Below are 55,749 nucleotides of genomic sequence, written 5' to 3'. Positions count from 1 at the left end.
CAACTTGTTGCCGGTCGCCTGCTCCCACTTCGGCGACAATCGCTGCATGATGATCATGTCGGCATTGTTGACGGTAGCAATCGTCAAGGTTTGACCTTGAGCAAAGGCATAACTTGTGCCAGCAACCAAGCAGGCTGCCGACAATAGGGCGATATTCCTGAACTGCATTGCTTCCTCCAAGATTGTGCTTTTTTATTTTATTAATGCTCTCATGACCGATTTTCAGCGTCAATTGCAGCATCTTTCATGCCGAAGCTTGTTTTTATGGGACGATCTCTTGAAGAGTACCTTATTCTTTATAGCCGTTACTTCTGCACACGAGAGGTATTGCTGCCCTTCCCCCATGCCCTAGATAACGGCGCTTTCCATATTTCGAATTTCGGCCCACTCGTCCCCCAGATCGCCTCCGCCAGATCGGCACCCGCAGAACCCGCGCCCGCCTGCGCGGCACGGCATTGAGGACGGGAGACGGTTCGCAACAGAACGGACCGTCCTGCGCAACAGCGTAGAACATCCGACGATCGCGAGAACGCCGCGCGGGTCCGGCTGCCCCGAACGCTCGGATGACCGGACCGGGCTGCAGGTGTCCGCACTTGGTTACCGTGGCGGCTCCGATATCCGACCGGGCTCCTCCCCCGCCACCCGGGATGGATCGAGCGTGAACAGTTCCTGCGGCCGGTTGACCCCTCTCAGGGCATAGCGGCCGACCGAAACGAGGCATTCCTGCTCGGCCGTCGAAGCCGCCGCGAAGAATGTCGAGGAGACGAGAACATCCCTCTCGACGGAGCGACAGAGGGCGGCGATCCGACTCACCTCGTTCACGGCCGGGCCGACCACCGTGAAGTCGAGGCGGTCCTGACTGCCGATATTGCCGTAAAAGACCTCGCCGATGTGAAGGGCCAGATAGGCATCGGCGACCGGCACGTTCGAGATTGCGCGGTCCCGGTTGAGGGCGTGGATTCGGGACCGCATCAATTGCTCGGCGCGAAGAGCGGACCGGCAGGCCAGGATCGGATCCTCTTCCTTGAAGATCGCCAGGGTACCGTCCCCGATCAGCTTCAGCACATCGCCGCCGGCGTCACAGATCGACGAGATGATGGCCTCGGAATAATCGTTCAGGAACGGAATGATCTGCTCCGGATCCGCAGCCTCGGTGATGTGGGTGAAGCTGCGCAGGTCGCTGTACCAGAGAACCGCCTGGATCCGGTCCGTGACGCCGCGGGCAATCCGCCCTTTCAAGACGAGGCGGCCCGCATCACGGCCAAGATAGGTCTCGACGAGCGTCTTGGCGATGCACGCGAGCGAGGCGCATTTCAAGGCCAGCATCAGGGAGGATGCCAATTCGCGGACAAGGAAGATCTGCTCGTCCGTAAAGCCGGAATCGACGTCCGTCGTCCAGGATGAATAGAAGGAATCCATCTCTCCGATGATGCCTTCGGCCTCGAAGCGATGGATCAGGACGAGATAATCCGTCTGCCCCTCTCGCCGCAGATCCGCAAGAACGGAAAAATCCTCCACATGCCCTGGGCCGATCCGCCGCCGCAGAAAATCCTGTCCGCTCGTCAGAAGATGATAATAGGTGCTCCGCCGCCAATTGGTGGCGGCCTCGCCCTCGACGTTGGTGCGACCATACTCGACCACATGATCGAGATCGCCCTGGTCGTCGCGGCGCCAGCGGAAGACGCGCCCTTCGTGGATCGGGTGCAGCGTATCGATGACGATGTTCACCCGCGCGACCGGAAACCCCTCGGCCACAAGGCGATTGCAGAAGCCGTGGAGAAGCTCCAGCTCCGTCATGCCCGTCAGCCCGGCCTCCGTCACCCATCTGGCGGTACCAGAGGCCTGCCTTCTATCCATGGTATCCCTCACGATCACACGAGTTCGCCGCCGGTTGTGGGCCGTCGGCGGAGCAGTCCATCATATCGGCTTCCGATCGATGGGCCACACGCCCTTCCCTCAAGGCGGCGGAAGAAGAACGAGTTCCCCAGTCGCCGAAGCCCGGCGTTTAGCCGGGAACCTAAGCAATCCGTCCGCAAGCCGTGAGGACAATCACATTCCGTTGAGGCGTTTTTGGGATCGCACCGCGACGTCCGGGCAGCCCCGGAAAGTCGGCTCCGGCTGCCCTCTCCGCGTTGGAACATCGTCCCAGGGACTGCGTTCTCCGTCCGATAGCCAGACGCCCCCAAGCGGTTCAGAGAACCTCCGGCCCCAAGGAGGAGACCATGACGAATATTCTGAAATCCCTTGACGAACAGTTCTCGGACAATCTGGAACAGCATGGTCATTACCTGACGGATCCAGAGGCCCGCGACGAGGAGCAATTGGACGTGGCGATCAGCCAACTCGCTCCCTTCGTTCCCGAGGATCGCTGGCCCCAGACCCGGGAAGAACTATTGCGCGTCATCCGCGCCAGCCGGCAACCCCGCTGATCGGACATCGGGCAAGATAGGGTCCGGCGCCCCTGAGCGCCTCGGCATCTCACGGCGATGCGCCAGTTTCGCTCGAACCCGGTGATAGCCGCCGGGTGCTCGACGCCATGGCGGGTTTCTGGTGCGTCACCGCGGGCCATGCACAGCTCCGGATCGTCGAAGTCGAGCAGATCGAACAGGTGGTCAACCGCATTCGCCGTGCTATCAAGCAGACGAACTGACGTTTGCAGACGGCGAATCCGGAGAACGAGACGTGCCACATCACCATGAATTCTACATCGACGGCCAGTGGGTCGTCCCGGCAGGGCAAAATGTCATCGACGTGATCAATCCTGCCACGGAAGAGACGGCCGCAACCATTGCGGCCGGCGGAGCGGTCGACGTGGAACGGGCCGTCGCTGCCGCACGGCGGGCATTCTCGAGCTATGGCCAGACGCGCCGTGGGGAGCGCCTGGACCTGCTTACGACGATCATCGCCGCCTACCGTCGGCGCAGCGATGATCTGGCCGAGGCGATTTCCACCGAGATGGGTGCGCCCCTCGCCTTCGCGCGCGAGCGCCATGTGCCGGCCGGCCTGGGTCATCTTCAGCGCACCGTCGAAGTTCTGAACACCTACGAGTTCGACGAGGCGATCAATGAAACATTGATCACCCGCGAGCCGATCGGCGTCTGCGGGCTGATCACGCCCTGGAACTGGCCCCTGAACCAGATCGCCTGCAAGGTCGGCCCGGCTCTCGCGGCCGGATGCACCATGGTCCTGAAGCCCAGCGAGGTCGCGCCACTCTCGGCATTGATCTTCACTGAGATCCTGCACGAGGCGGGCGTTCCGGCAGGAGTGTTCAATCTCATCAACGGCGACGGGCCTCATGTCGGACAGGCTCTCGCAAGCCATCCGGACGTTGACATGATCTCGTTCACAGGCTCGACCCGGGCCGGAACTCTCGTCGCGAAAGCGGCCGCCGATACGGTCAAGCGCGTTCATCAGGAGCTCGGCGGCAAGTCCCCGAACATCCTGCTCGACGACGCGGATGTGGAAGCCGCCGTCACGCACGCTGTCCGGACCTGCTTTGGCAATAGCGGACAATCATGTAACGCGCCGACCCGGCTTCTCGTACCGCTCGATCGCCAGGACGACGTCGTGGCGATCGCCAGGCGCATCGCCGAGGAGACCGTCGTCGGTAATCCCCGCTCTGCCTCCACTACCATCGGCCCCGTGGTCAGCGAACTCCAGTTCACCCGGATCCAGAGCCTGATCGAGGCTGGAATCGCGGAAGGCGCAACCCTCGTCACGGGAGGGTTGGGACGCCCGGCCGGTTTCGATCGCGGCTATTACGTGCGGCCGACCGTGTTCGCGAACGTGCGTAACGACATGAGCATCGCACGGGAGGAGATCTTCGGTCCGGTGCTGTCGATCCTGCCCTACAAGGACGAGGAGGACGCGATCCGGATCGCCAATGACACCGTCTACGGGCTGTCGAGCTATGTGACCTCGAGCGATCCCGAACGTGCCCGCCGGGTGGCGCGCCGCATTCGGGCCGGCATGGTTCACCTGAACGGCGCGCGCGGCGATAACGCGGCCGCTTTCGGCGGATACAAGCGGTCCGGCAACGGACGTGAATGGGGGCGTTTCGGGTTCGAGGAGTTTCTCGAAACCAAGTCGATGTTCGGATACCTGGCGCAATCGCACTAAGGAATGCACCCGGAGAGCATCGTGCGCAAAAGTGGGAACCGATTTTGCGTGAAAAGATGCTCAGATCAAAATGTCAAAGCGTCGGACGCAAATTCGATGTCACGTCCGACGCCGCAGAGCTGCTTCCACGCAAGAGAAAGCAGCTCATTTTCTATGACGCCCGCGATTTTCGGCGAACCTGATCCGCTTCGCCGAAGAACGATCTCGATGAACGACCTCGATGAACGACCTCATGGGGCACCGGCCGATTTCGGGATCCGGTGCCCCATCATGAAGGTCAAGCGACGAGGAAGCCTGCGCCCACCGGGTCGTTGCGATCGATCACCCAGCGAGCCGTACCAAGGATGCTTGCCGTACCCTTGACGGTAGGGCGGACGGCGCGCGTGCCATTGAGGGTCGTCTCGCCGATCAGGCATCCCTCGAACGTCCCGCTGCCGAGGAGGCCTTCCGACTTGATCGGCTGATCGAGCTTCAGCTGGCCCCTCGCCTCGAACATCGCCATCATGGCGCTGGTTCCCGTGCCGCCCGGCGACCGGTCGAGCTGCCCGGCGGAGAATACGTGCACGTTCTTGTAGAATGCGCCCTCGATCGTGGGCTCGTGCCAGAAGGTCACGAAGTTGAAGTTGTTGATATGCTTCTCGGCGGGATGCTGGATCGCGACCTTCTCGCGCAGCCGCTCGCGGGCGATGATGCCGAGGCGCGAGAGTTCGGATCCGTTGTCCGGAGAGATGCGAAGCGACGTGCCCCGAAGGTCGATGATGCCGAAATAGTTTCCACCCCAGACGATGTCGGCCTTGAGCGGACCGACGCCAGGCAGCTCGAAGGGAACGTCCTGAGCGGCAACATAGGCCGGAACGTTCTCAAACCGCGTCCATTGCACGTCCGGCCCGTCATTGGCGACTTCGGCCACCACGAGGCCGGCCGTCGTCTCAAAGCGGATTGTCGTGCGGCCGTTCTCTCCGCGCCGGACGAGCCCAAGGGAGACCATCGCCATCGCGACCGCAATGGTCCCGTGTCCGCACATGTGCGAATATTGCGTGCCGTCGATATAGATGAGGCCAGCGTCGTAGTCTGGGCTCGAGGGAGGTGTCAGGAAGACGCCGAACATGTCCTTGTGACCACGGGGCTCCCGCATGAGAGCGCAGCGCAGCCAATCATAGTTCTGCTCGAGGAAACGGCGCTTCTCCAGAATATCGGATCCGGCGGGATACGGTATCCCGCTATGGATGATGCACAGAGGTTCCCCTTCCGTGTGGGTGTAGATCACGTCAAAAACGTCTTGCTGGCGCATGATAAGGCTCCTTGTCGCTGCAGCTTCCCTCAGCGGCGCTCCGACAGGACGTCGAGACCGAGAGTGAGATCGAGAATGATGATGACGAGCGCCGCCACCAGGATCGTGATCGCCGATACCGCGGCGATGGTGGGGTCGATCGTGTATTGGACGTAGTTGAACAGCTTGACGGGAATCGTCGTCAGTTCGGCCGTCGTGTTGAAGATGCTCAGCTCCACGTTGATCCACGACGAGATGAAGGCAAAGATCGCCCCGCTGAGAACGCCGCTCCGGATCTGCGGGAACGTGACCAGGAAGAATGTGACGAGGGGCCCGCCTCCAAGATCCGCGGATGCCTCTTCGAGGCTCTGCTGTTCATCGGTGAGCTGAGGCAGCACCGCCCTCAGAACGAACGGCGTGATGATCACGATATGGCCGACCAGCAGTGCCGGGAAATTCCGGGTGAGACCGATTGCGGCTCCATATTGGAGGAGAGCAGCCCCCAGCACGACATGCGGAAGAATGAGGGGCGACATCAGAACGGCGGAAAGAAGCCGCTTGCCCGGAAAGGTGTAACGCGCGATCGCAAGGGCAGACGGCACGGCCAAGAGAACCGCCGCCGCCGTGGCGCAAGCGGCAAGCACGGTGCTCATCGCGAAGGCGGACAAGTAAGACGGATCCGCAATGACCTTGCCGAACCAGGACAGGGTGAGCCCCTGCGGCGGGAACGCAAGGAAACTCGTGGTCGTCAGCGATGATCCGATGATCACCATCAGTGGGAGAACAAGATAGGCCAAGGCCATGAGGGACACGATGCGGACCAGGAGCCTGATGACCATCTCATGCTCCTCTGGTCGTACCGATGCGCCCAGCAACGGCCACGAGAGCAAGGGTGAGAACGAGCATCGTGATGCTCAGCGCTCCGCCATAATTGAAATCGAAGACGGAGCTGTATTGCTGGAATATCAGCATCGAGAAGACCGTGATGCGTCCGCCGCTGAGCAGGGCCGGCGTCACATAGGCGCTGACCGCGAGCATGAAGACCATCACGGCGCCCGCCATCAGACCGGGAAGGCACAACGGGAACGTCACCGTCCAGAATGTCGTCGCCGGCCGAGCTCCCAGATCGGCCGAAGCCTGTTCCAACGAGGGATCCACATCCGCCACGGCATTGCCGACGGCCAGCACGATGAAGGGCAGCAGGATGTAGACCAAGCCGATCACGATTCCGAGCTCGCTTCCGAGGAACCGGACGGGGCGCTCGATGAGGCCCATGGCCTGAAAGCTGTCGTTGACGAGGCCGTTGCGCCCGAGCAGCACCATCCAGCCGAAGGATCTGACGATATTGCTGGTGAACAGAGGAACGATCAGCAAGATGACGCAGACCCGCCGCCAGGGCGCCCAATTGACGATGCGCACCAGATACCAGGCGAGCGGGTAGCCGATCAGGACGCATGCGACGGTCGTCAGCACCCCGATCCGGAAGGTCACCCACAGCACGTCCCAGTGGTACTGATCGAGCAAGATGCGCGTGTAGTTGGCGAGCGTCAGGCTTCCCCTCGAATCCGTGAGGCTGGCGATCGCCACGACGAACATCGGAAAGAGAAAGAACGCCAGGAAAAACAGGGCCGGAATGCCGACAAGCAGGCCGATCGTGCGAGCGGAAGCGGTCATGGCACTATTCCGCGATCAGATGGATGTCGTCGGGTCGGAAGCCCACATGGAGACGGGCTCCTTCCACGACCTCGGCAGGCAATCGGCCGCTGATGCGGCTTGTGATCACCGTGTCGCCAACGCGGGCATTGACGATCAGGTGGCTTCCGACATGAATGACATCCTCGACCACGGCCGTAGCGGTCGAGAGGCCTTCCGCCGGACCATTCGGTACGATGATGACATGCTCGGGACGAAGAACGGCAATGAGACGATCGCCTTTGGGCCGCATCTTCGGCCTGATCGGAAGGGAGCCGACACTCGTCATCAGGCTTCCATCCGGAAGGGTCGAGCAGGGGAGAAGATTGGCCTCTCCAATAAAGTCCGCCACGAAGCGGGTCGCCGGAGCACGATAGATGTCCTCACCGCGTCCCACCTGCTCTATGCGGCCGTTGCTCATGACGACCACCCGGTCCGCCATGGTCAGCGCCTCCTCCTGATCGTGAGTGACGAACACGAAGGTGATGCCGAGCTTTTCCTGGAGGTGCTTAAGCTCGATCTGGACGCGTTTGCGCAACTTGAGATCGAGCGCGCTCAGGGGCTCATCCAGCAAGAGGAGTTTGGGCCGATTGACGATCGCGCGGGCGAGGGCGACACGCTGCTGCTGTCCGCCAGAGAGCTGGCGTGGAAAACGATCCCCGAAGCCGGACAATCCAACCAGATCGAGGGCTTCGCCGGCTTGCGAGAGCGCATCCTTCTTATCGATCCCCTTCCGGCGAGGCCCGTACGCCACATTGTCGGCAACGGACATATGGGGGAACAGCGCGTAATTCTGAAAGACCGTGTTCAACGGCCGCCGGTAAGGAGGAAGCCGCGTGACGTCCTCTCCCGCAATCCGAATGGATCCATCGTCCGGCGTCAGAAAACCTGCGATGCACCGCAGGAGAGTCGTCTTGCCGCATCCCGACGGGCCGAGCAAGGCAATGAACTCGCCTAGCCCGATCTCAAGATTGATGTCCGACAGGGCCGCATGCCCCCCAAAGCGCTTCGAAAGCATCGCGATGTTCAACAATGGAGCGGTCATGACGAACTCTGTACCCTGACTCTAGGAGCGGCCGTTACTTGCGCGCGATCTCGCGGTTCCAAGTGTCGACGATCTTGCTCCGCTGTTCGTTGATCTGCATCCAGTCGAAGAGCTTCAGGTTCTCGACCGAGCCCTTCTCGCCCCACGGCAGTTTTCGCGCCACATCGGCCTTGACTTCGACGCCTTTCACCGACGGGCCGAGATAGAGCTTCTCGGCGAGGCATACCGAAGCCTCTCGGGCCAGAGCCTGGTTGATGAACTTTTGGGCTGCTTCCTTCTTGGTCGTGCCCTTCACCAGGTGAAGCCTGGCGTCGGTCGCCCAGACACCCTCCTTCGGCACGACGAAGCCGATCGGCAGCCCCTTGTCGGCCATATCCCAGGCGCCGACGCTGAAGTGTGCGCCGATGACCGCCTCACCGCTCTGGAAGGCGTTGGTGGCGGCCCCGGAAGAGTCGAAGAACAGGGCGGCCTTAAGGTCCTTGATCTTCTTGAACGTGTCAGAGAGATCGCCGGCCGGTCCATTCCACATCTGCGAGAGGAACATCACGAAGGGCACGCCCGCGGAGTTCGACGGAGACGGAATCGTCACCGTGTCCTCGAACTCCTTCTTCCAAAGGTCATTCCAGGAGGTGGGCGCCTCCTTCACCTCCTTCGTGTTGTAAGTGAGGCCGAGGGAGTAATAGCCGGTGCCGACCGCATAGGTCGTCGAGCCCGACTTGTAGACGGCTTGAGGAAGAGCATTCGAGAGATTGCCGATCGCGCCGGCATCGAGGTTATCGACCACGTCGGCGGCAAGAGCGAGTTCGCTGATGCCTCCATCCATCCACGCGACATCGATGGTGGGAGCCCCCTTCTGCTGCTGAAGCTTGGACAGGGTCACCGTCGAGGTTCCGATCTCCGCATTGACGCCGATCCCGGTCGCCTTGGTGAAGGGCTCGGCGACACAGGCACGGAAGGCGTCGCCCCAGTTGCCTCCGTACCAAGCCACCGTGATGGATTGGGATTGCGCGAAGGCAGGCTGGCCCAATGCGGTGGAGCAAAGAGCGACTGTTGCAAGATATCGACTGAGTTTCATGATCAACTCCTCTGGGAATGCCTTTTGCAGCTTTTCTGGTTGCGCCGAGATTGACCCAGGATGCCGTCGTTCACTAGAAAGATCCGGTCCAGCAATTGAATATTTCCGACATGGCCGATGATGCATACGAGATAACGTGTCGATCGCCATCCAAGGCGAATCCGGGTGGCTCGAGCGAGCCGCGGTTACGCGTCGGGTTCATATTGCTTCACCAATTCACGCTCGCTGCATTCTCAGGTTTCATCGATGCGCTGCGCTTGGCGGCGGATCACGGAGGCCGCAGTCGCCAGGTTCATGCGGCCTGGAAGGTCATGAGTCTCGGCGGACTGCCCCGCCGGTCAAGCTGCGGTGTGGAGGTTCATCCCAGCAGCGATCTCGTCGACCCGGCATCGTTCGATTACATCGCCGTATGCGGCGGAAACGACTATCTCAACGTGAAGATTCCGGAGACTTTGCTGGACTATCTCCGAGAGGCGGCGGCAAACGGTGTCCGCCTCGTCGGGATCTGCACGGGAACTTTCCTCATTGCCCAGGCCAGGCTCGTCGGCGATCGCAAAGTATGCGTGCACTGGAACGTCCTTGATGCCTTTCGAGAGCGCTTTCCACGAATCAAGGCGGTCGTGGATCGCTTGTTTATCGACGAGGGCGATCTGATCACCTGTGCTGGATCGACGGCAGCGATTGATCTCGGTCTCTACCTCATTACGCGGCATTGCGGGCGCGACAAGGCTCAACAGGCAGTGCGCCACATGATGTTGCAGGACATCAGGCCCGCCGCGATGCCGCAGGCACACTTCTATGCCAATCTCGACGGGATCCATGACGTTCGTGTGCGACAGGCGGCCCAGTTCATCGAGCAACGCCTCGATACGCCGCCTTCCATCGATGCCATTGCCCGCTACGTGGGCATCGGCAGCCGTCAGCTGGAAAGGATTTTTCATTCCGCACTGGGAGTTGGCCCCGCGGCCTTCCAGCGAAGCCTCAGGCTGGAATATGGACGCTGGCTTCTCAGAAACAGCTCCCGCACGATCACGGAAGTCGCCATCGATACCGGCTTTGCCGATGGCGCGCATTTTTCCAGAGATTTCAAGTCTGCCTTCGGCTGCTCGCCACGGGAGTTCAGGCAAAACGGCACGATCTGAGAAGCTGCACGCAGTCCCCCGATGGCCATTGAGCTGATTCCCCTCAAGGGAAATCGGCTATTTCCTTTAGCGTATCGTGCGAAAAGGTGGACCTGGTCGTTCGAAGCAAGCGATACACTGTTCTCTAGGAAGAGCATCGGACATGAGAGCATTCGGGCTTCAGGCGATCGCTCGTGCCGGGAGATTTCTGTCCTGCCCGTTGGACGGAACTCTTTCATGATCCGCAATGAATGCCGCTATGGCATCGCGGGACATCGGCTTGGCGATAAAATAGCCTTGGGCTTGTGAGGCGCCGGCGAGGCGCAAGGCATTGAGTTGCTCTTCCGTTTCGACACCTTCGGCCGTCGTGCTCATCTTGAGATCGTTCGCAAGGCCGATCGTCGCTTTGATGATCGCGCGGCTATCCGGCGAGCCCGTCATACCACGCACGAACGACTGATCGATCTTGATTTTATCGAAGGGAAAGCTTCTCAGATAGCTCATGGATGCATAGCCGGTGCCGAAGTCATCGAGCGCGATCGAAACCCCAAGGGCCTTAAGTCGCTTGAGTGTCGCGGTTGCCTCCTCGGTGAGTTTAACCGATTCCGTAATCTCCAGAACCAAGCGGCGCGCCGGCATGCCGGACGCTGCCAAGGCCTTCTTGACGCTGGCGAAAACGTCTCGACGCTTGAACTGCACCGGGGAGAGATTGATCGCGACCTTCAGGGGAAGATCCCAGGTCATGGCCGCCGAGCAGGCCTCATCGAGGATCCAGTCACCGATCGAGCCGATGAGTCCCGATTCTTCAGCTGTCGGGATGAACTCGAGAGGCGTGACCATTCCTTTCACCGGGTGGTTCCAGCGCACCAGGGCTTCACAGCCCCAAATCCGATTTGTCGCCAGATCAAGGATCGGTTGATAGAACAACACGAATTCCTTGTTTTCATGAGCGCTCCTCAGCGCTCCCTCAAGGGCGCGACGCTCTGCCCGAGAATCTTTTATGCCCGGGTCGTAGAACCGATAATTGCTGTCGGTATCGGACTTCGCCGCATAGAGGGCGATATCGGCGGACCTCATGAGCTCGGTCGAGGTCTTGCCGTCGGAGGGCGCCACCGCAACACCAATGGCAAGTGCTGCCTCGACCTCCGTGTTGCCGGCTGTGCACGGAACCCTCATGGCAGCCTGGATGGCCGTGATGAGATCCACGACCTGCTGCCGGCCCACCAATGGCCTTTGAATGACGGCGAACTCATCGCCGCCGATACGAGCGACGAAATCACTCTTTCTGAGACGCCCCCGCAGGCGCCGCGCCACGGTTTGGATGACCTCGTCCCCCACCGCATGGCCATGATTGTCATTGATGTCCTTGAACCGCTCGAGATCGAGAAAGTGCAACGCGAAACCCGTGCCGGATCTGTGGGAGGTCAGGAACATCCGCTTCAGTTCCTCGGCGAAGAGAAGCCTGTTGGGAAGCCGCGTCAGGACATCATGGCGCGAGAGGTAGCTCTCGCTCGCGGCCCTGAGGATACCGGTCTTGACATGCCTCAAGCCCAACAGGCTCGTCGTGTCGATGGCGATGTCCATGAGATAGGCGATGAACCTGATCAAGCGAGCTTCAAGGCGCCGTCCGGCCATGATCTCCGACACGGCTCGGCTGACGGCTATGCCCCCCGAATAATGGGCAAGGGGATGAAGAGCGATCAATTGCTCCTTCCCGTCAATCCAGCTGGAATCGCGGATGAGCGTCGGGCTGTTCTTCGCAATCATTCGGTGCAGAGGGGTGTCGGGCCTCCAAATCCTGCGCCCGAGCGCTCTCTCGGGCTTTGGACTATGAAGCAGTATGATACCGTCGCGCCTGTAGAAGGTCGCGGCCAATGAGCGCGTCTTGAGACGCTTCTCGTAAATTCCCTCGAGATGGTCGAGGTCGATCATGGATACGATGATGCCGAGGAAATTTCCTTCAGCGTCTTTGATCTTCAGGGCAAGGGAAAAGATCTTTCTGCCGGTCGCCGGGATCCTTCTGGGCTCGCTGAGATACGATATCAGTGACGGATCCGTCGAGAGATCCTGGTAGTAGGACGTATCGGTCAGATAAATCGGATCCGACATCGGGTGTGGGTTCGATGTCCCGACGATACGACCCCGGGCATTGACGAGATCGATGCGGATGATCTGGGAAAGGGAGTGGGCCGCCCCTACCAGGACGGCCTTCGTCGCTTGCGACGCGGCGAACCCATCGAACTCGTTTGCGGTGAGGCAGGTTTGCGGAATTCGGCCGGCGACGTCGCGCAGAACGCTCTCGATGGATTGGAGAAAGCCATCCGTCTGCTCCTGAAGGGCGAGCGCGAGGCTGGACAGATCCCCCTCGGCTCTTGCCAGATCGTCACCGTACCCACGCACGAAAAGGACGGCCGCGCCGAGGACTGCAGCAGCTGCGGCGAAGAGGCTAAGCGAAAGGATCAAATACGCTGACACAGTGAAGTACCGGCTCGGCTCTTCAGGACGATCTTCTCCAGCATGCACGCAGAGTTGTCGTTATTTCGTTAATCCAGCCGTTGAAACCGCAGATCGGGTCCCGGGCACAAATGTCTCGGGTTCTGAACAGGGCTGTGCGACCCTCACCAGAGACCTGCCGCGGCTCACGCGTGGACGAGGAGCGAAACGACATCGTCTGGAAGGGGAGGCAAGGTCAAGGAGGAGCCGGGGCTGAGGCTGTGCCATTGGCCCGCCGCGCGACTTCCGACCAAGCTATACAAATCCTGCCGAATGCTTCATCTCTTAACTATATCCCGTTTCACAAGCATCTTCCCGGAAGTCGCGACTTGATCCCAATGGCTGGACTTAATGCGCAAAAAGCAGCACACGTCCTGAGGACCAATCAATCGGACGAGCCTTGCTCCTACCGGACTATCACCTGCGTCAGAGGAAGGCCCATGGTGGTCGCTTACGTTATTGTGGGGCTCATCGGTGCGTTGATCACGGCCCCGATCCTCTGGCAGCTTTACGGCCCTCTCGCGGCACTCCTTGGAGCACCGTTGGGAGCGAGCCTGCTGGTCCTGGTCGTGGCCTTTCTGGTGGCCTTGCGATCCGACCGCCGCAGCCATGACGGGAGCGGCGATGAATCATAGGCCCGGTTCGGGGCCTCGGGCCATCGATCCGGTCACGCACAATTCGCAGGGGCAACATCATCCTGAAGTTCGGCAGCCTGCCATCCCTTGGCAGAGGCGGAGCAGCGCGCACGAGATCATCACGGAGAGTTGAGCGTGACGCCTCACAGAACTTCTGGTTTATCTCCCTGAATGCAGAAATTCGTTTTCCTGGCCGCCGCCATCGTCGCCGAGGTCATCGCCACCACGGCCTTGCGAGCCTCTCAAGGATTCACTCGGTTTGTCCCGTCGGCGATTGTGGTGGTTGGCTATGGAGTGGCCTTCTATTTCCTCTCGCTCACATTGAAGGTGATGCCGATCGGCATTGCGTATGCGATCTGGTCGGGATTGGGGATCGTGCTGATTTCGGCGATGGCCTGGGCGCTGTATGGACAGAAGCTCGACCTGCCTGCCGTCATTGGCATGGCCCTGATTGTGGCCGGGGTAGTGGTCATCAATCTTCTGTCGAAATCTGCGGCCCAATGAAGGCTGCCCGATCGGCATTCCTCTTCGCTGTGAGCGGCCCTCGCGTCCATCCTCAAGCGCCATCGACGGGAACCAAGGCGCGGACGACAGAATTTCAGGACCAGCAGGGAATCCTGGTTCAGGATCGTGCACGAGCGTCCGGCGCAATGGTGGAACGAGAGTGAGGAGCGCCTTCGAGCCTTCATCGAGCATGCTCCCCGGAAAATGTGGATCAGCCGGACAGATGGTACGGTCGAGCTCTTCAACCGCAAATGGCGCAGCCATACCGGGCAAACGGTCGAGAGCAGCGCACGGATCTGGCGCGAACGACGTCCAAGTCCGGTAGTGTCGTCCACTCTGGCCGTTCAGGGACGAACCGCAGGAGTCTCGACGAGCATGCCCTTGGCACCGGTCATGAGAAAGAGTTCAAGATTGATGTATTCGGGCGCCCCGTAGGGATAAGGCTCCGCGCGAACGCCCACCATGCAGTTCCGGAACCGCCGCTGGAGAGAGCCCATGTCCTGCCATTCCAGGCGATAGAGAGGATAGCCGGTCGGATGCGCCTGCGGGATCACGCTGCTCCCGAGCCTGCGCCCCCAATTGTCGTCGTGGCAATTGGCGCAGGAGAAGTTCAGTTGTCCCTGCCGCTGCTCGTAGAGAGCCTGCCCCTGCGCGCGAAACGGCTCGAGGCGCGCATCGGTGGCGGGAGTGATCGGCATGCCGCGCGACTGCTTCCCGATGAAGGCCGCCAGCGCCAGAAGCTCGCGACTCTCATAAGGCAGTGCCGCGGTCTTCTGGCGGGCCTGCCGGCAGAGATTGATGCGGCCCTGAAGATCCACCGGGCGGTGCTCCTCCTCGAAATAGGCCGGGTAGCGCGCGGCGACGCCCTTCATGCTCACGGCGGCGTCTCCATGGCAATCTGCGCAGGAACGGTTGTCCGGCCCGACTTTCGTGGTCCAGAGCGTCTCGCCCTCGGCAACCCACAGCATGCCCGGATTGGCCGCATCGTCCATCTGCATGGCCTGGGATTCCGGGCTCATGAACGCGAAACCGGACTTGCGCTCCGATGCGGGAGGAGCCGTCTGAGCGATCGCGAGGGAGACGCCAAGGCCGAGCGCAAGGACCGCTGCGGCTCCCCAACGGGCCCTTGGCGGCGATCTGATCATTCGACGGTGATCTTTGCGGTTTCCAGCTGCGCCGTCCCGTGGTCGTCGATCCACCGGAACGCGATGGTCCCGCTCTCCGTCGCGATGGTCGTGAATGAAAAGAACGGGTTGGCCGCAATGGCCGGAAAGAGGTCGGCGCTGAAGATCTCCTCGCCGTTATAGGTGCACAGGAAGCGATTGATGATGTCGCGTGGTACCAGCGCCCCGTCGGGCCCTGTCCTGTAGCCGGTCTCCATCGGATGCGCGATGAGAGCCTTGATCTCGATGATCTCCCCGCGTTTGGCGGTGGCCGGAACATTGATGAGCGCGCGTCCCATGGTCAGCTCTCCACGCAGGCAGGCAGGGTCACGACGAGTTCGGCGGACCCGGACCAGAAGGTGCCGTCGCTCATTTCGGCTATGGCCACGATGGTTTGGGAATCGCCCAGACGGATGCGGGTCGACACCACGGCCCGTCCGGCGCGAGGGCTGAGATGGAAATGTGCGATATTGGGCTGCGGGTTGCGTTCGTTGAAGATCGCGATCGTCTTCACGAAGTCCTGCGCCGTCATCGGGCTCTCGACGGTGATCTTGAGCGGGACGGAATTGCCGTTCTCCACCAGCGGAGGAATATCGAGCGCAACCCTGCCCTTCTGCGCCTGCGCCTCGCCGACGAAAGCCTTGATCGCCGCCGCCATGGTCTCGGACGTCGCCCTGACCGGACGGGCGACGATGAGCGACAGAGCGCCTGCTCCGGCGGCAAGCACATCGCGCCGCGTGGCGCCGACAGGTCCCGATCTCATGCTCATGGAGCCTCCGTCAACGTCGTGAGGAACGCCACCACATCCTCGATCTGCTCTGCGCTCAACACGGGTTTACCTTGCCAGTTCCGTCCGACCCGGACGAGATCGTCGATAGCATAATAGGGCGGCATGATCGTGGCGGGGTCGAGCTGTCTGCTGTCGACGAGTCGGAGCCGCAGCTCGCCCTCGGAGAGGCGGCTGCCGACGCCCCTCAGATCCGGTGCGAGGTTCCCCTGGAAGCGCTGCTCCGGAAAGGGGCCCGTATGGCAGAGCAGGCAAAGGCCCTTCTGGCGGTCCACGACGATCGCACGGCCCTGCCCGGGGTCTCCTCTGACGCCCGTCAGCGGCACCGGAATGGCATTCCCGATGACTCTGTAGGAGCGCAGCTCCTGTGCCCGGACCTGCCCCGGCAGGACCATCGCCAGCGCAAGGGCCGCCGCCATGGCCGGGCGACCATCACCCGAAGACTTCGCCCGTGATGGTCCGGAACCATGCTTCGGCATAGACTGCTTCCTGCTCTCGGAAAGAAGGTGGCGCTTTTGCCGGGCTTACTCCGCCGGCGCTCTCCACGTCGGCCAGAACCCCATTCACCGGATGATACACCCCGGCGACCGAGATCCCGTATTCGGGCGCAACCAGGCTGTAGCAGGTGTTGATGAGCTTCGGTGCCGCCGGCGCCTGCCCTCTCAGAAGGCTTGCAACCGCGGCGGCGCAGACCTTGCCCTGAGCGTTTGCGGAAAACGCCGACTTCGGCATGCCGCCGGCGATCGTGGCATCGCCGATCACATGAATGTTCGGCTGCAGGCGCGACTCAAAGGTCACCGGATCGATGGGGCACCACCCGCTCCGGTCGGCCACCCCTGCAGCTTGGGCGATCGCGCCGGCCCGCTGTGGTGGGATGACATTGACGACATCACCGGTGTGACGGTCGAAATCCGTTATCAGCGTCCTGCTCTTCGCATCGACCTCGATCACTTTGCCGCCGAGCGACAGCGACACCCATTCGATCATCCCCGGATAGAGCTCCTGCCACGCACCCTGGAACAGGCTCTGCTTGGAGAACGTGTCCTTCGCGTCCAGGATCAGGATCTTGGAGCGGGGTTTGCGTGTCTTGAGGTAGTACGCGATCAGGCTGGCGCGCTCGTACGGCCCCGGCGGGCACCGGAACGGGTTCGCGGGCGCCGCGATGATGACCGTTCCGCCATCGTCCATCGCCTCGATCTGGCGACGCAGCAGAGTCGTCTGCTCCCCTGCCTTCCAGGCATGGGGCAGCGTTGCGGATGCGGCCTCGTCGTATCCGGGCAATCCGTCGAACCGGATGTCGATGCCGGGCGAGAGCACGAGCCGGTCGTAAGCCAGGGTCGAGCCGTCCGCGAGGACCACATGACGGGCTTGGGAATCCACGCGGGTCGCCCGTTGGCCGACGATGTCGACCCCCGCCCGCCCGACCGTATCCAGCTTGAACTGCTGGTCTTCGATCGGGCGCAGGCCGGCGATCACGGCATTGCTGAAGGGGCATGCCGTATAGACCGGGCTCGCCTCGACGAGGGTCACGTCGAAGCCGCTGCGCCTCAGCTCGCGGGCGCAGGTCGCGCCTCCGAAACCGCCGCCGACGACGACCACCCGGGGCGTCGCCTGCGCCACGACGCGACGGGAGACGGCGGCAGCGGTCGCTCCGAGCACCGCCGATCCCAAGAACGTCCTGCGGTTCAGCACTCCAGCCATGCCGTCACCTCAGTGCTGCCGACTGACCCAGGCCGCGATGGCGCGGGTCTCGTCGTCGGTGAACCCCTTGGCGATGCGATCCATCACCGTCGCCGGGCGCTGCCCCGTGCGGAAAGCCCGCATCGCCGTCACGATCTCCTCCGCCGACTGTCCCTGCAGCGGGGGAACGACGGCGCCGGACACGGTCGGCGGCGGATGACATCCGGAACAGGCGGCGGCGCCCGGAGGCGCGACGGATTGCGCCGTCGCCGGGAGGACCGCGAGCAGAGCACCGGCTGCGACGATGGACGCGATGCCGCCCCGGCGCATGGCCCAGGCCCTATGGGCGCTCTCCACGGCCTTACGCCTTGCTGAGATCCGCGTTCGTCAGCGGGCCCGAGCGGATACGTTTCCCGGTCGCTGCGAAAATGGCGTTGAGCACTGCGGGTGCCGCCACGAAGATCGTCGGCTCGCCGACGCCGCCCCAGAAGTCTCCGGACGGCATCACGATGGACTCGACCGCTGGCATCTCGTTCATGCGCATCATGGGATAGGTGTCGAAGTTTTCCTGCTCCACGCGGCCGTTCTTCAGCGTGATCTCGCCGTAAAGCAGAGCCGTGAGGCCGAAGACGAAAGAGCCTTCGATCTGCGCGGCGATCTGCTGGGGGTTGACAGCGTGGCCGCAATCCGTCGCCGCCACGATGCGGTGGATCTTCAGCGCTCCGTCATCGGATACCGAGACCTCCGCGCAGGCCGCGACGTAGCTGCCATAGCCCATGTGCTGGGCCAGGCCACGGTAGACCCCTTGCGGCGCTGGGGTGCCCCAGCCCGCCTTCTCGGCGACCGCGTCGAGCACGGCGCGATGCTTGGGATGGTTCACGAGCAGCTTGCGCCGGAACTCGAGCGGATCCTGGCCCGCCGCATGGGCGAGTTCGTCCATGAAGCACTCGAGATAAAGGGCGTTCTGGTTGTTGTTCACGCCGCGCCAGAAGCCCGGCGGGACCGGCGGGTTGCGCATGGCGTGATCGATGAGCAGGTTCGGGACGGTGTAGCCGAAAACACCCTCCGTCCCGCTCGCGTTCAGGCCCTGAAAGGTCGCGGGATCGCGTCCGTTCTGAAGGCCCTGGGGATTCAGGCCTGCCAGGATCGACTGGCCGGAGATGCGCATGTGCAGTCCGGTCAGATTGCCTTGATCGTCGAGTGCGCCGACCATCCTGGCCTGGGTGATCGGGTGGTAGCGGCCGTGAAGCATGTCCTCCTCACGGGACCAGATCAGCTTCACCGGCGTGCCGGGCATCTGTTTGGCGATGAGCACCGCCTGGCGCACGAAATCGTGGCTCGTGGCGCGCCGGCCGAACCCGCCGCCGAGATTGAGGCGATACACGTCGCATTTCTCGATGGGCAGACCTGCCGCATCGACGGCGGTCGCAAGGGCGGCCTCCGCATTCTGCGTCGCCGTCCAGACCTCGCATCGGTCGTTGGTCCAGAGAGCGGTAGCGTTCATCGGCTCCATGGTCGCATGGTGCTGATAGGGGAAGCCGTAGACCGCCTCGACCGTCTTGGCGCCATTCGCGATGGCGGCTTTGACGTCACCGGCCTGGTTGCCGACGAAGGCCTGTTCCGCCGTCAGCCCCTCCGTCAGCATCTGGGCGATGACCTCGCTGGAGAGTTCCGCGTTCGGCCCCTCGTCCCACTCGATCGGGAGGGCGTCGAGGGCCGATTTCGCGCGCCACCAGGTATCGGCCACGACCGCAACCGCATCGTCGCCGACCCGGACGATCTTCTTGACGCCCGGCATGCTCTCGACCGTGGCGGCATCGAAGCCCTTGAGCTTCCCGCCGAAGACCGGACAGGCCTTGATCGCCGCGTTGAGCATGCCCGGCCGTTTGACATCCATGCTGTAGATCTGCGAGCCATTGAGCTTGGCGGCCGTATCGAGCCGCTTCACAGGCTTGCCGGCGATCGTCCAATCCTTCGGGTCCTTGAGCGATACATCCTTCGGAGGCTCGAGCTTCGATGCTGCGTCGGCGACCTTGCCGTAGGTCGTCGTGCGGCCGGACGCGCCGTGGGTGATCACGCCCTTGGCGACCGTGCACTCGCCGGCCGGCACACCCCATTGATTGGCGGCGGCCTGGATCAGCATCTGCCGGGCGGCGGCTCCGCCCCTGCGCATGTAGTCGTGGGAGTCACGAACGCCCCGGCTGCCCGCGGTCTGGAAATTGCCCCACACGCGGCTGCGGGCGACGTTCTGGCCCGGCGTCGGGTATTCGGTCGTCACCTTGCCCCAATCGCATTCCAGTTCCTCGGCGACGAGCTGAGCGAGGCCCGTGAGCGTGCCCTGCCCCATCTCGACGCGCCCGACCCGGACGACCACGGTGTCGTCCGGCCTCACCACGACCCAGGCGTTGATCTCCGGAGAGCCTTGGGCGAACGCTTCTCCGCCGAAGGGAATGTTGAAACCGAGGGCCAGCCCGCCGGCCGCGGCCGCGGAGCCCACGAGAAATGAGCGACGAGATACGTCGAATGCAGCAGTCATGGATTCCTCCCCCTCGGTCAGCCGTGATTGCTTCCGGCCGCGAGCTTGATAGCGGTCTTGATGCGGTTATAGGTCCCGCACCGGCAGATGTTGGTCATCTCGGCCGCGATTTCGTCATCGGTCGGGTTGGGGTTGGACTGGAGGAGAGCCGCGGCGGCCATGATCTGGCCCGTCTGGCAATAGCCGCATTGCGGGACGTCGACTTCGAGCCAAGCCTTTTGCACGGGATGCGATGCATCGGGCGACAATCCCTCGATGGTCACGATCTTCTGCTCGGGCGTGAAGGACGAGACGGGCAAGCTGCAGGAGCGCGTGGCGGCTCCATCGACGATGACGGTGCAGGCTCCACATTGAGCGATACCGCATCCGTACTTGGTGCCGGTCAGTCCGAGTTGCTCGCGAATCACCCACAAAAGAGGCGTATCCGGTTCCGCATCGACTTCGCGAACGACTCCATTCACCGTCAGACTGACCATCCGTTTCCTCCAAGTTTTATTGTATCGGCAACGCTTCGGACGCCGCGCTCGAGTATGAACCCTAGACTTGCCCAATCTCCAGTCAACCATTCGTGACTTCGCAAATGAGGGGGAACGTCGCGTGTGACGCCGGAATAGCCGGTTCCTGAATCGGTCTCGGTACTACTGCCGTGGGACTCCGTGGCCTGAAACGCCACTGGAGCCGTTCCCACTTGCGTCGAATCATCTCCACGCTTTGGATCGGCCGCATTTTTTCACGGCGAACCGGATCCACTTCACCGAAAAAATGCTCGAGCCGATGGGGGCTACGAGGCGGCAGAGTTCGCCCGGGATATGAACCCAACACGATACGCTTCGTTCTTGGATGAAATGCTCTACGGTCATCACCTCCCGGACGAAGCGATCATGGTGAAACGCTGGATCGTAGCGGCAGGCACGCTCGCGGCAATCCTGACGGGCTGCCAGGATCCGGCGCCGCCCGCCCCGACATTCGGCCAGGGCGGACGCGATGCCGTCTACGACGTGCCGGCGACCCGCACATTCCAGATCAAGGTCGGCCTGACCGACCCGCCACCGGCCATGCGGCTCGGGGCGACCGCCGTCGGGCGCATTTTGACCCTGGTGTTTCTGACTGCGCTCTACGTCGCCTGGTCCCTGATCAAGAGGCTGCCCGAGGATGGGCGGATGCCACAGCCATAGCCCTCTCATTCCCACGGGAGCATCCGGCGTGAGTTCGATGGCGCGTTCGACGCGCAGGACGGAGACATCGGCGGAACGTGACGACCCGATGCTCCCTTCTCAGGTGAGCGCATCGTTCCTGCGAAAAAGCCGGGGCCACTTGTTCGCACGATGCGCTAGAAGACCGTCTGCGCCACCTTCATCGGGTGGGCCGGCCGAGTGCATCCCCTTGACCCATCGCTACGAAACCGGGCGGAGCAGCGCCTCGCGTACGATCCTCCAACTGTCCTCGTCCGGGGCACAGATAATCCCACCCTCGCGAAGGATGGGCCGATAGGACGATCCGTCGAAGCGTGCGGAATAGCCGCCCGCCTCCCGATGGAGCAGCCAGCCTGCCGCGTGGTCCCAAGGCATCAGCTTCGCGTGGACAAGGAAGTGACAATGCCCGGAGGCCGCCATTCGATACTCGTGCGCCGCGCAGCGGTAACATGCAACGGAACCGAAGCCCGTCAGGTTTGTCGCCACGGTGGACCGCAAGGGTTCGGGCATATGGTGCCACGATGCGCAGCCCGACATGTCGCGGACGGAAGCCGAAGGCGCGACTCTGAGATCGACACGGCCGCCGGCGGAGCGCTCGATCCAGGCTCCCTCCCCGCGAACGGCCACCGCCGTATCATTTCCGACAGGATCATGAATCAAGCCGGCCACGACCTCGCCCCGGATCACGGCCGCCACCATGACCCCGAACAACGGAAGGCCAGAGGCGAAATTCTTGGTCCCGTCCACGGGGTCTATCAGGAATGCAAGATCTGCATCCGCCACTCGATCGAGGAGGGACGGATCACGTTCGCTCGCCTCCTCGCCAATCAGGACAGCATGAGGAAAGACCTTTCCCAGCCCCTTGGCGATCATCCTCTCGGCGGCCTCATCGGCATCCGTCACGAGATCGATAGCAGACGACTTCTGGCGAACCTCATGGATCGACAGATTTCGGAAGCGAGGCATGATCTCGGCTCTCGCGGCCTCCCGGAGAATTTGATCGACGGCTTCGGCGTGGTGGGAAGAGAACAGCATAGGGAACCGCTTTCAAAGAATCGAAGGAATGCAAGCTCCCTCCGCGAGGAGTCCGGCCCCCCGTCGGTCGGGATCGCTCACTCAGTCGGGGTCACTCCAACCCGACCAGCCGGCTGAGCGAAGTCTTCAACCCGGATGTGCAGCCAAGCACAAGGTTGCCCTCGCGCAGTCCCGACTCGGCGAGAAAGTCGTTGACCCAGCCGCCCGCCTCCTCGATCAACAGCAATCCGGCAAGGGCATCCCATGAGTTCATGTGCAGCTCGCAATAGCCGTCGATCCGGCCTGCCGCCACATAGGCGAGGGCCAGGGCACCCGACCCTCCGCGGCGCACGCCTGCTCCGTCCTCCAGGATCCGGCCGACGAGATCGACATAGCGGCTGAACGGAAGCCGGTTCGACCAACCCGCCTCGATGGTCGCGGATTGCATGTCGCTCAGCCCACTGACCCGGATTGGTTCGCCGTTCATGGTCGCGCCCTTGCCGCGCTCCGCTGCGTACAATTCATCCTGCATCGGATCGTAGATGATTCCGATCTGCGTCCGGCCGTCGCGCACATAGGCGATGGAGATGCAGAACTGCGAGATCCCGCGCACGAAATTCGCGGTGCCGTCGATCGGATCGACCACCCATACGTTGTTGTCGAACGATCCCCCGCCCTCTTCACCGAAGAAAGAATCCTCCGGAAAGCTTTCCAGCAACCGGCCGCGCACCAATCGCTCGACTTCGGCGTCGACGACCGAGAGGTAATCCTGATGGCCCTTGAGGTTGATGGCGGTTGCGCCGGGCCGCCCGTCGAACCGGCGGCGCGCCAAGGCACCGGCCTCCCTCGCTATCGCGCTCGCGACCGACGATCTCAGGTCGTGATTTTCCGCCGGAGCCATGGAGGCGGGCTTCGTAAGTCCCGCAAGGCTGGAGACTGGCATGAGGATTTCCTGTTTACTGACTGGAAGAAACGGATTGCGCCACCGGATGCTTCTCGCGCTCGATCCGTTGGATCCACGTGGCAGCGTGTCGTGCCGCTTCGATCAGCATCGGCTTCGGCGTTTCCATCCATTCATCCGGATGGAGTTCGCGCGTGAGGCGCAGATGGGCGATGGCCGCATCGAGGGTCGGGAAGCGATCCGGCAACTGGACATGGATATACAGGGCAGCCAGGATGACCGAACGGCTGCGCCCGCCACGGCAGTGCAGCAGGATGTTGCCCTGGCGACGATGCGGATAGGTGTAACGGTCCGGGAGCTTCTGGTGCAGAGCCCCGTCGAGCAGATAATAGCCTGCCAGCAGCATCATGTCCGGATTGCCGGCATCGTCGATGAGACCGAGCTTGTAATTGCGGACCGGCCCGTGGGGCGATGCGATGTCGGAGGCTCCGACGCCGGCCGTATAATCAATGTCCAGATTGACGGCGCAGTTCACCACGATGGCGATGTCATTGCTCTCGAGCATGGCCTTGTCCGATGCCGCGTTGGCATCTCCGACGAAGAGCTTCACGCCGAAGGGTGGAAGATCATCGACAATCAGGCTCATGGGAGGGCGTGGAAAGTTGAACTGTGTCGCCATCGATCTGTGGGTCCTGCATTCATGGTTACGCTGTTGCGGCACGCTCGGCGAGCGTGCCGCTCTATTCTCTTGCTGGTCTCCTGCGGGCGCGCGATTCACGCCGCGTGGGAGGCTCCAAGGGCAGGTTGCGCCAACGGAATCCGCTTCCCGTTCGCCCTGTCGAAGAAGATCAGCTGGTCGGCGGGAAACTCGATCCAGATGTTCCTCTTCGACAGAGAGGTCTCGAAGCGCGGGATGAGCGCGGTCACGCGATGCCCTTTCACCGACAGCGAGATGATCGTCTGCGATCCGGTGGGCTGGACGATATCGACCTCCGCCGGAAGGCTCGAGGGTCCCTGCCGTTCGACAATGGAGATGTTCTCGGGCCGGATTGCGAAGGTCACCGGTCCGTCCTTCCCCTGCAGGCCCGCGGGGGCGGGAAGGTCCATGTCGTCGAAGCGAAGAACCCGCTCGCCGCCCACCGTGCTCAGGATCCCGTCAAGAAGGTTGATCCTGGGGTCGCCGATGAACTCGGCCACGAACAGGTTGGCGGGATTGTGATAGATCTCGTAAGGTGAGCCCTGCTGCTGAATGACGCCGTCCTTCATGACCACGATGACGTCCGACATGGTCAGAGCCTCGACCTGATCGTGCGTGACGTAGACGGTGGTGGCCTGGAGCTCGCGATGCAGACGCTTCAGCTCCGTGCGCATCTCCGTTCGAAGTTTCGCGTCCAGGTTGGACAGCGGTTCGTCCATCAGCAGGATCGCGTTGCGCGCTGCGATCAGGCGGGCCACCGCCACGCGCTGCTGCTGACCTCCCGAAAGCTCTGACGGATAGCGGTCCGCAAGTCCGGCGAGCTGGACCTTCGCGAGCGCCTCGGCAAGGCGTTCCTGGATCACATGCGAGGGCTGCTTCGCCTCGGAGAGCGCCAGGGTGATGTTTCGGTCGACCTTCATGTTGGGCCACAGGGCGTAGCTCTGGAAAATGAAGCCGAGGCCCCGCCGCTCGGGCGGGACGAAGGCCCCGGTCCGACTCGAGTAGACCGTCGTGCCGCCGAGCACGACCTCGCCTGTCGTGGCCTGCTCGAGGCCGGCGATGACCCGCAGGGTCGTGGTCTTGCCGCATCCCGAGGGCCCGAGCAGGGTCACGAAGCTGCCCTTCGGGATGTCGAGGTCGAGGCTCGGAAGGGCCACATGGCTTCCGTACGACTTCGTGATGTTTCTGAGGGTGATTTCAGACATGGGCACTCTCTCGTGCGGAAGCCATCCAGGGTCGGGTTAGCGGCTCGTCTCGGCCAGCCAGAAGTCGCTGATCTTCGCGATATTGTCCTTCACGAATTCAGGCGATGCGGTGAGCTTCTTCGCCTTGGGCCACATCTCGCTGTAGGGCGGAGGCGGAACGTCGGTGCGCGGCGAGAAGGTGCCGATCTGGTAGAAGGCGGCCATGCCCTGCAAAAGTTCGAGAGACTTCCCTGACCGGAAGGGCGCCTTCAGCTCCGAATTGCCGTTCAGATCCTTGCTGCCCATCAGGAACGTCACGAAGAGCTTCGCGGCATTCGGATGCGGCGCCTGTCCGGCAACCGCCACATAGGTCGGATAGGAGAAGAGAGCCGCAGGCTGGAGGTCGTAGGGGATCGCATTCGCGTAGTTGTCGCTCTGGTTCTTGGTCAGGTAATGGATGACCGAGAACGCCATCGGCGGCTTGGCCTGGCCGCGAAGGCCCACGGCGGTCGCGATCTTCGAGCTGTTGTCGGAGATGACGATGTCGTTGCCGATCAGCCGGTGCAGGAACTCGTAGCCCGCGTTGTCGACTCCCGGCGAGAGTTCGAGCTTCTTGCCGTAATGCTGTTCGTAGGCTTTCTGCATCTCGTCGGAATGCTCGACGATCGCCGCCAGCATCATCAAGGTCGTGAGCGAGCCGGCCGGCGACTTCATGGAGAAGCGGCCCTTCCATTGCGGCTCGGTCAGTTCCCAGATCGTCTTGATCGGCGGTTGCGGGTGGGCCTCCGAATTGTAGAGGACGCCATAGGCTTCGATCACATGCGTCAGCAGCGGCTCGCGGTGCTCGGCGGGGATCTTGTCCGTCAGATAGGAGGGGACGTAGTTGACGATCCGATGGTTGGGAAGAAGGTCGAACACCATCTGCTCGGTGCCGCCCGAATAGATCACGTCGGCCGCGTAGACGCCGGCCTGGTGCTCGCGCACGACCTTCTCGATGGTCTTCTCCGAGCCGAGATCATAGGCCTTCACCTTGATCTCCGGGTAGAACTTCGCGAAATCCTCCGCCACCTTCAGCATCGTGCCGGTGGAGGAATAGACGACGACCTCGCCCTCCTTCTTGGCGTTGGCGACCACCTCGTCCCAGTTCTCGTTCTTCTGATAGGGGCCGAGCTGGCTCTTCTGAAGCCAGGCATCCCACTTGGGATCGGCCTGCTGCGCCAGGGCCGGCCCCGCCAGGGCGAGGGTCATGGCCCCGGCCGCGAGCCACCCTTTGGCGCCGCGGAAAGTCGATGTCATCATGGGCTTCCTCCTTCGTTTCTCTTTATGGTGACCTGGACAGAGCGGTCAGGCCGCGCCGATCCGGGCCTTCGTCGACAAGGCACGAACGACCAGGTTGACCGCGATCACGATGGCGACGAGCAGCACTGTCGCGACACCGACGAGCTGCGGCATGTCCTGGTTCTGATAGTTGTAGATGACGCCGGCGAGCACGTTGGTCGACGGCGTGACGAGCAGGATGATGAGCGACAGCTCCCGCATGATGCTGATGAAGCTGAGGAGCATGCCCGAGAGAAGCCCGCCGGCAGCAATCGGCACGATGATCCGCATCATGCGGCGGAACCAGCCGATGCCCTGGACGCGAGCCGCCTCTTCCAACGACTTGTCGATCTGCAGGAGTGCCGCGATGCCCGTGCGCGACGTGAAGGGCAAAGTCTTGACCGAGCAGATCAGAACGAGCAGCGCGAAGGTGCCGTAGAGCGCCGGGAGCGGCCCGAACGGGCGGGCGAACATGCCGATATAGATCGCCCCAAAGGCCAGGGCCGGGAAAATGTACGGCAGGAAAGCCACCATTTCCAGGGCCCGCGAGGTGAGCGAGCCGCGGGTCCTGACCACGACATAGCCGATGAGGAAACCGAAGACGCCGGTCGTCATGGCCGTGAGGAACGACAGCTTGACGCTGTTCCAGGTGGCATCGATGATGTTGCCGTTATCGATGAGCGCCGCCTGCAGCTGGTCGACGCCTTCGCCTCCGCCGCCGATCCAGTAGTGCAGGGTCAGATTGCCGAGGCTGTAATTGCCCGCCGTCTTGATCAGCGATTGCAGAACCAGCAGCACGAGCGGGAAGGCGACGGCCGCCGTCATGAGCAGCATCACGAGTATGAAGAGCGGCCAGCGCCAGGCTCCGAGATCGATCTCCTTGCTTCGGAATCCCTTGCCGGAGAGGGTCACGAAGCTCTTTCGGACACCGATGAGGCGTTGGTTGATGACGATGAACAGGCAGGCGAGGACCACGAGCACCAGAGCGAGCAGGAATCCATCTCCCGCATTGCGCGTGCCCATGGCGGCGTAGATCTGGGTCGGCAGCACGAAATAGCGCACCGGCATGCCGAGCACGGCGGGCGTCCCGAACGATCCCACCACGCGAATGAAGGTCATCACGACCGCAGACCCGATGGCAGGCAGCAGAAGCGGCGCGGTGATCCACAGGAACTGCTTGAGGCGCGAGAGGCCCGCCATCGCTCCCGCTTCCTCGAGTTGACTGTCGACGCTCGTGATCGAGCTCGACACCGAGAGATAGGCGTAGACGTAGTAGTGAAGGGACAGGCAGATGATGATCGGCAAGGGCCCGTAGGCGATCCAGTCCGGCGGCTGCACGCCGAAGAAGTACGCGAAGGCGCCCGAGGCCCCGCCGATGCGGTCGTTCTTGAAGAACGTGATCCAGGCCAGCGCCATCACCCAGGACGGCAGCATGTAGGGGATCATCACCAGCGTGTGCAGGAAATTGCGGAAAGGGATGTTCGTGCGCACGATCAGCCATGCAAGGCCGGCGCCGAGGACGAGGCACGTGATGGTGGCGGCGAAAGCCGTCACGAGCGAGTTGAGGAACGGCTTGTAGAAAAGCGCCCAGGAAAGGCGCCCGGCGAAGACGCGCTCATAGTGGAAGAGCGTGAGGTCGCCCGGCTGAGCGTTGGGCAAATAGGCGCGGTCGTAAGGCTGGACGGTCAGGGTTTCCCGGATCAGCTCGAACAGCGGCACGAGGACCAATGCCCCCAGCACGACGGCCAGAAAAATCCCGAGAATGCGCTCGGGCCGCGTCAGGGTGTGCCAGAGACGGCCCAGGACGGCTCTTCCGGACAATCTGGTGGATGCGGTTTGCACTGGCGCTGCCGAACTCGTCATTCCGTCACGTGCTCCCAGGAGCCGGGCACCGGCTCAAAAGCGTTTCCCTCTGCGGCCGACATTGTGAATGCTCTCGTCCGGCTCGGCCGGAGGGCTGTCAGCGCGTGTACTCACCCCATCCCGCTGCGGCACGTCTTGCCGTTCGAGGGTCCCGTAGGAGTGATGTCCCTGGAGCTTTGCACACGTGTGCAATCCTTGCAAGCGGAATTCCGGGCCGGAATTGGATGGTCGGATCAGGTCGGGTCGCGGACGGTCGAGCGCTCGACGAGTTCGACGGGAAGGACCTCATGCACGAGGCCCGTCCCCTTACCCTGCATTTCCCGGTCGATGGCCGCCAGGACGGAGCCGGTCAGGTCGCTCATCGACTGCCTGACCGTGGTCAGGCGGTAAGGATCCCAGGCCGATTGCGGGATGTCGTCGAATCCGACGACCGAAAGGTCCTCGGGAATGCGCCGCCCCATCCCGCGGGCACCGTCGAGGAAGCCGAGCGCCAGGAGGTCGGTGACGCAGAAGACGCCATCGAGCTCCTGGGATGCGAGCAGTTCTCTCGCGGCCACCGAGCCGGTCTCGTAGGTGGTCTTCCCCGAAGCCCAGACGGCGGGCTCGATCCCGGCTTCGCGAATACAATCCATGAACGCGACGCGCCGGCGGATCTGGGTCGGCGTGCGGGCACCGCTGCCGACGACGCCAATTCGCCGGCACCCGGCTGCGATGAGGCGCCGGGCCGCGATGTGGGCGCCGCCGATATCATCGCTGATGATGGTATCCGCTTCGATGTCGTCGTCCTGCCGGTTGACCAGGATCACCCGGACGCCATTGGCCACGCATTCGTCGATGATGGACGAGGGTGGCGAGCCCGACATCACCACGATGGCCCGGACGCGGAACTCCAGAATGAGTTCGATCAACGGTGCGATCCCCTGCTCGGCCTCCGCGGCGTTCAGAAGCAGACATTGCAGCCCGCGCCTGAGGAGCGCCCGGCTCAACTCGTCGAGTTGGCGGGCCATGAAAGGCAAGGAAAGATTGGCGCCGACGACGCCGACGAGGTTGGACTGGTCGCTGATGAGGCTGCTGGCCAGGCGATTGACCCGGTATCCCAGGGTCTTGGCGGCCTCCTGAACCCGATGCCTCACATCGGCCGAAACGCTGGCGCCGGGCGTAAACGTGCGCGACACGGCCGACCGGGAAACGCCGGCGAGCTTGGCCACATCTTCCGCCGTCACGAAATTGCGTGTCGCGCGGTCACGTTTCAGATGGTCCTCACGATCCGAAGACGTTCCCATAGGAGCTTGCTCCGCGTCCATTGATGCTCTGCGCGAGTTCGACGGGCTATGTGCGCAAAAAGGGAACCTGCCTCGAACTTGGCTCAGGAAGTCTATGCACACGCGTTCAGCTTAAGCAAGCAGCCGGAGACGACCGTCTCGCACCTGAGAGTTCGTCGACCATGAGCACAAGTGTGTCGGCAGGCAAGCGACGTGACCGGAATCTGGCGCAGAGACAGGCTCTCGGAGTGCTCCGAGGGACTTCTATTGGCGCTTGATGAGCTGAATGACTTTTCGGCGTTCCGGCTCCACGATCGCAACCTGGTCGCCGGCAATGACGTCATTGTAGGTTGTCACCGCGGGAACGGCGGTGGCGGCATCCCGGGGCGGTTCAAGGAGTTCGACCTCTGGTGGAATGACCATGCCGATCCGGAGGGGCTCCTTCAGCCGGGATTCATCCGCGCGAGAGCGGGCCAACGGGGCGTTCAGGCGCGGGCATGAGGCGCGATTCGAGCCAGGATCGTGCTGAGGTCGGGAACTTTACGGGAAGCTTGGCGTTATGTGGGCTCGACCTGAGGCATCAGGTGTCGAGCCACAACGAAGAGCGGCTGCTCCGGTAGCCATCAAGAACCTGCAAGGGCATTCATGCACGCATCTCCTCAAACCACCCGGTCCGAAACATCGGGAGCCTTTAGCATCATCCTCGAGCGCCTTTACGCCATGGCGCGGCAGACAGATCCCTCATTGGGCAACCCTGCGGATCTGGAGGCGTCCCTCACCGCCTTGCCCACCGAGAACCGCGGTCAGGTCATGCTGGTGCTCGAGAGCGTCGAGAGCCGGGCGGAAGCACGAGCGGACGGGGAGCTCGCAGAGGCTGCACGGATGGTCCGGCATGCAGCCAAGCAGATCTGGTCGCATGAGGGTTGCGGCAGCGTGCGCTGTGCTTCGACCGAGGGTGCAGGGGCGAGAATTCAGGCTGCCTGAGGGCGCCCGGGGTGTCTCCTCAACGACCCCGTCTCCCCTGCCCCTGAAATCGGGCTGGCTTTCAGCGTTGAAGCCATGCTGCGCAAGGGAGGCGCGCATGCCCCGTCTCATGATCACACCCACGGAACCGGCATATGGCGCCATGCCGGCCGGTCCCGCTCGGGTCCAACGGCTCGATCCAGTCCACCAAATGCCGGGACTGAACGGGACGGTGTCGGCTCGGGCTCAAAGCGCCGCGACCACTCCTCCGGCGATGGCGCTCAGGACCACCACCAGCCATGGCGGCGTCTTCCACATGAACAGCAGCAGGAACGCGACCGCGGCCAGGGCGAAGTCGGCCGGGCCGAAGATCCCCGCCGTCCAGACCGGATGATACAGCGCGGCCAGGAGCAGGCCGACGACCGCCGCATTGACGCCCTTCAGCGCTGCCTGCGCCATCGGCGTGCGTCGCAGATCGTCCCAGAACGGCAGCGCGCCGACGACCAGCAGGAACGACGGCAGGAAGATCGCCACGAGGCACAGGGCCGCCCCGGCCCAGCCGTTCGGCTCCGGGCCCATGACGGCGCCAAGGTACGCCGAGAAGGTGAACAGCGGACCGGGCACGGCCTGGGCTGCGCCGTAGCCCGCGAGGAATGCATCGTTCGAAACCCAGCCCGGCGGCACGACCGAGGCCTGGAGCAGCGGCAGCACCACATGGCCGCCGCCGAAGACCAGCGCCCCGGCCCGATAGAAGGCGGCGAATAGGGCCACGCTCTGGTCCCCCGTCGCGGCCGCCAGGAACGGCAGGCCGATCAGCAGCGCGAAGAACGCGACCAGGGCAAGGGCGCCGGTCCGGCGACTCACGGACAGGGGGAGTTCCGCGTGCGCAACGGGGCCCCCTCCCCTGAGGAGCGTGATGCCGACGAGGCCGCCGAGCACGATCGCGCCGACCTGTCCCCAGGCCGAGGGGAAAGCCAGGACGATGGCGGCGGTCGCCACCGCGAGGGTGGCGCGCGCCCGGTCCGGGGTGAGCGAGCGGGCCATGCCGAGCACGGCCAGCGCGACGACTGCGACGGCAGCCACCTTGAGACCGTGGAGCCAGCCGGAACCGAGAGCCTGACCCAGGAACCCGACGCTGAAGGCGAACAGCACCAGGGCGATGGCCGAGGGCAGCGTGAAGGCCGTCCAGGCGGCGAGCGCCCCGAGATAGCCGGCCCGCGACAATCCGATGGCCATGCCGACCTGGCTCGAGGCCGGGCCCGGCAGGAACTGGCACAGGGCCACAAGATCGGCATAGGCCCGCTCGTCGAACCAGCGGCGGCGGACCACGAACTCGTCATGGAAATAGCCGAGATGCGCCACCGGGCCGCCGAAGGATGTCAGGCCGAGCTTGAGGAAGGCCCGAAAGACCTCGCCCGCATGGCCGCTTGGTACGGTGGATGTCACGCGCGGAGCCTCGTGCTGGTTCATGGTCAGTGCGTTCCGGCAGGGGAAAGGTCTAGCGGGGACGGACCTCGCCGGTGAGCTCGCGCAGCTTGTCGCGGGCATAGGCGAGAGCCTCGCGGCCCAGCGAAGTCGCCCGGTAGATCCGGCGTTGGGTGCGCCCGACCCGCTCGGTGCGGGATTCGAGGTAGCCCTTGCGCTCCATGCCGTGGAGCATCGGGTAGAGCGTGCCCGGGCTGAGGCGGTAGCCGTGCCGCCCCAGTTCCTCGATCATCCAGTTGCCGTAGAGGTCGCCCTCGGCCGCGTGATGCAGGATGTGGATCCGAATGAACCCGGAGATGAGGTCCTGATGCTCCATTCCGCCCACGTTCCATACGACCCTGGCCGTTAAGTATCGGATTTCGTTATCGGGAACCGATATATGGGCCGGGGGTTGGTTTGGCAATCTGCCGGGGAATCCACGGTGGCAGGCAGCGGGCCGATTGCAATCCCCGACCTGAGGAGATCCACATGGTCAGCGCAGCCGACCGCGATCCGCGGCATCATACCCAGAAGATGCAGACCCGCTTGCAGGAAACCATCGACCACCTGCGCGAGGACATCGGCAAGGTCGATGAGCCGCAGCTCAAGGCGATGTTCGAGACGGCGGCGGAAGTGCTCGGCGGGCTCAAGAAGGCCTTCGGCGACTACGAGCGGAAGAACGAGGCCGCCTGGAAGCGCTAGCGCGTCGTGCGAAAAAGTGGATCCCACTTTTCACGTCCGATGCTACAGGTTCGCCGGTTCGGGCGCGGTAGTCCGCCTCAACCCGCTCCTGCTGCATCCTTGCCAAGCGGCCGTGCGATCGCCTTGGTGGCGACGGCTTGAACGGGGCTGCTGCCCTCACCGCTGCCAATCTCGGCAGCGCCATGGGCACCGACTTCGATATTGCCAAGGAGAGCGCCGACCTCGTGCTCGGCGCAACACTCTCAGCAGGTCGATCGAGGCCCTGTGCCCCGCGCGGCGCACGCGCCATCATTTGGCAGAACTTCGTTGGAACGATCAGGATGGACGCGCTCGCCATCCTGCTTGTAGCCTTGACCGTCCCGAAAGGAGGGCCGCATGCATCCGCTCCACCGCGAGACCCACCTGATTCAGCGCATCGGCTGGCTGCGCGCCGCCGTTCTCGGCGCGAACGACGGGATTATCTCGACCGCGAGCCTCATGGTCGGCGTCGCCGCCGCCTCGACCGCGGCCGGCGAGGTGCTCGTGGCGGGCATTGCCGGGCTCGTGGCCGGCGCGATGTCGATGGCCGCCGGCGAATATGTCTCGGTGAACTCCCAGGCCGACACGGAGAACGCCGACCTTGAGCGGGAACGGCGGGAGCTTGCGGAGCAGCCCGAGGCCGAACTGGACGAGCTCACGCAGATCTATGTGGATCGCGGCGTCGAGCCGGCGCTGGCGCGGCAGGTCGCGCAGCAGATGATGGCCAAGGATGCCTTCGCCACCCACGCCCGGGATGAGCTCGGGCTCTCGGAGCATGTGGTGGCCCGCCCGATCCAGGCCGCGTTGACCTCGGCCGTAACTTTTGCGGTGGGAGCGGCGCTGCCGCTTCTGATCGCCATCGCGGCCCCGGTGGGCTGGACGGCATCGGCCGTCTCCGGAGGCTCCCTCGTGGGTCTCGCCATCCTGGGCGCGCTCGGGGCGCGAGCGGGCGGAGCCTCCGCTTTCAAGCCAACCGTGCGGGTCACGTTCTGGGGCGCGTTCGCAATGGCGGTCACCGCCGTCATCGGCTCGCTCGTCGGACATGCCGTCTAGAGCATCGAACGCGGAAAGTGGGCTTGCACTTTTGGGATTGCATCCGATGCTCCCTTTTTGAGAGGAGCGCATCGTTCATTGCGGACCCGGAACACGTTCGAGCGCGATGCCGCCGTAAGCCAGGACGAGAATGCCGCGCCGGCCCGGTTCCTGGCATTCATCACCCGGTCTCGCGCGGGAGGGGCTGGAGGCCGATGGTGGCGTGATCAGCCGGACCTCCGGGCGCGGCGTGCATTGTCTCCGGCATCGTCATCCAAAACAGGAGAAGGCCCGCCGACGCAATTCCGGCCAGCACCAGGAAAGCCATCGAATATCCGACCTCTACGACGATGACGCCGGCCAGGGCCGTGGACAGGGAGGCTCCGATCCCCTGCGCGGTCGTGACTGCTCCCTGCGCCACGTTGAACCGGCCCGTTCCTTCCATCAGGTCGGCCACGATGAGCGGAAAGAGCGCGCCGTAGAGACCTGCTCCGATGCCATCGAGCATCTGGACCCCGACGAGCCAATAGGGATTGTCCGAGAGGGTGTAGAGCACGCCGCGAATGGGCAGGATCAGAAACCCGGCGAGGAACAGCGGCTTTCGGCCCCATGTGTCGGCCTTGCGCGCCACCAGCATGGCCATCGGCACCATGACAACCTGGGCGGCTACGATGCAGGCCGACATCAGCGAGGTGCCGAGATTCCTGTCCTGGAGCGCCAGCTTCTGACCGACCAGCGGCAGCATGGCGGCGTTCGCCAGATGGAACAGCACGGCGCAGGCGGCGAAGATCAGAAGCGGGCGGCACGTCACCAGGGTCTTCAACCCCGATGGCTGGTCGTCCGTGGCCACAGCGCCGTCCAGGAAGCCCCTCGCCCGCTCATGGTCGATCGCGCTCGCCGGCACCATCAATACGCTCACGAGGCTCGCAGCCGCCATGGCGGCCATGAGGAAGAACACGACGACCGGTCCCCACAGATACGCCGCTCCGCCAGCGGCCGCTGCCGCGAAGGCGTTGCCGGCATGATTGAATGCTTCATTGCGACCGGTGCGGCGCGCGAAGTGGCCATGCCCCACAATGCCGAGGGTGATCGCCGCGATCGCGGGCGCGAAGGCCGAGCCGGTGGCATGGACCACGGCTTGAGACACCACTACGGGCCAGAAGGATGAGAGAAAGGGCAGAAGCAACGATCCCGCGGTGACGACGAGCGCCGCAATCACGACCACGCCCCGCTTGGCATGCGTGGCATCGATCATCGCGCCCGCCGGTGTCTGGGCCAGAATGGCCGCCAGACCGGCGATGGTCATGACCAGGCCGATCTCGGCCTCGTTCCAGTGCCGGATCGTCAGGAGATAGACGGCAAGGTAAGGCCCGAGCCCGTCGCGCACATCCGCCAGGAAAAAGTTGAGGGCATCGAGCGGGCGCTCGATCCGGACCGGGGCTGTTGAGGGTCGACCGCCATCAGCCATGTCGATCTCCTCGAGACGGCTCAAGCTGTCCCTGAAGGTAGTCATGCATGCAGAGGCCGGAACCCTCGAGGTCCGCGTTCGTTCCGGATCGGACCCGCGACCTTCGGAATCGGGAAGAGCGATGCCCTGCTTCCGCCGCTGCGGGAGAGGTGCTCGACGAAGCCGAACTCCCGCAGCCCCCTACCCTGTCGCCGGCGGTCGGATTGTCATGCGTCGTTTTCCCAAGGCCATGTCCTGCGGGCGCCAGGGCAATCACGATGGCGGCACCCAACGTTGCAAGCGAACTCGCCACAAGGACGGGATTGGGTCTGCTGACCCAGGCCGGAAGGGCCGTACGAATGAGGAAGACGACCAGGATCTGGGTCGCCATCGACTCGACGAACCATGCCGTCCGCAAGACCTCGGCCGAGGCCGCGAAGCCACGCACCAGAACGATGAAGGTCGCAATGTCGAACACGGACGAAAGCGGCCCCATGATCAAGCAGAACCGCAGCACCTCATGCGTGTCCCAGGTGTGCGGGCGCGGTCTCCCGTTCATCGACATTGTCGAACGGAATTCCGGTCTCGCTGAGATCATAGAGAAGATTGTTGAGCAGAACCTGGATCGGTGTCAGCGGCAGGAACGGCAGGAACAGCGACGCGAACGCCATCGACAGCATGTTGCCGAAGTTCGACGAAGTCCCCATGCGGACGTACTTCATGATGTTCGCGTAGGTCCGCCGGCCCTCTGCGACGCCGTCGGCCACAACGTCGAGATCGTGTTCCAGCAGGATCAGGTCCGCCGCGGGACGCGCGACGTCGGAGGCGCCGTCCACCGACACGCCTGCATCGGCGGCCTTGATGGCGGGCGCATCGTTGATGCCGTCGCCGATGAACCCGACCGTGTGGCCCCGTGCCTGAAGCGCCCGGACGATGCGCGTCTTCTGGTCCGGCGCCACCCGTGCGAACAGGTCGGCTTCGACCACGCGCGCCGCCAACGCCGTATCGCCGAGCATGGCGATCTCCGCGCCCGTCAGCATGCCCCGGGCCGGGATGCCGAGAGTTTCGACGATGTGGCGCAGGACGGGTGCGGCGTCGCCCGACACGATCTTAATCCTGACCCCGGCGGCCTCCAGGCGTGCGATGGCCTCGGCGGCCGATGCCTTCGGCGGATCGATGAAGACGCAGTAGCCTGCGAAGACGAGATCCTGCTCGTCCGCGGCGGAAGGCGCGGAGCGGTTCTGCGGCATGCTCCGCCAGGCGACGCCGAGGCACCGGAGGCCCTGAGCGGACTTCTCGTCGAGAAGGCGGCTCAGTCTCGACCTCATGTCCGGATCGAGCGGAACCGGCGCTCCCGTTCCGCGGTCCACAAGGGTCGACCGTGCCAGGACCTCCTCGGGCGCGCCTTTCACGATCAGGAGGCGCTCGCCGTTCCTCTCGGCGAGGACAGAGACGCGGCGGCGCTCGAAGTCGAAGGGGACATCGGCAACCCGCCGCCATGAGGGGAGCGGCTGCTCCCCCGTGTGCGCGAGAATCGCATCGTCCAGCGGGCTCCTGACGCCGCTCTCGAAGCGGCTGTTGACGGCAGCGAGCTCGATCACGTTCTCCGAGTCCGTTCCGTCGAAGCCCGGGTGGCCGACCAGGGCAATGCTGGCCTCGGTCAGGGTTCCGGTCTTGTCGGTGCACAGGACGTCCATGGCCCCAAGGTCATGGATCGCCGCGAGCCGCTTGACCACGACCTTCCGGGCCGCCATGCGCACCGCCCCGCGCGACAGCGTCACGGTCATGATCATGGGCAAAAGCTCCGGCGTGAGACCGACCGCCAGCGCCACCGCGAAGAGGAAGGATTCGAGGACAGGGCGATGGAGCGTGAGGTTTGCGAGAAGCACGAACAGCACCAGGAACGCGGTCATGCGCAGGATCAGCACCCCGAGCGCATGCAGGCCGCGCTCGAAGGCCGTCGGCGGCTCCGCGGACCGCAGGGCAGCGGCGATGCCGCCGAAGCGGGTCCGGGCTCCGGTGGCGACCACGAGCATCGTGGCCTCGCCGCTGACCAGCGCCGTTCCGCCGAACAGCGCATTGAACGCCTCCGCCGGCGTCGTGGCCTCGCATGGGCCCGGCCGCTTCTCGACAGGGAACGGCTCGCCGGTCAAAAGCGCCTCGTTCGTATGGGCCGCCTCGCTTTCGACCACGATCCCGTCGGCCGGGACGAGGTCGCCGGCCCGCAGCGGCACGATGTCGCCGGGAACGATGTCCTCGACCGGCACGCTGGCCGGTGTGCCGTCGCGGCGGACCCGCGTGCGGACCGCCACCGAGGGCTTGAGCGCCTCGGCCGCCGCTTCCGCGCAGTGCTCCTGCGTGACATCGAGGGCGATCGAGATGGCCAGGATGGTCAGGATGATGCCGACGCTCCCCAGTCTCCCGTTGCGCCGGAGATCAGGGCCGCCACGATCAGGATGGCGATCAGCGGCTCGATGAGGCGCCTTCCGATTCTGGCGAGAAGCCTGCGGCGCGTTGGCTCGACGGCGACGTTTCGCCCGACCTCCGCCAACCGTCGGGCCGCATCGCGGCTGGAAAGGCCCTGTGGGGTCGTGTCGAGGCGGGCGAGGGTCTCCTCGACGGAATGGGACCAGAAGCCGTCGAGGCTGCCTGCCGGCACGGGCGCACCCGGCCGTGCCGTTGTCGGGTCGGGCGCTGGTTCTCGAGCCGGCTGCCCTGCCTTCATGTCATCTTGCCCCACTCCCGATGTCCTGGCTGCATGTCCTGGCTGCATGTCCTGGCTGCATGTCCTGGCTGCCGCATCGCATCGGCGATGGGCAGACGGTCTGGGATGCTCCATCGGCGTGTCCCCTTCCGCGGGTATCCTGACGTACAAGTCCAGACCGCCGCGATCAAACCCATTCATCGATCACATCGACAAGGAGCAGCGGCAATCCACCGTCGCTGCCGGGCCCTACTCCGCGATGATCTGCTCTGGCACCGCTTGGTAGGCTGCCGCACGGTACAGGAGCGGCGGATTCACATGCGTGCCGGGCAACACCTCGAACCGCGGATCGAAATCGGCCATGGTCGAGGCCAGCTTCGCCAGAACCGTCACATCACCCTGAACCTTCGCGGTGCCATCGGCGATCTGGGCCTCCAACGTCTTCACGCCCATCATGGTCTGCTCCAGGTCGGAGCGGTTGATGGTCAGGGTGAGATCCGGATTCTTGGACTGGAAGCCCGCGATGTTGGTCAGCGTTGCGTTTTCCATCTCGAGGATAAACGTCTCGCCGTTGTCAGGCGAGACGAGGTTGATCGTGAACCTCATGCCTTCGGCCTTACGGCTGTCCATGCGAATGGCCAGGAAGTTCAGGAACAGTTCGGTCGCCATGGCCCGCACCACATCCGGGCTGCTGGAATTGCCTGCATCGCCCTGCGGGATGCCTGTGCGAAGCTCGTAGGCGCCCGCCAGGAAGCTGTTGCGAAGCCCCGGGTTTTCCTGCTGGTAGCCGATCTGCTCGAAGATATCGGCGAGCAGGTCCTTCGCGGGCTGGTTCTGCGGCTCGGCCTGGACGAGCTTGTTCACGATCTCCTGGGCGAGGAGGTACTGGCCCTCGTCATGGAGTTCCCGGCCCCGCGCCATGATCTTCCCCGCGCCTCCCATCATCTCGACATAGAGTGGAGCGGAATCCTCCGGTGAGAGCGGGATCAGCGTTGCCGGGTTGCAATCCCAGAAGCCGAGATATCGCTGGATCACGCCCCGGCTGTTGTGCTGCGGGCTTCCGTGGTAGCCGCGGCAGTGCCACTTGGCTTCCAGCGTCTTCGGCATCCGGTAGACATTGTGGATCTGGTTGATCGTGACGCCCTGATTGGCATAGTGCAGAACCTGATTGTTGAAATGGGCGTAGAGGTCGCGCTGGTCGCGCAGTATCTCCTGGATCCGGGCATTGCCCCACCGCGGCCAATGATGTGAGGCGAACATCACCTCGGCGTCCTGGCCGAAGCGATACAGAGCCTCATTGATGTACTTGGACCAGTTCAGCGGATCCCGCACTGGAGCGCCACGGAGCGTATAGATGTTGTGGAGCGTGGCCGTGACATTCTCGGCCATCCAGAGTGCCTTCATGTCCGGGATGTAGGTGTTCATCTCCCGGGGCGCCTCGGTGTTCGGCGTGTTCTGGAAGACCATCCGCACGCCGTCGACCTCGAATTCCTCGATCGGTTTCTCGACCAGCCGCGTCGGCGCGATCAGACCCACCGACCCGGCCGACACCCGTACACCCAAGCCTTGTCCCACATAGCCGTGCGGCGCGACGGGGAGGAGCAGCCCGTACTGGTAGAAGAGCCGCCGGTTCATCGCATTCCCGGCATACACGTTCTCGGCCGCCGTATGGGACATGAAGTCGACAGGAGCGATCACAGGCACCTTGCCCGCCCGGACATCCTCCTCCTTCAGGATGCCCCGTACGCCGCCCCAGTGATCGGCATGGGTATGCGAATAGATGAGAGCGGCGATCGGCAGGCCCTGGCCGACATGCTCCTGGAACAGTGACCAGGCGGCGCGCGCCGTCTCGGCGCTCACCAACGGATCGAAGACGATCCAGCCGGTTCTTCCACGTACGAACGTCAGGTCCGAGAGATCGAAGCCGCGAACCTGGTAGATGCCCGGGATGACTTCATAGAGCCCATAGTTGTTGTTGAGCTGCGAGATGCGCACCAGCGACGGGTGGATGCTGTCGAACTCGTCCTGCTTGTCGAGGAACTGGAACTGCGCCATGTCCCAGGCCACATGGCCGCCGTCGGCCGCGATTGTCATGTCCGTCATGGGTGCGATGAGGCCGCGTCCCTGCTCCTCGAAGTCGCGCCGGTCCGCGAAGGGAAGGTCTGCCCGGGCATTTTGCAGAACCTCAAGCGTGTGCCGGGACGGCGCCTTGCCCTTGGGGTGAAAGTGCCCCTTGAGCGGTGCGGCTTCCTGAGCCTGCGCGGGGCTCTCGTTCAGGACAATGTGGCTGCCGACGGTGAAGGCCGCACCAAGGGCCGGCAGACCTTGAACGAACTCGCGTCTCGTTGCCATGTCATCCTCCCACGATGGGTCAGCGGACTGATCTTGACAGCATTGAAAGCGCTCGTGCTCCTAGAGCAACGGACCCAAAAGTGGATGTGCACTTTTGGGATTGCATCCGATGCTCCCTTCTTGGAAAGAGCGCATCGTTCCTGCGAAAAACCGGGTCCACATTTTCGCGCGATGCGCTAAGCAGGGCCGTGCTGCAGATGTCGATATCGTCGTGGTTCCGGCAGTCGGCCTTGAAGGCGCAAGTGCAAAAGGCGCTCCATCATGCCTTGAAGCACCCGATCAAGTATACCAGACGCTCCGAGCGAGGGTATCAGGAGAATTCCTTACCGGACAGCCGCAGTGCGGGATCGACGGATGGCCATCCGTCGAAAAGAGAGACAGGATGACGTTCGTCTCAATCAGCTTGGTCCGAGGTCTCACACAGCCTCGGTCAGGTCGTGACGTTCGCCGAACCCCGCATGTCTCCTCAGGCATGTCTCGTCAGGTAAATATGACCGCCGCGCTGACGTCGCAGGTGAGCCAAGGCGCGAGCTTCGAGTGACGATCTGCGGAGGTGGCCATTACCGATAATTCACTAGGGACGCAGCGGCTGCTGGGCTAGGGTTGCCGGATCAGGAGACGCATACATGCCACGCTATTCCAAGTTCATGATTGCCCTGCACTGGGCCACCGCCGTGCTCGTCCTGGCAGCGTGGTTCACCTCCGAGGGCGGCCGGCACGTTCGCGAGAACCCACCTCTGCTTCATTTCTCCCTCGGTCTGGCAGTGCTCGTCCTCATGATCCCGCGGCTGCTCGCGCGCATGGCCGGCGGGGCGCCGCGCATCGAGGACACCCAAGGCCCCTGGCTCAATCTGGCGGCGAAGATCGGCCACGCGGTTCTATACGTCTTCCTCATCGGCCTGCCGCTTACCGGCTGGTACGCGGCCTCGCGCCTGGGCGTGCCGATCTCGTTCTTCGGGATCAGTTTGCCGGCCCTTGCCGCCCCCGTGCAGGGGCCGCCCGGCCTGCTGGCGGAACTGCACGAGACGGGTGGCACCCTGATCCTCTGGCTCGCCGGTCTGCATACCCTGATCGCACTCTGGCATCAGTTCGTCCTGCGCGACGGCACCCTACGCCGCATGACCCCCGTCTAGGACAGGCTTCCCTTGGCTTCGCTTCGAGCGGCTAGGCCTGCACGTGCGTCCGTGCTCCGAACGGAATGAAGCCGGTCCTCAGGATTGACGTGCAAGAAGTGCATCCGTCACGTCCCGCCCGGTATGCCGTGGCGTAATCAGGCGACTGAGATCAAAGCCCTGCCGTCGCGCCTCGGCGAGGTAGGCCTCCTTCTCCCTCCCGTCGACCCGCGGCTCCCGCGCCAGGAGCCAGAGGTGGTCCCGATCAGGTGTTCCGACCAGGGCCAGCCGATAGTCGGGATCGAGCTTCAGGACCCAGTAGTCGCCTTTCATGAACGGTATCCAGCGCAGGCCCTCGGGAAGGAAGGACACCTTCAACTGCGACTTGCCCTCGTTGACGGGCGTGGCCGCGCCGACGGCCTGGGTCGGCTTGCCCTCCTCATCGAAGCAGCGATTGTCGACATGGACCGTGCCGTTGTCCTCCAGGCTGTACCGGGCGGTCACATCGGTCGCCGCCTCGTCCTCCCACTTCAGGGGAAGGCGACAGATCTCGTACCACTTGCCGAGGTAGCGGTTCAGGTCGAGCGACGGAATCGCGGCAACGGGACTGGCATCGGTCATGTGTGTTTCCTCGTCTACGTCACCCAACGGGCTCTTCATGGTTCCGTTCCTGATCGGCAGGAATGGACTCCGGATGCCCTATCCACGGGCGCTGTGTCGCCTCTGACCGACGGGGGCGCGGTCGCTCGAGCGACCTGGGCAGGGGCTCAGGCTACGACACCCTGGCGGACGATCTCGCGGACGTCATTCGGACGCTCGGGTGGTGTATGAGGGTGGCCCATACGGACGCTCCTTCACCCACAAGCTGCGCCCGAACCAGGAGCTCAGGCGTTTCATCCGCAACGGAGCCGGACGCCTTTCCTCGGGGCCCGACGTGCTCAAGGATCGTCTTTCGATATCCTCATCGAGCCTGCGACTGCGCGCCGGGTTCGGTACCGACGAGGTCCCGATGGCCGAAACCCTTCCGGTAGTCGAGAACCGAGATCACATTCGAAACGACCTTGAAGAAAGCGACGCCCTCGATCGCGCCGGAAACATATTCCGCGATCCCCTGCGGGAACTTCCGGAGCAGGAGTTGCCCTGCCCTTGCGATCTCCTGCGTGTCCGTGAGTCGATCCGCAAGACCTCCCGCCGAGATACCGCGGATCTCGCCCCAATGGACATAGGGCAGGTTGATCGTCAGGGATACCTTCCTGTTGCGGCCGATGTTTCGGGCTTTCTGCGAATCCGCCGCACAACCGAAGTAGATGTCGAGCCCATCATGGGCGTAGCTGACCGTCGTAGCTTGTGGATATCCATCCTGGCGGATCGTCGCGAGCGTCATGTCGTTCGCACGATCGAGAATAGCCAGGATCTCCTCGCGAATGCTTGCGTCCATGGCAACGTCCTCATGGCGGACGGAATTTATCCGGCCTGGCGGCCCAGGATGGCTTCGATCCCTCCGACCTCCTTGATCTGGATCAATGCCGCGCACCGGGCATTGGGTCCCATGATGGTCCCAGGTTCGTTGAAAATGGCTCTTGATGATCCTAGCCATCGCGCGCTCCGAGGGCACTCAGCCGGATCGTCGCTTATGGTTGGAGCTTATGGTTGGAGCTTATGGTTGGAGCTTATGGTTGGACATGGGCGATCTTTCCTCGAACCGGATCAACGGCGGAGGGCTCCATGGGGATGAGCGTTCGCATGTTTGAAGGGCGCGGAGGGAGCGTCGGACGTATGATCCGGATATCCTCCCGCGGCTCCAGGTTGCTGCGGTCCTCGTCCCCTGATCCAGGACGGGAGCACATGTCGTTGCGTTTGGAAAACAAACACACGTTCACAGGGAGGAAGCCATGCTTGAGAACATCCGCAGCATCCTGATCGGAATGACGGAGGAAGGGGATGCCGAGGAACGCTCGTCGGTCCTGGCATACGGGCTTTCCCTCGCCCGGCAGGCGGACGCGCATGTCACCGTGCAGGCCGCCTCGTTGAAACTGACCGTGCCGTATTCCTTCGTCCGCAATTTCGCCGAAGGGCTCGTGGCCGCCGAGAACCGCCGGCTCGATGCCCTTGCCCGCGCGGTCGCCGACGCGTCCCAGCGGGCCGCGGCGGCATCGGGCGTGGCCTGCACCACGCAGGCACCGCAGCTCGCCTATCCGGACCTCATCAAGAGCTTCACCTCGCTCGCCCGTGCCCACGATCTGTCGATCCTTGATGCAGAACCGATCGCCCTGGCCGTTGATCGCGGGCTGATCGAGGCCATGCTCATGGACAGCGGCCGACCGCTCATCGTCGTGCCGCAGGGCTGGGAAACCTTTAAGGGAGACAAAATCGTCGTGGCCTGGGACGGCAGCGCCAAGGCGGTGCGGGCGCTCAACGACGCCTTGCCGTTCCTGCGGGCCGCCACACAAGTCGAACTGGTCAGCGTCACGGGCGAGAAGGACCTGGCGCACACGGTGCCCGGCGCGGAGATCGCACCGCATCTCACCCGCCATGGCGTCCCCGTGAATGTCCTCGCCTTGCCGGTCGTGAACGGAGATGTGGCCCAGACCCTGCGCAACCATGCCCACCTGACCCGGACCGACATGATCGTCATGGGGGCCTATGTCCACTCGCGCCTGCGCGAGATGGTGCTCGGCGGCACGACGCAATCGCTGCTCAGGAACCCGCCGGTACCCCTGCTCCTCTCCTACTGAATCGACGGGCTCCGCCGCTTCAAAGGCATGCCCTGCCGACGCCGCTCGACAGCATCGGACGTGACATCGAACGCACATCCGATGCTGTCAGTCTATGGTATCGAGCATCTTTTCACGCAAAACCGGTTCCCACTTTTCACGTCCGATGCTCCCCCGTCCTGCTGGATTGCGCCGGCGTGACCGAGACGACCACAAACGTATGGGGCTTGCCGTCGTCGTCCTCGATGGTGACGTACTCGCCTTCGGCAAAACGATGTTGGTGCAGGCGATAGCCCGCTTCCTCGTCGCCGGGCCGATCCTGGTTGTAGTCGATCATCCAGGTCGCCCCGCCGGCCCCGCCCGGACGGTGGATCAGGACACCCTGCCGCTCCCCCTCGTCGGCCCAGAACCGGCGGACCCGGCAGTAAGCCCGTTTGTCCGACCATTCCTCCTGGTCCAGATGGCCCTCATCATCGAGGGGTGCGGTGATCTCGTAGCCATAGCGCGGACTGCCCTCCGGAAACTGCTTGCTGCGGGCCAGGTGAAGCGTGACGTGATGGAGCATCGGTCCCTCCCGGAATGCACGCGGGTCTCGAACAGACCCTGACATTGTGGCAAAGCTTAGAGGGACTCTGATCGACCGCCTTGATCGTGATCAACCCCTCGTGGAAACAGTGGCGGTCGGATCAGCGAGCGCGATCCTTGGAGCCGTTCTTCAAGGCGTCTCTGATGCGCCGGATGATGACCCCTTTCGCCTTCCTGTCGGCCGCCGCCTCTACGGCGTCGCCGATCTCGAGAAGCAGTTCCGCATAGTCGTTGTGCCAATCCCGATGGCCTGCGCTCGCGCTCGGCAGGCGCTCCTCATGACGTTCGACCCGGACCGCGTGATCGCTCGCCAGATCATAGACGTCGTCGATTTCCGGAATGATCGCGCCGGGCACGCGATCGAGCTCGGCGAGGGACGATTGCAGCGCCTTGAGGGGCGCGTCCTCGCCATGCACCAGAAAGACCCCGCGCCGGACCGGGAGTCGCTCGGCAAGCCAGGCCTTCAACTCCGGCCCATCCGCATGCCCCGAGTAGAGGTCGAGTGTCCGCATGCGGGCCCGGACCCGCACCTCCTCGCCATGGATCCGCACTTTCGAGGCGCCGTCCTGAAGGATCCGTCCAAGCGTGCCCTGCGCCTGGAATCCCACGAAGAGAACGGTAGCCTCGTCCCGCCAGAGCCATGCCTTCAGGTGATGGCGGATGCGCCCCGCCTCGCACATGCCGCTCGCCGCGATGATGATGTGGAAGCTGTGAAGGCGATCGATGGCCTTGCTCTGCTCGACGGTCTCCGTGAAGCGAACCCAGCGAGATTCGAGGGCTTGCACCAGGTCTGAGCCGTTCCGGAGGTTCCCGGCGTGCCGCTTGAAGATGGCGCTGGCTTTCGAGGCCAGGGGCGAGTCGATGAAGATCGGAATGTCCGGCAGCTCGCCTGCTTCCATGAGTTCCATCAGGTCGACGAGAAGCTCCTGTGTCCTCTCGACGGCGAACGATGGAATGAGCAGCACCCCACTCGGATGTCTCGCCGCTTGGACCTCGTCGCGCAGCATGCGGCGGCGGCGCTCGATGGTCGTTCCGGCCCGATCCGTATCGCCGTAGGTGGATTCCAGGACGACGTAGTCGAGATCGCGGGGGCCGTCGGGATCGGGCTGAAGGAGCTTATGGTCGGGGCCGACATCGCCAGAGAACAGGAGCCGGGTTGGCTTGTCCTCTCCGCCATGTGTCACCTCGATCTCGATGGAAGCCGATCCCAGGAGATGGCCCGCATTCCAGTAACGGGCGCGGAAGCCCGGGGCGACATCCTGCCATTGGCCATATGCCACGGTCCTGAATTGCCTGAGAGATGCGACGGCATCCTCTTGCGTGTAGATCGGGGAGACCGTCTCGCGTCCGCGGCGGCGGTTGCGGCGGTTGAGCTGATCGACCTCCATCTCCTGGATGTAGCCTGAGTCCGGAAGCATGATGGACGCCAGATCGACCGTTCCGGCGGTCGCGTAGATCGGGCCGTTGAAGCCGGCCTTCACGAACTTCGGCACGAGGCCGCTGTGGTCGATATGCGCATGGGTGAGGCAGAGGGCGTCGATCCCCGCGGCGCGGAACGGGAAGTTCCGGTAATTGAGCTCCCTCTCCTCCTTCGATCCCTGGAACATGCCGCAATCGACCAGGATGCGGGCCGCTTCCGTCTCGAGCATGAAGCAGGAGCCCGTCACGGTTCGTGCGGCGCCGTGAAAGTGGAGACGAAACGACAAGGGAACCTCCTGCAAGGGAACCTCCTGGACGATGAGGATGCGACGGGTGGGTCAGGATCGCACCGTGGCACTCCCCCGTCGAGCCGTTTGGTTTGAGCCGGGCCAAATGAGAGCGGCAGTCCGAAATCCTGGAGCTCGGATCGAAGGGAAGAGCGCCGGTGAGGGCATTCAGGACGTCTCCGATCCCCACAATGCCCGTAGGGCGTTGAGGATCACAGCGACATCGATGGCTTCCTGGATGAGAGCTCCCTGCACAGGCGTGAGATAGCCGAAGGCTGCGACGACCATTCCAATCGCGGACAGGCCGATCCCGGCGTAGACACTCTGGAGCGCGATGCGACGCGACCAGCGCGCTGCCCGGATCGCAACCGGTATCTTGTCAAGACGATCCACCAGGAGGACGACATCCGCTGCCTCCGCGCTGGCTGCTGTGCCCTTGGCGCCCATGGCTACGCCCAGATCGGCAGCCGCTAGCGCCGGAGCATCGTTGACGCCATCGCCGATCATCATCACCGGGCCGCATCGCTTCTCGGCCTGCACAATGGCGATCTTCCGGTCCGGCGTAAGGTCTGAGTAGACCGCGTCGAGATGCAGGCCGACGGTGACAGCCTCGGCCACGTCTCGGCGGTCGCCCGAGGCCAGGACGATGCGGGCGATCCCCAGCCGGCGAAGGCTGTCGATCACATGAGCGGACTCCGAGCGCAGGGCATCCGCCAAGATCAGCACCCCAGCGGGTTCACCATCGATCGCCACAGCCACTGCGACCGACCCGACGGGATAGTGGCCGTCGGCGAACGCCCCAGCGGCCTTCGGAACACGTTGCGACACGAACCGCACTCCACCCACGGCCACGCGGCGGCCATTGATGGTCCCCTCCAAACCCTCGCCCGGGATTTCCTCGACGGCCGCGGGAACCAGAAGGTCGAGTTCCTTGGCCTGAGCCTCGGCGACAAGCGCACGGGCAATGACATGCCTCGACGCCTGGTCGAGCGACGCTGCGAGCTGAAGAAGCGTGTCGGGAGGCAGGCCCATCGGGTGGACGTTGACGATCCGCGCCTGCCCATGTGTGAGGGTGCCGGTCTTGTCGATCACCAGCGCTCGCACGCGGGCGAGCATTTCCAATGCCCTTCCACCCTTAATCAGGACTCCGGACTTCGCGGCGCGTGAGACGCCTGAGACGATGGCCACGGGCACTGCAAGGATAAGGGGGCACGGAGTCGCGACGACGAGGACGGCCAGGGCTCTGATCGGATCACCGCTCCACAACCAGGCCCCGCCGGCGAGGACGATGGTCACGGCCAGGAACGCCAGGGCGAACCGGTCCGCGAGCCGCGCCATGGGCGCCTTCGAGCGCTGGGCGGCTTCGACCAGGCGAACGATGCCGGCATAAGTGCTGTCGGCGGCGCTGTGAGTGGCCGAAAGATCGAAGGTGTCGCCGACGTTGGTCACGCCGCTCATGACCGTCTCGCCCGCCGCCTTCCGGGCGGGAATGGTCTCGCCCGTCAGCGCGGACTGATCGAGGATGGCCACTCCGGCCGCGACCTGTCCGTCCACAGGCACGACATCGCCCTGTCGGACGAGCAGGCGATCCTTCGCGGCGATGTCGTCGAGCGCGACCTCCTCGAGCCTGCCATCGTTATAGCGGATGGCTGTCCGCGGCGCGCGAGCCAGAAGCGCCTTCATCTCGCGGCTGGCGCGGCGCTCGGCGAAGCTCTCCAGATATTGTCCGCCGGCGTACATCAAGGCCACGACAACGGCGGCAAGATACTCCCCGAAGAAGAGGGCTCCAGTCATGGAAAGGGCTGCAACGATGTCGAGGCCGACATCCCCACGTCGCAGGCTGGCAACGATCTGGATGAGAAGGGCGCCCAGCACCGGAACTGTCGCCGCCGCCCAGATCGATTCCGACCATTGTCCGCTTCCGCCGACACGCATTCCGAAGCCCAGCAGCAGGCCGACAGCGGGCAGGACGACCAGAACGGGACGGACGAGCTTGTGAAGGCTGTGCAACAATTGAAGCCTCAGCGTCCGCGCGCTCCGGAGCCTTGAGAGTGCCGACGGCCCAGGGTTCTCACGATCGGGCATCGGCAGCTCCATGTGGTGCGGAGGTGCTTCCTGCCGATCCGCATCGACTTCGCCCGGCCGGCGCCCGACCCGGGAGGCATTCGCCTTATCCCCGTTCGATGCTGCTTGCGTCTGCATGACCCTGACCGTCCCATTCCTCGACGAGCCACCAGGACCGGGCTTTGCGCGGAGGTGAGCATGCCGCGTGTCGTGCCACCGAAGACCTGCCCCCTCAGACGGGTGTGGCCTTGGAGCATCGGACGTGAAAAGTGGAATCCGCTTTTGGGATCCAATCCGGTGCTCCCCCTATCGAACAGGGCATCGTTCTTGCGAAAAACCCGGTCCACTTTTCGCACGCTGCGCCAGCATCACCGTTCTTCAAGGCCTGGCCCTGGAGCTCGGTCGGAATCTGGATTTCGGCTGCGCCGCCGTCCATAGACATGACAACCGAGAGATCAGGAAGCGGGCTGGTGAAGAGCCCAATCCGCCGACGCGAGAGCCTGACCTTGCTCCAATCGGATCTCGTCCTCGGAACTGCCGTCGAGATGCGCCACGATGTCCTTGATCATCGCCCCTCCGTCCATGTGCCCGGACACGGTCCCGTGCCGGGTCCGACAGCGATCATCTTGCACTCGATGTCGGATGGGCACCTTGATCCAGAGCAATCCGGTGGCGGCATCCATCCGACAGTGGCTTACGGCGTGATCGCCACTTTCAGAACCCCGTCGCGCTGATGACTGAACAGGTCGTACGCCTCCTCGATCCGGTCGAGTGTGAACCGGTGCGTCACGAGCGGACGGGTGTCGACCCGCCCCGAGGCGACCGCTCCGATGAGACGCCGCATGCGCTCCTTGCCGCCCGGGCAGAGGGTCGTCCGGATCGTATGGTCGCCGAGCCCGGCCAGGAAGCCGTCGAGCGGAATCCTGAGGTCGCTCGAATAGACGCCGAGAGACGACAGCGTCCCGCCGGGACGGAGCACGCGCAGAGCCGCCTCGAAGGTCTCCTGGCGCCCGAGCGCCTCGATCGAGACATCGACCCCTCGCCCATCGGTGAGACGCCTGATTTCCTCGACAGGATCGGCCTTCGTGAAGTCGACCACGTGGTCGGCGCCCATGCGGCGCGACACCTCCATGCGCGCGGGCACGCTTTCGACGGCAATGATCGTCGTCGCGCCCATCAGCCGGGCGCCTGCGGTGGCGCAGAGCCCGATCGGACCCTGGGCGAAGACGGCCACCGTATCGCCGATGCGAATGCGCCCGCTCTCCGCTCCGGAAAAGCCGGTCGACAGGATGTCCGGGCACATGAGCACCTGTTCGTCGGTCAGCTCATCCGGCACCGGGGCAAGGTTCGCCATGGCATCGGGAACCCGCACGTACTCGGCCTGGCATCCGTCGATGGTGTTGCCGAACTTCCAGCCCCCCATCGGCTTCCAGCCGTGCTTCGTGCCCGCCCCATCCTGCGAATGGCAGCCGCACAGGCAGGCCTCGCTGTGCCCGCTCGGGGTGATCGCACCGGCAATGACGCGCTGGCCTTCCCGGTACCCCTGCACCGCTGAGCCGAGCTTCTCGATCACGCCGACGGGTTCGTGGCCGATGGTGAGGCCGCGGGCCACCGGATACTCACCCTTGAGAATGTGCACGTCCGTGCCGCAGATCGTCGTGGTGGTGATCCGGATGAGAGCGTCGAGCGGCCCGACATCCGGGATCGGCTTCTCGTCGAGAACGATCCGTCCGGGCTCGACGAAAATGGCGACTTTCATCCTGGGCATGATCATCCCTCCCAAACATAATTCCGGCTCGGCAGGCCGCGCGGCAGTGCACGCCCGCCATCCTCTTGGTCCGTCGCGGAGCACCAATCACGTCGCTCGGGCGTCAGGCGGATTTCGTGACCCCGGATTCGCCCGATGACCTGGTTCTCGGCTGTCCCACCGCTCCGCCACCGGCGCCCTGATCCGTCGAACCCCGCCCTTGCACCTGGATGCGCCGGGAGCGCTCCTGCCGCTCGGTCTTCGGAACCGTCACGGTAAGGACGCCGTTCTCGAAGCTGGCCTGCACCCGCTCCGGGTCGACCCGATAGGGCAAACGCACCGAACGCTGAAACGTGCCGTAGGAGCGCTCGACGAAGTGGAAGTTCTCCTTATCGTTCTTGATCGTTCTTGCGCTCGAATTTCTTCTCGCCCCGGATGGTCAGCACGTCGTCGTCGGGGCTCACGTCGATGTCCTTCTCGGCGACGCCCGGCAGTTCCGCGGTCACGCGGATCTCCTTGTCGGTCTCCGACACGTTCATGCTGGCATTGACGAAGCTGCCGACATCGCCCTGACCGCCCGGCGCGGCGGGAAGATTGTTGCCGCGCAGGACATCGTCGAAGAGGCGATTCATCTCGCGATGCAGGGACAGGAAGGGGTCGCCTGCGAACATTCCGCCGCCGGGGCGGTAGGGGGTCATCGGATTGCGGGCCATTGTGGGCTCCTCCTATTGGAGTTGCGATCCGGCCCGGCTTGGCGGCCCCGCGCCGGAAGGCCAATACAGCTCAAATTGGACCCTGCGTGAGCAGCCGATCGGCGACCCGACAAAGCCGGGAGCCACGCGGCAACGGGCCGCGCCTGCGCCTGCTTCGTTCAGGACGCAAAGGGCCGGCCGCGCTGCTGCATCCAGAGCCTGTACAGAACGTCGACATAGGGCTGCCGCCTCTCGCGATGGGCGTCCCTGAGCGTCTTCCGGATATGCTGCTTGAGGTCTTCGGCGGTCGCACTCCTGTCGAGCTTCTCCAACTCGATCGCGTGCTCGAAATCGATAGCGCCCAGCGTGCGCTCGATTTCCTTCATCATCAGGTCCAGACCGGGCGGGTCCATTCGACCCTGATGGCTGGCTTCGTCGGACATGGTTTCCTCCATGGCGTGGAGACATGCTGGTTCGAATGCCGTTCCGGATAGCATCTCCGATCCGGCGCCAAGCGAAACCCCGTACTTCTACGGAGGAATGGCCATTTGCGGTTTGCCAGCGATTCTTCGCCCTGCATCCGAGGCACGACCACATGGCGTCGGGCTTGGTGACAGCGTCACGTTCCTGACCCGTGGACCTCAATCGCGCCACGGTGAACCCGCAGGATGAGGACAATCCAAGAGGACGTTGATCTGGCACAAGGCGTGACCGGCCGATCGGTGAGATGATAACCTTCCGGGCCGGTGGAACTTGGGAGACCGTGCCGTGCTGCCTCAGGCCTCGCCGCATCATGGACAAGCGCTTCCGCTCGAGGTCGCTTCGGGGCAGGTGCGCTCTGCCGCGAGAACCCCTCACAGTCTCTCCCGCTTCATCTGGCGCGTCAGCGCCCGCGACCAGTTCGGGCTGGCCCTGCTCTCAGTCCTTGTCTTCACGTCCGGAATTGCACCGCTGGAGCTTCAGCGACGGATCGTCAACGATGCATTCGTCGGGGCAGCGCCCGGACCGATCATCCGCCTTGCGGTCGTCTATGCAGGTCTTGCCGTCCTGGCCGGGCTGCTCAAGCTTGGGCTGAATATCTACCGCGGCTTCGTTGGCGAGAGCGCGACGCGCTGGCTCCGGACCGCCCTTCTGGATGACTTCCGCCAGATCAGGCCCGAGCTCTGTCAAGCCGGAACCGAAGGTGTCGAGGTCTCCCTGGTCGTCGACGAGGCGGACCCGGTCGGGGGCTTTGTCGGCACGAGCGTGTCTGAGCCCCTTCTCCAAGGCGGATTGCTCATCGGCGTCCTTGCCTACATGGTCTATCTCCAGCCACCGATGGCCTTGGTCGCGTTGGCCGTCTTCTCACCGCAGCTTGTTTTCGTGCCGCTGATGCAGAAGGCCATCAACCGGCGGGTCGCCTACCGGATCGCCACGCTTCGCCAGGTCAGCGTCGGCATCATCGACCAACCTCGTGCGGGTGCTGCCGCGGGCAGCCCTCAGCAGGAGCGCATTCAGCAGGTCTTCACCGTCAACATGGGCGTCATTCGCTTGAAATTCTCGATGAATTTCCTGATGAACCTCATGCACCATCTGGGTATTGCCGCCATCCTTGCGCTCGGCGGCTACTACGTGGTGAAGGGCGAGGCCGAGGTTGGGACGGTCGTCGCGTTCATCTCCGGACTGGGCCAACTCAACGACCCGTGGGGGGACCTCGTGAACTGGTTCCGCGATCTGAAGGTGACCCAGACGAAGTATGGCCTGATCAGCCGTGCCGTCGAAAGTCTCCGCGATTGACAAGCTCGGCTTTGGGTCTTTCGGCACGCATCCGTGGCGCGAAGGGCCGGCATCTGGCCAGCACAGCCACGAACGCCTAAAATCCGGAGGCAGCGAAGCGCGCTTCTATCCGATCGCGGCTTGCGGGCAGTGAGGCACGGGCTTTGAGACCCTGGGCAATTCCCTCCGTCTACACGATCGCCAGTTTGGCCGCGGCCGCCGTTTTGCCGCGGCTCGAGCACCATTTTCTGTTCGGCTATACGCACGCCATGTCGCCTGCCGCCGCGATCGCGTTCCTGTCGGCAACGGCATCCGGCATTCTCGCCTTCACGGCCATCATCTTCTCCGTCGCCTTCGTCATGGTGCAGTTCAGCGCCATCGCCTACTCGCCCCGGCTGGTCGTGTGGTTCGCCGGCAAACACGAACTCCACCACGCGCTCGGGATCTTCGTTGCCACGTTCACCTATGCCATGGCCACGCTCCTGTGGACCGATCGCGGCGGCAGCGGCGAGGTCCCGCTGCTGTCGACGTTGCTGGTCCTGGTGCTCCTTGTCGCGAGCATGCTGATGTTCTCGCGCCTGGTGCAGAACCTGGCCAGGATGCAGATCACCGAGGTCCTGGTGCTGGTCGGCCACGAGGGCCGACAGGTGATCGAGGCCCAGGCGCACCTGTTCGACGCCGCCGCGATCGCGTGGGTGGGCGACGACCGATCCGAAGCTCATCGAGTGGCGCGACCGGTCGAGACGGTCGTCCATCGCGGCTCGCCGCGCTGCGTGACGCGCATCGACTTTCGTGCCCTCGCGTCCCTTGCCGAAACGACGGACACCTTCGTCGACCTCGTCGCCGCTGTCGGCGACACGTTGGTGGAAGGCGATGCCATCCTCAGGATCTATGCCGCGGCGAAGCCATTGCCGAAAGCCGAGCTGGCCCGGTGCGTTCACACCGGTCGCGAGCGCACCTTCGAGCAAGATCCCAAATACGCCTTCCGCATTCTCGTGGATATCGCCATCAAGGCCCTGTCGCCGGCCATCAACGATCCAACCACGGCCGTGCAGGCGCTCGATCAGATCGATGATCTCCTGCGCCGCCTGAGCCACCAGCCGCTCGGGAACCTTTGGATCAAGGACCGGGCGGGCGTCGCGCGCCTGTTCGTTCCCATGCCGGGATGGGAGGGCTACCTGGCGCTGGCCTTCGACGAGATCCGCCAGTATGGCCTGACCTCGGTTCAGGTCATGCGACGGCTGCGCGCCGCCCTCGCTGGACTGGCCGAGACGGGCGACATGAAGCACCGCATCGCGGTGAGGGATTATCTGGCCCATCTCGACGCGACGATCCGGCATTCGGGTCTCGACGCACAGGACCGCGCGGCCGCCCGCCAGGAGGATCCGCAGGGGCTGGGCTTTGCCCGCAGCGAACGCCTCGACGATCCCGCGCCAACATGGCGCAAGTGACGATGGCGCTGCAGGCGCATCGGTGCCCTGAGCCCTGGTCAGCCTGTAGGGAGAGTGGGCTCGCGCACGCACGCAGGGGCCCACGCAACAGCCGGGCTCAATGCGGCGTGAGTTTGCGCGCGAGGGACACGGCTGCGGCATCGACGGAGCTCCCCGTTGCCGTCGGCATGAGATTGCCGGCCTTGAGTGTGAGCTCGGTCATGACGCGCAGGATCTCCTCGTCCGATTGATCCACGCCAGCGGCGTCGAAGTCCCTGCGGATCCGGCTGAACACGTCGCTATGCGCGGGATCGACCGTGGCTCTGGCAAGCGCGTCCGAATAGGCCTCTGCATCCTGGCCCGTCATGCCCAGTTTCTCGGCGGCCCACCGGCCGAGGAGCATGTTGCGGAGGATCGCCTTTCCCGTATCGTCGACACCGGTCATCGAAACTCTCCGAATTTCCTGCCGTGGAAGGCCCCCATCCGGTCAGCGGGCCGCAGTCCGGTTGGATTCGGACCGCAGCACAAGCCACCGGGACGTCGGGGCAAGCGGCGCAGATCCGGCTACCCGCCCCTGCCTGCCGCAGATGGTCCGATCCGAGCGATCGGGCGTATCATGGGGCATGGAATGTTCCCACCATGCCTCGCCTACATTGCGCCTACCCATTGCTGCTGGCAAGCCGCTTCGGAGGCCGCTCGGATCCCTTCCGCTCGACCCTGGGCACCGGGTTCGGCGCTATGGCCGATGGGGCCTGCCGTCCTTCCGGCGCAAGTTATCGATCAGAATGTGCGCGCTGATCAGCAGCACCCAGACGGGCAGCACCAGGATGCTCCAGTTGAGATAGAAGCTGCCGAGCAGCACAAGCACCGCCAGGGCGTAGCCGAGCCCGGCCATCCATCGCGGAGCGATCCCGGTGTAGATCACGACAGTGGACGTCGAGATCATGAAGACGCCGGCCATCTTGATCGCATAGACATTGATCAGGATATAGGCGACCGCGCGTGCGAAGTGGAATGTCGGACTGGCCCCCGTCCCGGTCAGCTCGGTTGACGGAGCAATGAGAAGCAGGGCGCCCACAATGGTCGCGGCCAAGAACAGGGTGGCCAGGAACAACAGGCCGCTCCCCAGGAACACGGTCGCGAAGAAGCGATCCTCCTCCGAACCGAGACGGTCGCGCAGCACGCCGATGAACCACAGGAAGGCGATGCCCGCAAAGGGAATGAGGTTCAGCGCCAACGCAACGTGCCTGGAGCTGCCGACCAGCCAGGTGCCGGAATCCAATGGATCGGCCGGAACCGCGCTGCGGAAGACCCAGAAGATGATGACCAGCAGGACGGAAAAGGCGATGCCCGCCACAGCCGCCGCCCTTGGCGTCCTCAGATGCGAGTACATGGGGGGCGGTTCTTGAGACATCGCCAACCTCCTCGGAGGGGTCCGGCTCCAGCGCTCATGCTCCAGCGCCGAAGGTGGCAACCCCGCTTCGCGAGCGGACCATTCTGTGGCCGCCCGCGACGACCTGTCCAGACTGCTGGGGCCGGAACCCATTCCCGCATGACCGGGGTTTTGAACCAGGTGGGTCGAGAGCCGACGGCATGATTGCGGATATGGGGAGTTGCCGTTGCCGGTCCGGTCAGGCTTGAATCGGGGCCTCATCCGGATCCTTGAGACGATAGCCGATTCCTGTCTCGGTCAGGATGTATTCCGGGCGAT

General features: G+C 63.9%; 59 protein-coding genes (2 of these 59 running past the window's edge). 16 read left to right on the top strand and 43 right to left on the bottom strand.

Annotation, left to right across the window (positions count from 1 at the left end):
- Both RE429_RS26400 and RE429_RS26395 read right to left on the bottom strand, forming a co-directional pair.
- Window positions 1–168, bottom strand: the 5' end (the start) of a protein-coding gene (locus tag RE429_RS26400; RefSeq protein ID WP_414474682.1) for an ABC transporter substrate-binding protein. 1,149 nt of this gene lie to the left of the window's left edge; only the first 168 of its 1,317 coding nucleotides appear in the window; it begins with the start codon at window positions 166–168; its stop codon lies off the left edge, out of view.
- Window positions 169–597: 429 nt separating this feature from the next.
- Complete coding sequence (locus RE429_RS26395) at window positions 598–1,857, bottom strand: adenylate/guanylate cyclase domain-containing protein (protein WP_414474681.1); 1,260 nt, start codon at window positions 1,855–1,857, stop codon at window positions 598–600.
- Between the two features lie 365 nt (window positions 1,858–2,222).
- On the opposite strand from RE429_RS26395, the gene RE429_RS26390 reads away from it, so the two are divergent.
- The 3 genes from RE429_RS26390 to RE429_RS26380 all read left to right on the top strand — a co-directional run bounded on the left by RE429_RS26390 (window position 2,223) and on the right by RE429_RS26380 (window position 4,119).
- Window positions 2,223–2,429 carry a hypothetical protein gene (locus RE429_RS26390; RefSeq protein WP_414474680.1) on the top strand — a complete coding sequence of 69 codons (207 nt, stop codon included), beginning with the start codon at window positions 2,223–2,225 and terminating at the stop codon, window positions 2,427–2,429.
- A 95-nt stretch (window positions 2,430–2,524) separates the two neighbouring features.
- Window positions 2,525–2,650 carry a hypothetical protein gene (locus RE429_RS26385; protein WP_414474679.1) on the top strand — a complete coding sequence of 42 codons (126 nt, stop codon included), beginning with the start codon at window positions 2,525–2,527 and terminating at the stop codon, window positions 2,648–2,650.
- 32 nt (window positions 2,651–2,682) lie between these two features.
- Complete coding sequence (locus tag RE429_RS26380) at window positions 2,683–4,119, top strand: aldehyde dehydrogenase family protein (RefSeq protein ID WP_414474678.1); 1,437 nt, start codon at window positions 2,683–2,685, stop codon at window positions 4,117–4,119.
- Between the two features lie 277 nt (window positions 4,120–4,396).
- Here RE429_RS26380 and RE429_RS26375 read toward each other — a convergent pair whose 3' ends face one another.
- The 5 genes from RE429_RS26375 to RE429_RS26355 are packed head-to-tail and all read right to left on the bottom strand — an operon-like array spanning window position 4,397 to window position 9,201.
- Window positions 4,397–5,410, bottom strand: coding sequence for a proline racemase family protein (locus tag RE429_RS26375; protein WP_414474677.1), 1,014 nt, complete (start codon window positions 5,408–5,410; stop codon window positions 4,397–4,399).
- 29 nt (window positions 5,411–5,439) lie between these two features.
- Window positions 5,440–6,228 (bottom strand): ABC transporter permease, encoded by a 789-nt coding sequence (locus tag RE429_RS26370; RefSeq protein WP_414474676.1) that lies wholly within the window; start codon window positions 6,226–6,228, stop codon window positions 5,440–5,442.
- 1 nt (window position 6,229) lies between these two features.
- Window positions 6,230–7,063: an ABC transporter permease gene (locus tag RE429_RS26365; RefSeq protein ID WP_414474675.1), complete on the bottom strand. Its 834-nt coding sequence runs from the start codon at window positions 7,061–7,063 to the stop codon at window positions 6,230–6,232.
- 4 nt (window positions 7,064–7,067) lie between these two features.
- On the bottom strand, window positions 7,068–8,126 hold the full coding sequence (locus tag RE429_RS26360) for an ABC transporter ATP-binding protein (protein ID WP_414474674.1): 1,059 nt from the start codon (window positions 8,124–8,126) through the stop codon (window positions 7,068–7,070).
- 34 nt (window positions 8,127–8,160) lie between these two features.
- Entirely contained in the window at window positions 8,161–9,201 is a 1,041-nt protein-coding gene (locus RE429_RS26355; RefSeq protein WP_414474673.1) for an ABC transporter substrate-binding protein, read from the bottom strand.
- Between the two features lie 95 nt (window positions 9,202–9,296).
- Between RE429_RS26355 and RE429_RS26350 the strand changes: the two genes are divergently transcribed.
- A complete protein-coding gene (locus RE429_RS26350; RefSeq protein WP_414474672.1) occupies window positions 9,297–10,343 on the top strand; it encodes a GlxA family transcriptional regulator in 1,047 nt (348 codons plus the stop codon).
- Between the two features lie 159 nt (window positions 10,344–10,502).
- Here RE429_RS26350 and RE429_RS26345 read toward each other — a convergent pair whose 3' ends face one another.
- On the bottom strand, window positions 10,503–12,626 hold the full coding sequence (locus tag RE429_RS26345; protein WP_414475946.1) for a putative bifunctional diguanylate cyclase/phosphodiesterase: 2,124 nt from the start codon (window positions 12,624–12,626) through the stop codon (window positions 10,503–10,505).
- On the opposite strand from RE429_RS26345, the gene RE429_RS26340 reads away from it, so the two are divergent.
- The 4 genes from RE429_RS26340 to RE429_RS26325 all read left to right on the top strand — a co-directional run bounded on the left by RE429_RS26340 (window position 12,507) and on the right by RE429_RS26325 (window position 14,389).
- Window positions 12,507–12,794: a hypothetical protein gene (locus RE429_RS26340; RefSeq protein ID WP_414475976.1), complete on the top strand. Its 288-nt coding sequence runs from the start codon at window positions 12,507–12,509 to the stop codon at window positions 12,792–12,794. The genes RE429_RS26345 and RE429_RS26340 overlap by 120 nt on opposite strands.
- A gap of 461 nt (window positions 12,795–13,255) precedes the next feature.
- A complete protein-coding gene (locus RE429_RS26335; protein WP_414474671.1) occupies window positions 13,256–13,450 on the top strand; it encodes a hypothetical protein in 195 nt (64 codons plus the stop codon).
- 171 nt (window positions 13,451–13,621) lie between these two features.
- Entirely contained in the window at window positions 13,622–13,954 is a 333-nt protein-coding gene (locus RE429_RS26330; protein WP_414474670.1) for an SMR family transporter, read from the top strand.
- Window positions 13,955–14,158: 204 nt separating this feature from the next.
- Window positions 14,159–14,389, top strand: a complete 231-nt coding sequence (locus RE429_RS26325; protein WP_414475945.1) for a hypothetical protein — start codon at window positions 14,159–14,161, stop codon at window positions 14,387–14,389.
- Here RE429_RS26325 and soxA read toward each other — a convergent pair.
- The 8 genes from soxA to RE429_RS26285 are packed head-to-tail and all read right to left on the bottom strand — an operon-like array spanning window position 14,299 to window position 20,596.
- Complete coding sequence (gene soxA, locus RE429_RS26320) at window positions 14,299–15,099, bottom strand: sulfur oxidation c-type cytochrome SoxA (RefSeq protein ID WP_414474669.1); 801 nt, start codon at window positions 15,097–15,099, stop codon at window positions 14,299–14,301. The genes RE429_RS26325 and soxA overlap by 91 nt on opposite strands.
- Entirely contained in the window at window positions 15,096–15,416 is a 321-nt protein-coding gene (gene soxZ / locus RE429_RS26315) for a thiosulfate oxidation carrier complex protein SoxZ (protein WP_414474668.1), read from the bottom strand. Before soxZ ends, soxA begins: the two co-directional genes overlap by 4 nt.
- Window positions 15,417–15,418: 2 nt before the next feature.
- Window positions 15,419–15,886 carry a SoxY-related AACIE arm protein gene (locus tag RE429_RS26310; RefSeq protein ID WP_414474667.1) on the bottom strand — a complete coding sequence of 156 codons (468 nt, stop codon included), beginning with the start codon at window positions 15,884–15,886 and terminating at the stop codon, window positions 15,419–15,421.
- Window positions 15,883–16,323 carry a sulfur oxidation c-type cytochrome SoxX gene (gene soxX / locus RE429_RS26305; RefSeq protein ID WP_414474666.1) on the bottom strand — a complete coding sequence of 147 codons (441 nt, stop codon included), beginning with the start codon at window positions 16,321–16,323 and terminating at the stop codon, window positions 15,883–15,885. Before soxX ends, RE429_RS26310 begins: the two co-directional genes overlap by 4 nt.
- Window positions 16,324–16,336: 13 nt before the next feature.
- The gene (locus RE429_RS26300) at window positions 16,337–17,605 is read right to left on the bottom strand and encodes an FAD-dependent oxidoreductase (RefSeq protein ID WP_414474665.1); all 1,269 of its coding nucleotides are present in this window, start codon (window positions 17,603–17,605) and stop codon (window positions 16,337–16,339) included.
- Window positions 17,606–17,614: 9 nt separating this feature from the next.
- Complete coding sequence (locus RE429_RS26295; protein WP_414474664.1) at window positions 17,615–17,941, bottom strand: c-type cytochrome; 327 nt, start codon at window positions 17,939–17,941, stop codon at window positions 17,615–17,617.
- A 4-nt stretch (window positions 17,942–17,945) separates the two neighbouring features.
- On the bottom strand, window positions 17,946–20,120 hold the full coding sequence (locus RE429_RS26290; RefSeq protein ID WP_414474663.1) for a molybdopterin cofactor-binding domain-containing protein: 2,175 nt from the start codon (window positions 20,118–20,120) through the stop codon (window positions 17,946–17,948).
- Between the two features lie 17 nt (window positions 20,121–20,137).
- Window positions 20,138–20,596 (bottom strand): (2Fe-2S)-binding protein, encoded by a 459-nt coding sequence (locus tag RE429_RS26285; protein ID WP_414474662.1) that lies wholly within the window; start codon window positions 20,594–20,596, stop codon window positions 20,138–20,140.
- Between the two features lie 405 nt (window positions 20,597–21,001).
- On the opposite strand from RE429_RS26285, the gene RE429_RS26280 reads away from it, so the two are divergent.
- The gene (locus RE429_RS26280) at window positions 21,002–21,295 is read left to right on the top strand and encodes a hypothetical protein (RefSeq protein ID WP_414475975.1); all 294 of its coding nucleotides are present in this window, start codon (window positions 21,002–21,004) and stop codon (window positions 21,293–21,295) included.
- A gap of 219 nt (window positions 21,296–21,514) precedes the next feature.
- Here RE429_RS26280 and RE429_RS26275 read toward each other — a convergent pair whose 3' ends face one another.
- The 8 genes from RE429_RS26275 to RE429_RS26240 all read right to left on the bottom strand — a co-directional run bounded on the left by RE429_RS26275 (window position 21,515) and on the right by RE429_RS26240 (window position 29,974).
- Complete coding sequence (locus tag RE429_RS26275; protein WP_414474661.1) at window positions 21,515–22,348, bottom strand: inositol monophosphatase family protein; 834 nt, start codon at window positions 22,346–22,348, stop codon at window positions 21,515–21,517.
- A gap of 91 nt (window positions 22,349–22,439) precedes the next feature.
- Window positions 22,440–23,270: an inositol monophosphatase family protein gene (locus tag RE429_RS26270; protein WP_414474660.1), complete on the bottom strand. Its 831-nt coding sequence runs from the start codon at window positions 23,268–23,270 to the stop codon at window positions 22,440–22,442.
- A gap of 13 nt (window positions 23,271–23,283) precedes the next feature.
- A complete protein-coding gene (locus tag RE429_RS26265; protein ID WP_414474659.1) occupies window positions 23,284–23,907 on the bottom strand; it encodes a protein phosphatase in 624 nt (207 codons plus the stop codon).
- A 95-nt stretch (window positions 23,908–24,002) separates the two neighbouring features.
- Window positions 24,003–25,130 (bottom strand): ABC transporter ATP-binding protein, encoded by a 1,128-nt coding sequence (locus tag RE429_RS26260; protein ID WP_414474658.1) that lies wholly within the window; start codon window positions 25,128–25,130, stop codon window positions 24,003–24,005.
- Between the two features lie 36 nt (window positions 25,131–25,166).
- On the bottom strand, window positions 25,167–26,408 hold the full coding sequence (locus tag RE429_RS26255; RefSeq protein ID WP_414474657.1) for an ABC transporter substrate-binding protein: 1,242 nt from the start codon (window positions 26,406–26,408) through the stop codon (window positions 25,167–25,169).
- Between the two features lie 45 nt (window positions 26,409–26,453).
- Window positions 26,454–28,289 carry an ABC transporter permease gene (locus RE429_RS26250; protein WP_414474656.1) on the bottom strand — a complete coding sequence of 612 codons (1,836 nt, stop codon included), beginning with the start codon at window positions 28,287–28,289 and terminating at the stop codon, window positions 26,454–26,456.
- 233 nt (window positions 28,290–28,522) lie between these two features.
- Window positions 28,523–29,572 carry a LacI family DNA-binding transcriptional regulator gene (locus RE429_RS26245; RefSeq protein ID WP_414474655.1) on the bottom strand — a complete coding sequence of 350 codons (1,050 nt, stop codon included), beginning with the start codon at window positions 29,570–29,572 and terminating at the stop codon, window positions 28,523–28,525.
- Between the two features lie 243 nt (window positions 29,573–29,815).
- Entirely contained in the window at window positions 29,816–29,974 is a 159-nt protein-coding gene (locus tag RE429_RS26240; protein WP_414474654.1) for a hypothetical protein, read from the bottom strand.
- Between the two features lie 222 nt (window positions 29,975–30,196).
- Between RE429_RS26240 and RE429_RS26235 the strand changes: the two genes are divergently transcribed.
- Window positions 30,197–30,535 (top strand): hypothetical protein, encoded by a 339-nt coding sequence (locus RE429_RS26235; protein ID WP_414474653.1) that lies wholly within the window; start codon window positions 30,197–30,199, stop codon window positions 30,533–30,535.
- 225 nt (window positions 30,536–30,760) lie between these two features.
- Here the strand turns inward: RE429_RS26235 and chrA are convergent, their stop codons facing one another.
- Both chrA and RE429_RS26225 read right to left on the bottom strand, forming a co-directional pair.
- Window positions 30,761–31,984 carry a chromate efflux transporter gene (chrA, locus tag RE429_RS26230; RefSeq protein WP_414474652.1) on the bottom strand — a complete coding sequence of 408 codons (1,224 nt, stop codon included), beginning with the start codon at window positions 31,982–31,984 and terminating at the stop codon, window positions 30,761–30,763.
- 28 nt (window positions 31,985–32,012) lie between these two features.
- Window positions 32,013–32,315, bottom strand: a complete 303-nt coding sequence (locus RE429_RS26225) for a PadR family transcriptional regulator (protein WP_414474651.1) — start codon at window positions 32,313–32,315, stop codon at window positions 32,013–32,015.
- Window positions 32,316–32,467: 152 nt separating this feature from the next.
- Here RE429_RS26225 and RE429_RS26220 point away from each other — a divergent pair, with 152 nt between their 5' ends.
- Together RE429_RS26220 and RE429_RS26215 are read left to right on the top strand one after the other, a co-directional pair.
- Window positions 32,468–32,680: a hypothetical protein gene (locus RE429_RS26220; protein ID WP_414474650.1), complete on the top strand. Its 213-nt coding sequence runs from the start codon at window positions 32,468–32,470 to the stop codon at window positions 32,678–32,680.
- 375 nt (window positions 32,681–33,055) lie between these two features.
- On the top strand, window positions 33,056–33,751 hold the full coding sequence (locus tag RE429_RS26215; RefSeq protein WP_414474649.1) for a VIT family protein: 696 nt from the start codon (window positions 33,056–33,058) through the stop codon (window positions 33,749–33,751).
- Between the two features lie 160 nt (window positions 33,752–33,911).
- Here RE429_RS26215 and RE429_RS26210 read toward each other — a convergent pair whose 3' ends face one another.
- The 5 genes from RE429_RS26210 to RE429_RS26190 form a co-directional block, all read right to left on the bottom strand.
- Window positions 33,912–35,198: an MFS transporter gene (locus RE429_RS26210; RefSeq protein WP_414474648.1), complete on the bottom strand. Its 1,287-nt coding sequence runs from the start codon at window positions 35,196–35,198 to the stop codon at window positions 33,912–33,914.
- On the bottom strand, window positions 35,191–35,736 hold the full coding sequence (locus RE429_RS26205; RefSeq protein WP_414474647.1) for a cation transporting ATPase C-terminal domain-containing protein: 546 nt from the start codon (window positions 35,734–35,736) through the stop codon (window positions 35,191–35,193). The genes RE429_RS26210 and RE429_RS26205 overlap by 8 nt, the downstream gene beginning before the upstream one ends.
- Window positions 35,696–37,552, bottom strand: a complete 1,857-nt coding sequence (gene mgtA / locus RE429_RS26200; RefSeq protein WP_414475944.1) for a magnesium-translocating P-type ATPase — start codon at window positions 37,550–37,552, stop codon at window positions 35,696–35,698. The genes RE429_RS26205 and mgtA overlap by 41 nt, the downstream gene beginning before the upstream one ends.
- A gap of 17 nt (window positions 37,553–37,569) precedes the next feature.
- On the bottom strand, window positions 37,570–37,836 hold the full coding sequence (locus tag RE429_RS26195; RefSeq protein ID WP_414474646.1) for a cation-transporting P-type ATPase: 267 nt from the start codon (window positions 37,834–37,836) through the stop codon (window positions 37,570–37,572).
- 294 nt (window positions 37,837–38,130) lie between these two features.
- Window positions 38,131–40,233: an alkyl/aryl-sulfatase gene (locus tag RE429_RS26190; RefSeq protein ID WP_414474645.1), complete on the bottom strand. Its 2,103-nt coding sequence runs from the start codon at window positions 40,231–40,233 to the stop codon at window positions 38,131–38,133.
- A 626-nt stretch (window positions 40,234–40,859) separates the two neighbouring features.
- Between RE429_RS26190 and RE429_RS26185 the strand changes: the two genes are divergently transcribed.
- On the top strand, window positions 40,860–41,366 hold the full coding sequence (locus RE429_RS26185; RefSeq protein ID WP_414474644.1) for a cytochrome b: 507 nt from the start codon (window positions 40,860–40,862) through the stop codon (window positions 41,364–41,366).
- 78 nt (window positions 41,367–41,444) lie between these two features.
- On the opposite strand, the gene RE429_RS26180 is transcribed toward RE429_RS26185, so the two are convergent.
- Complete coding sequence (locus tag RE429_RS26180) at window positions 41,445–41,966, bottom strand: lipocalin family protein (protein ID WP_414474643.1); 522 nt, start codon at window positions 41,964–41,966, stop codon at window positions 41,445–41,447.
- 340 nt (window positions 41,967–42,306) lie between these two features.
- Complete coding sequence (locus RE429_RS26175; RefSeq protein WP_414474642.1) at window positions 42,307–42,783, bottom strand: pyridoxamine 5'-phosphate oxidase family protein; 477 nt, start codon at window positions 42,781–42,783, stop codon at window positions 42,307–42,309.
- A 454-nt stretch (window positions 42,784–43,237) separates the two neighbouring features.
- Here RE429_RS26175 and RE429_RS26170 point away from each other — a divergent pair, with 454 nt between their 5' ends.
- Window positions 43,238–44,080, top strand: a complete 843-nt coding sequence (locus RE429_RS26170; protein WP_414474641.1) for a universal stress protein — start codon at window positions 43,238–43,240, stop codon at window positions 44,078–44,080.
- Between the two features lie 136 nt (window positions 44,081–44,216).
- On the opposite strand, the gene RE429_RS26165 is transcribed toward RE429_RS26170, so the two are convergent.
- The 7 genes from RE429_RS26165 to RE429_RS26135 form a co-directional block, all read right to left on the bottom strand.
- Complete coding sequence (locus RE429_RS26165; protein ID WP_414474640.1) at window positions 44,217–44,624, bottom strand: hypothetical protein; 408 nt, start codon at window positions 44,622–44,624, stop codon at window positions 44,217–44,219.
- A 121-nt stretch (window positions 44,625–44,745) separates the two neighbouring features.
- Window positions 44,746–46,293, bottom strand: coding sequence for an MBL fold metallo-hydrolase (locus RE429_RS26160; protein WP_414475943.1), 1,548 nt, complete (start codon window positions 46,291–46,293; stop codon window positions 44,746–44,748).
- A 225-nt stretch (window positions 46,294–46,518) separates the two neighbouring features.
- Complete coding sequence (locus tag RE429_RS26155) at window positions 46,519–48,435, bottom strand: heavy metal translocating P-type ATPase (protein WP_414475942.1); 1,917 nt, start codon at window positions 48,433–48,435, stop codon at window positions 46,519–46,521.
- A 673-nt stretch (window positions 48,436–49,108) separates the two neighbouring features.
- Window positions 49,109–50,182: an NAD(P)-dependent alcohol dehydrogenase gene (locus tag RE429_RS26150; RefSeq protein ID WP_414474639.1), complete on the bottom strand. Its 1,074-nt coding sequence runs from the start codon at window positions 50,180–50,182 to the stop codon at window positions 49,109–49,111.
- Window positions 50,183–50,285: 103 nt separating this feature from the next.
- Window positions 50,286–50,564, bottom strand: a complete 279-nt coding sequence (locus tag RE429_RS26145) for an Hsp20/alpha crystallin family protein (RefSeq protein ID WP_414475941.1) — start codon at window positions 50,562–50,564, stop codon at window positions 50,286–50,288.
- The gene (locus tag RE429_RS26140) at window positions 50,551–50,874 is read right to left on the bottom strand and encodes an Hsp20/alpha crystallin family protein (RefSeq protein WP_414474638.1); all 324 of its coding nucleotides are present in this window, start codon (window positions 50,872–50,874) and stop codon (window positions 50,551–50,553) included. The genes RE429_RS26145 and RE429_RS26140 overlap by 14 nt, the downstream gene beginning before the upstream one ends.
- Before the next feature lie 158 nt (window positions 50,875–51,032).
- Entirely contained in the window at window positions 51,033–51,296 is a 264-nt protein-coding gene (locus RE429_RS26135) for a hypothetical protein (protein ID WP_414474637.1), read from the bottom strand.
- 325 nt (window positions 51,297–51,621) lie between these two features.
- Between RE429_RS26135 and RE429_RS26130 the strand changes: the two genes are divergently transcribed.
- Complete coding sequence (locus RE429_RS26130) at window positions 51,622–52,629, top strand: ABC transporter transmembrane domain-containing protein (protein ID WP_414474636.1); 1,008 nt, start codon at window positions 51,622–51,624, stop codon at window positions 52,627–52,629.
- Window positions 52,630–52,772: 143 nt separating this feature from the next.
- On the top strand, window positions 52,773–54,059 hold the full coding sequence (locus tag RE429_RS26125) for a DUF2254 domain-containing protein (protein WP_414474635.1): 1,287 nt from the start codon (window positions 52,773–52,775) through the stop codon (window positions 54,057–54,059).
- Between the two features lie 97 nt (window positions 54,060–54,156).
- On the opposite strand, the gene RE429_RS26120 is transcribed toward RE429_RS26125, so the two are convergent.
- The 3 genes from RE429_RS26120 to RE429_RS26110 form a co-directional block, all read right to left on the bottom strand.
- On the bottom strand, window positions 54,157–54,483 hold the full coding sequence (locus RE429_RS26120; RefSeq protein ID WP_414474634.1) for an ATPase inhibitor subunit zeta: 327 nt from the start codon (window positions 54,481–54,483) through the stop codon (window positions 54,157–54,159).
- A 291-nt stretch (window positions 54,484–54,774) separates the two neighbouring features.
- Complete coding sequence (locus RE429_RS26115) at window positions 54,775–55,452, bottom strand: hypothetical protein (RefSeq protein WP_414474633.1); 678 nt, start codon at window positions 55,450–55,452, stop codon at window positions 54,775–54,777.
- 217 nt (window positions 55,453–55,669) lie between these two features.
- On the bottom strand, window positions 55,670–55,749 hold the 3' end of the coding sequence (locus RE429_RS26110) for a response regulator (RefSeq protein WP_414474632.1). Its footprint extends 628 nt past the window's final position; 80 of the gene's 708 nt are visible here — the last part of the coding sequence; the start codon falls outside the window, past its right edge; its stop codon occupies window positions 55,670–55,672.

The organism is Microvirga sp. M2 (assembly GCF_047497095.1).
Taxonomy (GTDB): domain Bacteria; phylum Pseudomonadota; class Alphaproteobacteria; order Rhizobiales; family Beijerinckiaceae; genus Microvirga.
The sequence above is the reverse complement of the archived record's forward strand: the minus strand, read 5'-3'. Positions and strand labels throughout refer to the sequence as shown.

Coding starts and splice junctions, on each gene's coding strand:
- RE429_RS26395 (WP_414474681.1), bottom strand. CDS start 1,857: ATGGATAGAAGGCAGGCCTCTGGTACCGCCAGATGGGTGACGGAGGCC.
- RE429_RS26390 (WP_414474680.1), top strand. CDS start 2,223: ATGACGAATATTCTGAAATCCCTTGACGAACAGTTCTCGGACAATCTG.
- RE429_RS26375 (WP_414474677.1), bottom strand. CDS start 5,410: ATGCGCCAGCAAGACGTTTTTGACGTGATCTACACCCACACGGAAGGG.
- RE429_RS26370 (WP_414474676.1), bottom strand. CDS start 6,228: ATGGTCATCAGGCTCCTGGTCCGCATCGTGTCCCTCATGGCCTTGGCC.
- RE429_RS26365 (WP_414474675.1), bottom strand. CDS start 7,063: ATGACCGCTTCCGCTCGCACGATCGGCCTGCTTGTCGGCATTCCGGCC.
- RE429_RS26360 (WP_414474674.1), bottom strand. CDS start 8,126: ATGACCGCTCCATTGTTGAACATCGCGATGCTTTCGAAGCGCTTTGGG.
- RE429_RS26355 (WP_414474673.1), bottom strand. CDS start 9,201: ATGAAACTCAGTCGATATCTTGCAACAGTCGCTCTTTGCTCCACCGCA.
- RE429_RS26335 (WP_414474671.1), top strand. CDS start 13,256: ATGGTGGTCGCTTACGTTATTGTGGGGCTCATCGGTGCGTTGATCACG.
- RE429_RS26330 (WP_414474670.1), top strand. CDS start 13,622: ATGCAGAAATTCGTTTTCCTGGCCGCCGCCATCGTCGCCGAGGTCATC.
- RE429_RS26325 (WP_414475945.1), top strand. CDS start 14,159: ATGTGGATCAGCCGGACAGATGGTACGGTCGAGCTCTTCAACCGCAAA.
- soxA (WP_414474669.1), bottom strand. CDS start 15,099: ATGATCAGATCGCCGCCAAGGGCCCGTTGGGGAGCCGCAGCGGTCCTT.
- soxZ (WP_414474668.1), bottom strand. CDS start 15,416: ATGGGACGCGCGCTCATCAATGTTCCGGCCACCGCCAAACGCGGGGAG.
- RE429_RS26310 (WP_414474667.1), bottom strand. CDS start 15,886: ATGAGCATGAGATCGGGACCTGTCGGCGCCACGCGGCGCGATGTGCTT.
- soxX (WP_414474666.1), bottom strand. CDS start 16,323: ATGGCGGCGGCCCTTGCGCTGGCGATGGTCCTGCCGGGGCAGGTCCGG.
- RE429_RS26300 (WP_414474665.1), bottom strand. CDS start 17,605: ATGGCTGGAGTGCTGAACCGCAGGACGTTCTTGGGATCGGCGGTGCTC.
- RE429_RS26290 (WP_414474663.1), bottom strand. CDS start 20,120: ATGACTGCTGCATTCGACGTATCTCGTCGCTCATTTCTCGTGGGCTCC.
- RE429_RS26285 (WP_414474662.1), bottom strand. CDS start 20,596: ATGGTCAGTCTGACGGTGAATGGAGTCGTTCGCGAAGTCGATGCGGAA.
- RE429_RS26280 (WP_414475975.1), top strand. CDS start 21,002: ATGGTGAAACGCTGGATCGTAGCGGCAGGCACGCTCGCGGCAATCCTG.
- RE429_RS26275 (WP_414474661.1), bottom strand. CDS start 22,348: ATGCTGTTCTCTTCCCACCACGCCGAAGCCGTCGATCAAATTCTCCGG.
- RE429_RS26270 (WP_414474660.1), bottom strand. CDS start 23,270: ATGCCAGTCTCCAGCCTTGCGGGACTTACGAAGCCCGCCTCCATGGCT.
- RE429_RS26265 (WP_414474659.1), bottom strand. CDS start 23,907: ATGGCGACACAGTTCAACTTTCCACGCCCTCCCATGAGCCTGATTGTC.
- RE429_RS26260 (WP_414474658.1), bottom strand. CDS start 25,130: ATGTCTGAAATCACCCTCAGAAACATCACGAAGTCGTACGGAAGCCAT.
- RE429_RS26255 (WP_414474657.1), bottom strand. CDS start 26,408: ATGATGACATCGACTTTCCGCGGCGCCAAAGGGTGGCTCGCGGCCGGG.
- RE429_RS26250 (WP_414474656.1), bottom strand. CDS start 28,289: ATGACGAGTTCGGCAGCGCCAGTGCAAACCGCATCCACCAGATTGTCC.
- RE429_RS26245 (WP_414474655.1), bottom strand. CDS start 29,572: ATGGGAACGTCTTCGGATCGTGAGGACCATCTGAAACGTGACCGCGCG.
- RE429_RS26240 (WP_414474654.1), bottom strand. CDS start 29,974: ATGGTCATTCCACCAGAGGTCGAACTCCTTGAACCGCCCCGGGATGCC.
- RE429_RS26235 (WP_414474653.1), top strand. CDS start 30,197: ATGCACGCATCTCCTCAAACCACCCGGTCCGAAACATCGGGAGCCTTT.
- chrA (WP_414474652.1), bottom strand. CDS start 31,984: ATGAACCAGCACGAGGCTCCGCGCGTGACATCCACCGTACCAAGCGGC.
- RE429_RS26225 (WP_414474651.1), bottom strand. CDS start 32,315: ATGGAGCATCAGGACCTCATCTCCGGGTTCATTCGGATCCACATCCTG.
- RE429_RS26220 (WP_414474650.1), top strand. CDS start 32,468: ATGGTCAGCGCAGCCGACCGCGATCCGCGGCATCATACCCAGAAGATG.
- RE429_RS26215 (WP_414474649.1), top strand. CDS start 33,056: ATGCATCCGCTCCACCGCGAGACCCACCTGATTCAGCGCATCGGCTGG.
- RE429_RS26210 (WP_414474648.1), bottom strand. CDS start 35,198: ATGGCTGATGGCGGTCGACCCTCAACAGCCCCGGTCCGGATCGAGCGC.
- RE429_RS26205 (WP_414474647.1), bottom strand. CDS start 35,736: ATGAACGGGAGACCGCGCCCGCACACCTGGGACACGCATGAGGTGCTG.
- RE429_RS26190 (WP_414474645.1), bottom strand. CDS start 40,233: ATGGCAACGAGACGCGAGTTCGTTCAAGGTCTGCCGGCCCTTGGTGCG.
- RE429_RS26185 (WP_414474644.1), top strand. CDS start 40,860: ATGCCACGCTATTCCAAGTTCATGATTGCCCTGCACTGGGCCACCGCC.
- RE429_RS26180 (WP_414474643.1), bottom strand. CDS start 41,966: ATGACCGATGCCAGTCCCGTTGCCGCGATTCCGTCGCTCGACCTGAAC.
- RE429_RS26175 (WP_414474642.1), bottom strand. CDS start 42,783: ATGGACGCAAGCATTCGCGAGGAGATCCTGGCTATTCTCGATCGTGCG.
- RE429_RS26170 (WP_414474641.1), top strand. CDS start 43,238: ATGCTTGAGAACATCCGCAGCATCCTGATCGGAATGACGGAGGAAGGG.
- RE429_RS26165 (WP_414474640.1), bottom strand. CDS start 44,624: ATGCTCCATCACGTCACGCTTCACCTGGCCCGCAGCAAGCAGTTTCCG.
- RE429_RS26160 (WP_414475943.1), bottom strand. CDS start 46,293: ATGCTCGAGACGGAAGCGGCCCGCATCCTGGTCGATTGCGGCATGTTC.
- RE429_RS26155 (WP_414475942.1), bottom strand. CDS start 48,435: ATGCCCGATCGTGAGAACCCTGGGCCGTCGGCACTCTCAAGGCTCCGG.
- RE429_RS26150 (WP_414474639.1), bottom strand. CDS start 50,182: ATGCCCAGGATGAAAGTCGCCATTTTCGTCGAGCCCGGACGGATCGTT.
- RE429_RS26140 (WP_414474638.1), bottom strand. CDS start 50,874: ATGGCCCGCAATCCGATGACCCCCTACCGCCCCGGCGGCGGAATGTTC.
- RE429_RS26135 (WP_414474637.1), bottom strand. CDS start 51,296: ATGTCCGACGAAGCCAGCCATCAGGGTCGAATGGACCCGCCCGGTCTG.
- RE429_RS26120 (WP_414474634.1), bottom strand. CDS start 54,483: ATGACCGGTGTCGACGATACGGGAAAGGCGATCCTCCGCAACATGCTC.
- RE429_RS26115 (WP_414474633.1), bottom strand. CDS start 55,452: ATGTCTCAAGAACCGCCCCCCATGTACTCGCATCTGAGGACGCCAAGG.